Origin of the sequence: Microbacterium sp. 11MF (assembly GCF_000383475.1) — a bacterium.
GTDB lineage: Bacteria > Actinomycetota > Actinomycetes > Actinomycetales > Microbacteriaceae > Microbacterium > Microbacterium aquilitoris.
Window position 1 is genome coordinate 936956 of the sequence record NZ_KB911459.1, and the last position, 57430, is coordinate 994385.

Below are 57430 nucleotides of genomic sequence, written 5' to 3' on the forward strand. Positions count from 1 at the left end.
GTTCGAGGATGCCGCTCACACCGGCACGCTCCTCCGCTACGACGTCGCGCTGCCGGACGGATTCCCCGGCGGCGTCCTCGCGATCGGCGAGGTCCGCGACCAGGCGTGGGTCTCGGTCGACGGCATCCGGATCGGATCGCTCTCGCGGACGCGCCACGAACACGCCCTCGGGCTGCCACGGGGCTCGGCGCTCTCGATCCTGGTCGAGGAGCAGGGGCGTGTGAACTACGCCGAACGGCTGGGCGAGGTGAAGGGTCTCATCGGTCCGGTGACCGTCGACGGCCGGGATCTCGCAGGCTGGCGGACGACGCCGGTCCTCCTCGAGGACGCCTCGGCGGCGCCCGAGCTGTCGGTGGCGGAGGGCGCTTTCGACCTCGAGACAGCGACCGACCTCTACCTCGACACCACGGGGTGGGGGAAGGGGTACGTCTTCGTCGGCGACTTCCTGCTCGGTCGCTACTGGTCCAACGGACCGCAGCAGACGCTCTACGTGCCGGCGCCCGTCACCCGTGCCGGAAGGAACACCCTGACGGTCGTCGAGCTCGAACAGCCTCTGGCCGAGACGGCGCGGTTCGTTCCCCGTCCCCTTCTCGGCCCGCTGGAGGAGTGATCAGGCTCCGACGGTGACCCCGGGCGCGAAGGCGACGTAGCCCGAGAAGTCCGCATCCACACGGTCGAATGCGGACGGGTACGGGTTCGGGTACGACCAGGCGCCGTCGGACAGGCGTTCCGAACCGGCCTCGATGTGGAAGTACTGACATTCGCCCTTCCACGGGCACGTGTACGGCGTCGGGCTCTCGACCAGCACGCCCTCTTTGACGGATGCCGGCGGGAAATAGGCGTTCCCTTCGATCCGGATGATCTCGTCGTCATTCGCCTCTGCGATGACCGTCTCGCCGATGGTCGCCTTCATGCCGTTCTCCGCTCATCCGGTGGTGTGGCCTCAGCGTACGCCCGGCGGAGAGTAGCGTGGGCGGGTGGACGCAGTCGGACGAGCGAACGGTCCGGGTCTGCGAGCCTGGCTCATCTGGGGCACCGGTGTCGCCGCGTACATGTTGGCCGTCACCAACCGCACGTCCCTGGCTGCGGTGGGCGTCGACGCCGCCGACCGGTTCCAGGCGGATGCCGCGACCCTGTCGCTGTTCGCGGTGGTCCAGCTCGCCGTCTACGGCGGTATGCAGATCCCCGTGGGCGTCCTCCTCGACCGCTACGGCTCCCGACCCATCATCACGATCGGGATGCTGCTGATGGCGGCCGGCCAGCTGACGATGGCCCTGTCCCCCAGCGTCGGCGTGGCGATCGTCGCGCGCATGCTGCTCGGAGCGGGCGATGCCGCCGTCTTCCCCGCTGTCCTTCGCCTGGTGGCGACGTGGTTCCCGGCACAGCGCGGGCCGCTCATGGTGCAGTTGACCGGCATCCTCGGGCAAGCGGGTCAGCTCATCGCGGTCATCCCCATCGCCGCCGTCCTCCACGCGACGGACTGGAGCGTGACGTTCGGGGGGATCGCCGGGCTCTGCGTGCTCTTCGCGATCCTCGTCTTCGCGATCGTCCGCAACCGCCCGCCCGAACTCGCGCGCGACGTCAGCGTCGACACCGACACCGGCGCCATCCGCGTCGTGACGTCGACGATCGACACCGGGGTCGGCATCCGCGCAGCACTCGCCCACCCGGGGACGCGACTGGCTTTCTGGTCGCACTTCACGACGCCTTTCGCGGGCACCGCGTTCATCCTGCTGTGGGGTTTCCCGTACCTCACCGCGGGCGAAGGGCTCACCGTGGGCCAAGCCGGCGCGCTCACCTCGATCTACGTCTTCGCCGGGATGGCGCTCGGTCCCGTCCTCGGAGAGCTGTCGCGGAGAGCGCCCCACCGGAGATCGCGTGCCCTCGTGCTTCCCGCTGTCGGGTTCCAACTGCTGGCGTGGTCGGCCGTCATCCTTTGGCCGGGGCGTTCACCGATCTGGCTCCTCGTCATTCTGCTCATCGCTCTCGCCATGGGCGGGCCGGCGTCGATGATCGCCTTCGACCACGCTCGGACGCACAATCCGTCGCACCGGCTCAGCACGGCGACCGGGGTCACCAATGCGGGTGGCTTCCTCGCCGCCCTCCTCGCGATCTTCGCGATCGGCTTCGTGCTCGATCTGCAGGGAGCGGGCACCCCCGACACCTACCGACTCGATGCCTTCCGCATCGCGTTCCTCGTCCAGATTCCGCTGTGGGTCCTCGGTGCGGTGTTCATCAGCATCGAACGGCGGCGCACCCGCATCCATATCGGGATGGACGAGCCCCGCCGGCGCGTCTGACCGGAACGACGAACGACCCGCTCCGGGAGGAACGGGTCGTTCGATGTCTGTCGCGTGTCAGACGGTGCCGTCTCCCGACGTCCGCGTCTCGGAGCGGGTGACCCGCTCCCCCGCGACGGGGTCCACCGTTCGGACGGTGGACTCGCTGGAACGCCGACGCATCATCAGCACGAGGCCGAGGATGAAGACGACGACACCGGCGCCCATCAGGATGTAGCCGATCAGGTCGAGGTCGACGTACTGGACGTCGACGTCGATGGCGAACGTCAGGATGGCTCCGATGACGAACAGCACGATTCCGGTTCCGATGCTCATGCGCACACTCCCTCTCTTGGCGGTGTGCTCCGATCATCCCCGACCCTGACAGGAACCTGATAGCCCTTGACAGGGGGCGGAATCAGGCTGTGGCTCGCGGTTGCACGGTGAGCCAGTCACCGTATTTGGCCGGTCGGCCGTCGCCGGAGGATGTGCCCGTGAGACGTCGCCGAAGCCACGGGCCGAGGTGTTCGCGGAAGTAGCGGGCGCGACTCAGGGACACCGCCGAGTCCGCCTCGTCGAGCCGCCACCACTGCGCGGGCGGTCGTTCGCCGAGGGCCTCGAGGACGCGTGCCGCGACCCGATGGTGGCCTCGGGAGTTCATGTGGAGACGATCCGCCGACCAGAACGAGGGGTCCGAGAGCTCGGCGTCCGGCCAGTTGAGCGCGACGACGAGGTCATCACGACCGCGGATCCGTTCCGTCACCGCGCGCGACAGCTCATCGCCGCGGCGCTGGATAAGCCCCGACAGCGGCAGTTGCGCCGACGGGTTGGCCCCCGACAGGACGATCATCGTGACGCCCTCTTCATCGCAGCGCCGCAGCACCTGCGAGAAGACGTCGGCGACACGGGCGATGGGAGTGCGGGGGCGGAGCATGTCGTTGCCGCCGCCGTTGAACGAGAGGTGCGTCGGGTTCAGGGCGAGGGCGCGCTCCAACTGCTCGTCGACGATCGGTCCGATGAGCTTGCCGCGTACGGCGAGGTTCGCGTACGAGATCGCCTCGCCTCGCGAATCGGCCCATCCCTGCGCGACCAGGTCGGCCCAGCCTCGGACCGTCCCGTCGGGCAGCTCGTCACCCACGCCCTCCGTGAACGAATCCCCGATCGCGACGTAGCGGACTTCCTGTGACATCCCGCCAGCCTACGAGTCGCAGCCGTCGATCAGTCCGCGAGGCTGCGACCTCGCGACTCGGCGAGCCCCCACGCGGCGGCCGCCGCGACCGCGAAGAAGGCACTCAGCACGATGAAGACGAGCGGGATGCCGCCGAGCGCTTGGAGCGCGGGGACGACCGGAGGCGCGAGGATCGAGGCGATGCGGCCGATGCCCGCCGCCCAGCCGGCACCGGTCGCCCGAAGGGTCGTGGCGTAGGTCTCGGGCGTCACGGCGTAGAGGGCGCCCCAGGCGCCGAGGTTGAAGAACGACAGCGCCATCCCCGTGGCGAGGATCGTCGGCACCGTCGTCGCCTGTCCGAACAGGATCGCGGCGACCGCGGAACCGGCGAGGAACACCGAGAGCGTCGCGCGCCGCCCCCACTTCTCGATCAGCCACGCGGCGACGGCGTATCCGGGCAGCTGGGCCAGGGTGATGAGCAGCGTGAACTCGAAACTGCGCACCAGACCGAACCCCTGCGACACGAGGAGCGTCGGGATCCAGATGAAGGCGCCGTAGTACGAGAAGTTCACGCAGAACCAGACGACCCAGAGTGCGGCGGTGCGCACGCGCACGTCGGGGGCCCAGAGGCCGCGCAGCCGCATCCCCACCGTCGTCGCGGGTGCTGCCGGGGCGTCCGGGGCGAGCGCGGAGTCGGTCGACGTCCGTCCGAACAGTGGGCGCGATGCTTCGAGGTCGGAGACGATCCGCTCCGCGTCGGAGACCCGTCCGCGGGAGGCCAGCCAGCGTGGCGACTCGGGGAGACCCCAGCGCACCACGAGGGCGTAGACCGCGGGGACGGCGCCGATCGCGAGGGCCCAGCGCCACCCCTCGGCGACCGACGGGATGACGAGGTAGCCGATCAGGGCGGATGCCGTCCACCCGACGGCCCAGAACGCTTCGAGGACGACGATGATCCGCCCCCGCATCCGGGCCGGCGCGAACTCGCTCACGTAGGTGCTGGCGACGGGCAGCTCGGCGCCGAGCCCCAGTCCCACCAGGAACCGCAGCGCGATCAGAGCCACGAGACCACCGGCGAGGGCGCTCGCGCCGGTGGCGACGCCGTAGACGAGCAGGGTGAGGGCGAAGACCGATCGCCGGCCGATGCGGTCGGCGAGCAGACCGCCGACGGTCGCGCCGATCGCCATGCCCGCGAAGCCCGCGGAGGCGATCCACGATGTCGAGGCCGGCGTGAGGTCCCACTCGCTGACCAGCGCGGCGATGACGAACGAGATCAGCCCGACGTCCATCGCGTCCAAGGCCCAGCCGGCGCCCGAACCGGTCAGGACACGCAGGTGGGTCCGGGTGAACGGCAGACGGTCGAGCCGGCTGGCGACGGAGCCCGTCGTGGTCGTGGTCATCCCTGCATCGTACGAGGGGAGCGCCGATCCGGGCTCACTCGCCGAGCATCTCGCGGACCATCGGAATCACCTTGGTGCCGTAGAGCTCGATCGAACGCATCAGCTTCTCGTGCCCGAGAGTGCCGTTGGCGTACTTGAGATCGAATCGCGAGGCGCCGAGGGTCGTGATGGTGTCGGCGATCTTGCGCGCCACCGTCTCGGGTGATCCGGCGTAGATCGAACCCTCCGGGCCGACCTCGTGCTGGAACCGCATCCGGCTGTAGGGAGGCCAGCCGCGGTCGCGGCCGATCGAGTTGTTCTGCGCTTCGAAGCCCGGGTAGGCCTCTTCCCACGCCTGCTCGTCCGTGTCGGCGATGTATCCCGGAGAGTGGATGCCGATGGGCTGAGCCTCGGTGCCGAGCTCTCCGACGGCGCGGTGGTACAGGTCGACGTAGGGGCGGAAGCGGGCCGCCGGGCCGCCGATGATGGCCAGCATCAGCCCGTACCCGTAGCGGGCGGTGCGGATGACCGACTCGGGCGATCCGCCCACGCCCACCCAGGCGCGGAAGCCGTGCTCGGTCTTGGGGAAGACGTCCGCGTCGGTGAGAGGGGCCCGGGTCGATCCCTGCCACGTGACCGGCTTCTCCGTCCGGAGCAGCGAGAACAACTCGAGCCGCTCTTCGAAGAGGGCTTCGTAGTCGGAGAGGTCGAACCCGAAGAGCGGGAAGGACTCGATGAAGGATCCGCGTCCGAGGATGACCTCAGCGCGACCGTTCGAGATCGCCGACAGCGTCGCGAAGCGCTCGTATACGCGTACCGGATCGTCGCTGGAGAGGACGGTCACAGCGGTGCCGACGCGGATGCGTTCGGTCTGCGCGGCGATCGCCGCGAGGACGATCTCGGGGCTCGACACGGAGTAGTCCGCGCGGTGGTGCTCCCCCACGCCGATGAAGTCGACGCCCACCTGATCGGCGAGGGTCGCCTGCGCGACGAGATTCCGGATCGCCTGAGCGCCCGATACCTTGTCGCCGTTCTCATCGACGGTGATGTCGCCGAACGTGTCCAGGCCAAGTTCCACAGCGGTCATGTCCGCCCCTTTCATTCAGATGCATGAACGTCGGGGGATGCCGGATATTCCCGGCATCCCCCGACGGAGAGTTTCGACGTCTTGTCAGCTGTCGCGCAGGGCGGCACGGAGGGTGTCGAGCCCGACGCCGCCGAGGCGGAGTGCTCGCATGTGGAAGCTCTTGATGTCGAAGTCGGAACCCCCGCGCTGAGCGGCCTCGTCGCGGATCTGCTCCCAGATCCGCTGGCCGACCTTGTACGACGGTGCCTGACCCGGCCACCCGAGGTAGCGGTTCACCTCGAACTGGATGAACTCGTCGGACATGTTGACGTTCCGCCGCATGAACTCGAGAGCGTAGTCGGCGTCCCACGTACCGGTGCCGTCGAGCCGCGGCTTGCCGAGATGGACGCCGATGTCGAGGACCACGCGGGCCGCCCGCATCCGCTGTCCGTCGAGCATGCCCAGGCGGTCCGCGGGGTCGTCGAGGTAGCCGAGCTCCGCCATGAGTCGCTCGGCGTACAGGGCCCACCCCTCGGCGTGTCCGCTGGAACCGGCGAGCAGGCGCCGCCACGAGTTCAGCTCGGTCCGGTTGTAGACCGCCTGCGCGATCTGCAGGTGGTGCCCCGGAACACCCTCGTGGTAGACCGTCGTGAGCTCCCGCCAGGTGTCGAAGGTGTCGACGCCCTCGGGGACCGACCACCACATCCGGCCGGGCCGCGAGAAGTCGTCCGTCGGGCCGGTGTAGTAGATGCCGCCCTCGTTCGTCGGCGCGATCATGCATTCGAGGCGACGGATCGGGTCGGGGATGTCGAAGTGGGTGCGTCCGAGTTCCTCGACGGCGCGATCGCTGGTCTCCTGCATCCACTTCTGCAGCGCCTCGGTGCCGCGGAGCTTCCGCGCCTCGTCCTGCTCGAGGAAGGCGACGGCCTCCTCGACGCTGGCACCGGCCTGGATCTCGTTCGCGATCGACTCCTGCTCGGCGACCATCCGCGAAAGCTCCTCGACGCCCCATTCGTAGGTCTCGTCGAGGTCGATCGTCGCGCCGAGGAACCGACGCGAGTGGAGCGCGTAGAGCTCCCGGCCCACGGCATCCACCTCGGTGGCCGCCGGTGCCAGTTCGTCGCGGAGGAACGCCGCGAGCTGGTCGTATGCGACACGAGCGGCGCCCGAATTGTCGGCGAGCTCGCGCGCGAGCGAGGCGGGAAGGTGACCGTCGGCGGGGGCCGCATCGCCGACGAAGGTCGCGAAGAAGCCGGTGTCGCTCGTGTATCGCGCGATCTGCGTCACGACCTCGCGGACCTGGCGACGCGCGGGGACGACGCCCTCGGCGATCCCCTGCCGGAGCGTCTCGATGTATCCGCCGAGCGCCGTCGGGATGGCCGCGAGGCGCGTGGCGACGACGGACCAGTCCTCGACGGTGTCGGTCGGCATGAGGTCGAATGCCGCGCGGATGTCCTGAGACGGCGAGGCGATCACGTTGAGGTCGCGCAGGTGCGACTTCGCCGCGTGCAGGTCGAGCTGCAGCCCGAGCTCCGCCGAGAGGTCCATCTTCGTGACCTCGTCGACGTCATCGACCGCGTCCGCGGCCTGCAGGGCGCGAAGCGTCTCGCCCGCCGCAGCAGCGAGGCGGTCGTGTCCCTCCGGTGAGAAGTCATCGAGACGGCCGTTGTGCTCGGTGCGTCCGATGTAGGTCGCGAGACTCGGTGAGAGCTCTGCCAGCGTGTCCACCCAGCGGTCCGCGATCGTGTCGATCGGAGTGGGCGTGCGTTGTGCGTCGGTCATCCCTCGAGCGTAGAGCGTCGCACCGCCGGACGTCAGTGAGCCGCTTCGTCCCAGTCGGTGCCGCGGCCGATCTGCACGTCGAGCGGGACGGAGAGTTCCGCCGCGTCCCCCATCCGGGCGCGGACGATCTCCTCGACCGCGTCCCACTCCCCCGTCGCCACCTCGACGACGAGTTCGTCGTGGATCTGCAGAAGCACGCGCGACGCCAGACCCTTCTCACGGAGGTCGCTGTGGATCTCGACGAGCGCGATCTTCATGATGTCGGCCGCGCTGCCCTGGATGGGGGCGTTGAGCGCCGCGCGCTCGGCGTTCTCGCGGAGCACGCGGTTCGGGCTCGTCAGGTCGGGGAACGGTCGGCGGCGTCCGAAGATCGTCTCGGTGTAGCCGTCGATCCGCGCCTGCTCGACGGACGAGCGCAGATAGTCGCGCACGGAACCGAAGCGGGCGAAGTACTCGAGCATGAGCTGCTTCGCCTCGGACTGCTCGATGCGCAACTGCTTCGACAGACCGAAGGCACTCAGCCCGTAGACGAGGCCGTACGACATCGCCTTCACCTTCGTGCGCATCGGCGCGGTCACCTCGGCGGGCTCCACACCGAACACACGGGCGCCGACGAAGCGGTGCAGGTCCTCACCCGAGTTGAAGGCCTCGATGAGCCCCGGATCACCCGACAGGTGCGCCATGATGCGCATCTCGATCTGCGAGTAGTCCGCCGTCAGCAGGGTCTCGTAGCCCTCGCCGACTTCGAATGCTTCGCGGATGCGGCGCGACTCCTCGTTGCGGATGGGGATGTTCTGCAGGTTCGGGTCGGTGCTCGAGAGGCGACCCGTCTGACTGCCGGTCTGCACGTAGGTCGTGTGGATACGGCCGTCGTCGGCGATGCCGACCGTCAGCGACTCGATGATCTGGCGGAGCTTCGACGCCTCACGGTGCTGGAGGAGAAGCCCCAGGAACGGATGCGGGTGGGATTCCTGCAGGTCGGCGAGGACCGCGGCATCCGTCGAGTACCCCGTCTTCGTCTTGCGGGTCTTCGGCAGCTCCAGCTGGTCGAAGAGCACCTCCTGCAGCTGCTTGGGCGAGCCGAGGTTCACCTCGCGCCCGATGATGCCGTATGCCTCCTGCGCGATCGCGTCGGCACGTGCGGCCAGCTCGCCCGAGAAGCCCGAGAGCTTGTCGCGCGAGACCGAGACCCCCGCGAGCTCCATGTCGGCGAGGGCGTCGAGGGACGGGAGCTCGATGTCAGTCAGGACGGCGCCGACGGATGCCGGGAGCTCCGCCCGTTCAGCCTCGGCCACCCGCAGGGCGAACCAGGCGAGCTGACCCGGCGTCGCGCCCTCGGTCTCGGGGACCAGCTGGGACGGGTCGGCTTCGGGCAGCTTCTCGTCGAGGTAGCGGTCGACGAGGTCGGCGAGGGTCTTGTCGGGCAGGCTCGGACGCAGCAGCCATCCCGCGAGCAGGACGTCGAACGTCAGCCCGCTCAGCCGAACGCCGGCGCGGCGGAGGGCCTTCACCTGCGGCTTCGCGTCGGTCATGATCTTCGCGGCGTCGCTCCCGAGCCACGGGGCGAGCGCCTCGCGGGCGCTCTCGTCCCAGTCGACCTCGTGGACCGTGTCGGACGTCGCGACGCCGAGGCGCGTCGGAAGACCGCCGGCGACGGTGACCGTCAGGGCCAGTTCGCCCGTCTGCTGCGTCAGCCACACGGCCAGGGTCGCGGCATCCGTCTGCTGCGGTTCGGGCGCCGAGACCTCGGGCGCGGGCGGCTCGTCGGTCGCGTCGAATGCTTCGAACACCCGCGGCAGAAGGGTGCGGAACTCCAGACGAGCGAAGATGTCGCGGACCGCCTGGGTGTCGAGCGGGCGGATGACGAGGTCCTCGGGCGCGTACTCGAGTTCGACGTCGCGCAGAAGGCGGTTGAGCTGGCGGTTGCGACGGACGTCGTCGAGGTGCTCGCGGAGGTTCCCACCGACGACACCCTTGATCTCATCGGCGCGCTCGAGGAGCGCGTCGAGCGAACCGAACTGGGTGATCCACTTGACCGCGGTCTTCTCCCCCACCTTCGGGACGCCGGGCAGGTTGTCGCTCGTCTCGCCCACCAGCGCGGCGATGTCCGGGTAGTTCTCGGGCGGGAGGCCGTACTTCTCGACGACCGCGTCGGGGGTGTAGCGCTTCAGCTGCGAGACGCCCTGGACGCTCGGGTAGAGGAGCGTGACGTCCTCGGTCACCAGCTGGATCGTGTCACGGTCGCCGGAGCACACGAGCACCTGGTAGCCGCTCTCGACCCCCTGCGTCGCGAGGGTCGCCAGGATGTCGTCGGCCTCGAAGTCCTCCTTCGTCAGCACCGGCACGCCCATGGCGGCGAGGCAGTCCTGCAGCAGCGGGATCTGCCCCTTGAACTCGGCGGGCGACTCGGAGCGGTTGGCCTTGTACTCCTCGTAGACGCGCGTGCGGAACGACTGCCGCGACGTGTCGAAGGCGACGGCCAGGTGCGTCGGCTTCTCTGCCTTGACGAGGTTCACGAACATCGAGAGGAAGCCGTAGATCCCGTTGGTGTGCTGCCCGTCCTTCGTCGAGAAGTTGTCGACGGGAAGGGCGTAGAACGCCCGGTAGGCCAGCGAGTGGCCGTCGACGACGAGCAGAGTAGGCTTTCCGGAGTCGCTCACCCGACCAGCCTAGTTCGGGCCCGCGACATCGACTTCCCCCGCGTTGCCCCGTCGGCACCGCCCGATCCACGAGGTGAATCGCCATGCCCGAGTCCGCGTCCTTCCCCTCCGACGCGCTCGAATGGGTCACGAGCCGGGGCATGGGAGCCCTCGCCGAGAAGATGGGCATGGAGTTCACCGAGTTCTCGCCTGAGCGGGCAGTGGCGCGGATGCCGGTGGCCGGCAACACTCAGCCGGTCGGCCTCCTGCACGGCGGCGCCTACGTCGTGCTCGGCGAGTCGCTCGGGTCGATGCACGCCAATCTCCACGCAGGTCCCGGCCGTCTCGCGGTGGGCATCGACATCAATGCGACGCACACCCGTTCGGCGACCGAAGGATGGGTGACGGGGGTCTGCACACCCCTGCATCTCGGCCGGAGCCTCACGGTCCACGAGATCGTCGTCTCCGACGATCAGGGTCGCCGGTGCTCGACGGTCCGGATCACCAACATGGTGCGGGACCTGCCGGCATCCTGATCCGCTCAGCGCGGGACGGCGAGCTTGAAGCCGACGTGCGAGTCGACGAACCCGAGGCGCGTGTAGAACCGGTGGGCGTCGGTGCGCGCGGCATCCGACGTCAACTGCACGACGGATGCTCCGACGGCAGGAGCGGCGACGTCGGCGACCCACGTCATCATCGCGGCGCCGATCCCCGCTGAACGCTCGGCGCTCGCGACTCGGACAGCTTCGACGAGGAGCCTCGTGCTGCCGCGACGCGCCATCCCGGGGATGACGGTGAGCTGCATCGTCCCGACGACGCGGTCGTCGCTCTCGACGACCAGCACGTCGTTGCTCTCCGAGTCCAGGGTGCGCAGCAATCCACGGAGGTAGAGGCCCCGGTCCTCCGCGGCCGCCACATCTCCGCGACCGGCGCTGACCGGGTCGTCCGACAGCAGCGCGACGATCGCGTCGAGGTCGTCCTGCGACGCTCCCCGCAGTCGCACCGATCCGTTTCGCGATGCGAGGGTGACGGGGACGTCGAGTTCGTCGATCATGACGAAGGCGTCAGGCCTTCTTGGGAGCCAGCTGCTCGATGATCGCCTTGGCGACATCCTGCATCGTGAGGCGACGATCCATGGATGCCTTCTGGATCCAGCGGAACGCCTCGGGCTCGGACAGACCCATCTTCTCGTTGAGCAGGCCCTTGGCCCGGTCGACGAGCTTGCGGGTCTCGAAGCGCTCGACCATGTCGGCGACTTCGGCTTCGAGCGTGATGATCTGCTCGTAGCGCGCGAGGGCGATCTCGATCGCCGGCAGGAGGTCGTTCGGGGTGAAGGGCTTCACGACGTAGGCCAGCGCGCCGGCCTCGCTCGCCCGCTCGACGAGCTCCTTCTGGCTGAACGCGGTGAGGAGGACGACGGGGGCGACGTGGTTCTTGCTCAGCTTCTCGGCGGCGCTGATGCCGTCGAGGATGGGCATCTTCACATCCATGATGACGAGGTCGGGACGGAGCTCGGTGGCCAGCTGGACGGCGGTCTCGCCGTCGCCCGCCTCGCCGACCACATCGAAGCCGCTGTCGCGCAGGATCTCGACGATGTCGAGGCGGATCAGCGACTCATCCTCCGCGACGACGACGCGTCGCGGGGTGGGAGCTGCCTGGGGGGCGAGGGAGGGTTCCTGCTCAGTCACTCGTCCATCCTAGGCCAGGGCGCACCCGCATCCTGCGGTATCGTCGATCAGGCGCGCGCCGGTGTGGCGGAATGGCAGACGCGACCGACTCAAACTCGGTTGCCCGAAAGGGCGTGTGGGTTCGACTCCCACCACCGGCACCACAGCGAAACGGCGCCCCCGAGGGGGCGCCGTTTCGTGCATCACAGGCGAGGGATCAGCTCTCGGCCTTGTAGATCGGGGCCTTGCCGTGCACGGCGTCACCGATCTTGTGGATGCGGATGTCGTTGGTCGCACCGATGATTCCGGGAGGGGACCCGGAGATCACGACGACCTTGTCGCCCTCTTCCAGCAGGCCGCGCGACAGGAAGTAGTCGTCCACCTGCAGGAACATGAGGTCGGTGTGGGCGACGTGGTCGACGAGCGCCGACTGGATGCCCCACGTCATCGCCATCCGGCGACGGATCGCGGGCTCGATGGTGAAGGCGAGCATCGGGATGCCGGGGCGCAGGCGCGACATGCGACGCGCCGTGTCGCCCGACTCGGTGAAGAGGCAGATGTACTTGGCCTCGACGAACTCGGCGACCTCGTTCGCGGCGAGGGTGATGATGCCACCCTGCGTGCGGGGCTTGGCCGTGAGCGGGGGGATGCGCTCGAGACCGTGCGTCTCGGTCGCGTCGATGATGCGGGCCATCGTCTCGACGACGCCGACGGGGTGCTTGCCGACGCTCGTCTCGCCCGAGAGCATGACCGCGTCCGCACCGTCGAGGACGGCGTTGGCGACGTCGCTCGTCTCGGCGCGCGTGGGAACCGGGTTCTCGATCATCGTCTCGAGCATCTGAGTCGCGACGATGACGGGCTTGGCCATGCGACGGCAGAGCTCGACGGCGCGCTTCTGGACGATCGGCACGGCCTCGAGGGGCAGCTCGACGCCGAGGTCGCCGCGGGCGACCATGATGCCGTCGAAGGCGTCGATGATCTCCTCGAGGGCGTCGACGGCCTGCGGCTTCTCGATCTTGGCGATGACGGGGACCTTGCGGCCCTCCTCCGCCATGATCTCGTGCACGCGGGTGACATCGGCGGCGTTGCGCACGAAGGACAGCGCGATGATGTCGGCGCCGGCGCGCAGGCCCCAGCGGAGGTCGGCCTCGTCCTTGTCGGACAGCGCGGGGACGTTGACGGCGACGCCGGGCAGGTTGATGCCCTTGTTGTTCGACACGTAGCCCGCGACGATGACCTCGGTCGTGACGACCGGACCCTCGACACCGGTGACCTGGACGCGGACCTTGCCGTCGTCGATCAGGAGGAAGTCGCCCTTGTTGACGTCTTCGGGCAGGCCCTTGAACGTCGTGCCGACGATGTCCTTCGTGCCGGAGATGTCTTCGGTCGTGATCTTGAAGACGTCGCCGACGGCGAGGAAGTGCGGGCCTTCGGCGAACCGGCCGAGCCGGATCTTGGGGCCCTGCAGGTCGACGAGGACGGCGACGGCACGGCCGGCGTCATCCGCCGCCTTGCGCACGTTCGCCAGGCGGGCGTCGTGGTCGGCGTAGTCGCCGTGGCTGAGGTTGAAGCGGGTCACGTCCACACCGGCGTCGATGATGGCACGGACCATCTCGTAGCTTTCGGTGGCGGGACCCAGAGTGGCGACGATCTTCGCGCGTCTCACAGAAATTGCTCCGTCGGGTAGTGATTCGGGAGTTGGGAACGGTCTCAGCCTAGGCGTGCTGGAGGCCGATCGCGACGTCGGTCGGTCGGACCGGCGCCGGGAGGCTGGTCGACCCCATCAGGTACTCGTCGACGGCCGAGGCCGCCGCGCGCCCTTCTGCGATCGCCCAGACGATGAGGGACTGACCACGACCGGCATCCCCGGCCACGAAGACACCCGGTGCCGTCGCCTGCCAGTCGTCCGCACGCTCGACGTTGCCGTTCGAGGTGAACACGGCGCCGAGCTGCTGCTCGAGCGCCGTGCGCTCGGGGCCGGTGAATCCCATGGCGATGAGAACGAGATCGGCGGGGATCTCCCGCTCGGTCCCGCCCTTGGGGACGCGGCGGCCGTCGACGAACTCCGTCTCGGCCACCCGCAGGGCGCGCACCTCCCCCGCCTCGTTGCCGAGGAACTCGACGGTCGAGGCGAGGTACGAACGCTCGCCGCCCTCTTCGTGCGCCGAGGCGACCTCGAACAGGGTCGGCATCATGGGCCACGGCTGGTGATCGGGACGCGCCTCGGGCGGCTGCTTGCCGATCGCGAGGTTGGTGACGCTCAGGGCACCCTGGCGGTGCGCCGTGCCGATGCAGTCGGCGCCGGTGTCGCCGCCGCCGATCACGACGACGTGCTTGCCCTCGGCGTGGATCTGGTGAGGGACCTGATCGCCCGCGACAGCCTTGTTGGACTCGACGAGGTACTCCATGGCGAAGTGGACGCCGGCAAGGTCGCGCCCCGGGATCGCGAGGTCGCGCGGCACGGTCGAACCGGTGGCGATGACGACGGCGTCGTACCGCGCCCGCAGGTCGTCCCACGACAGGTCCTTGCCGATCTCGACGCCGGCGCGGAAGCGCGTGCCCTCGTCACGCATCTGCCGCAGTCGGGTCTCGAGGTGGCGCTTCTCCATCTTGAAGTCCGGGATGCCGTAGCGCAGCAGACCGCCGATGCGGTCGTCGCGCTCGTACACGGCGACCGTGTGCCCGGCGCGCGTGAGCTGCTGCGCCGCAGCGAGACCGGCGGGGCCCGAACCCACGACGGCGACCGTCTTGCCGGTCAGACGTCCCGGCGGCTCGGCCTCGACCCAGCCGTGCGCGAACGCCTCGTCGATCGTGGAGACCTCGATCTGCTTGATCGTGACGGCCGGCTGGTTGATCCCCAGGACGCACGAGCTCTCGCAGGGCGCGGGACACAGGCGACCGGTGAACTCCGGGAAGTTGTTCGTCGCGTGCAACCGCTCGATGGCAGCGCGACCCTCCCCGCGCCAGGTGAGGTCGTTCCACTCCGGGATGAGGTTGCCCAGGGGGCATCCCTGGTGGCAGAACGGGACGCCGCAGTCCATGCAGCGGCCGGCCTGGCGACGCAGCACGGCCTGGTCGCCCTGCTCGTACACCTCTTTCCAGTCCATGATGCGAACGGGGACGGGCCGGCGCGGCGGCAGCTCGCGCTCGGTGACTTTGAGGAAGCCCTTCGGGTCAGCCACGGGTCACCTCCAGGATGCGGTTCCAGACGACGTCGCTGTCGGGGTCGAGCCCCTCGGCGGCCGCCTCCTGGCGGGTTTTCAGGACGGCCGCGTAGTCACGCGGCAGGACGCGGGTGAAGTTCGCGACCTCGGTGTCGAGGTTCGCGAGCAGCCGCTCGGCGAGGTCCGATCCGGTCTCCTCGACGTGACGGACCAGCAGGTCGCGGAGGATCTCGACATCGCCGGCGCCGAGCTCGAGGAGCTCCAGCTCGCCGGTCGCGAGGGCCTCGCGGTTGATGAGGGCCTGGTCCAGGTGGTGGATGTAGGCCGATCCGCCGGACATGCCCGCTCCGAGGTTGCGGCCGGTGGGCCCCAGGATCACGGCGAGTCCCCCGGTCATGTACTCGAGCGCGTGGTCTCCGACGCCCTCGACGACAGCCGTGGCTCCGGAGTTACGGACGAGGAACCGTTCGCCGACGACGCCTCGGAGGAACATCGAGCCGCGGGTCGCGCCGTAGCCGATCACGTTGCCGGCGATGACGTTCTTCGAGGCGTCGAAGGCGGCATCGCGGGGAGGCCGGACGACGATCTCGCCGCCCGACAGGCCCTTGCCGACGTAGTCGTTCGAGTCGCCCTCGAGACGCAGCGTGATGCCCGAGGGCAGGAAAGCGCCGAAGGACTGCCCCGCCGATCCGGTCAGGTTGACCTCGATCGTGCCCGACGGCAGACCGTTCTCCCCGTGGGCCTTGGTGACGTGGTGTCCGAGCATGGTGCCGACGGCACGCTCGGTGTTGCGCACCGGGAGGTCGATCGTCACGTGACCCCCGTGGGCGACGACATCGCGCGCCCGGTCGAGCAGACCGACGTCGAAGTGCTCTTCGAGCTCATGGTCCTGCTCGCGCACGCGGTGACGGGGTGCATCCTCCTCGAACACGGGTCCGCGGAGGATGGGCGACAGGTCCAGCCCGTACGCCTTCCAGTGGTCGACCGCCGGCTGCACGTCGAGGACCTCGGTGTGACCGACGGCCTCTTCGATCGAGCGGAAGCCGAGCTCGGCCAGGTACTCCCGCACCTCCTGCGCGATGAACTCCATGAAGTTCACGACGTGATCGGCCTTACCGGAGAAGCGTTTGCGCAGTTCCGGGTTCTGCGTCGCGACGCCGACGGGGCAGGTGTCGAGGTGGCACACGCGCATCATGATGCAGCCCTCGACGACGAGCGCGCTCGTCGCGAAGCCGAACTCCTCGGCGCCGAGCAGCGCCGCGATGAGCACATCGCGTCCGGTCTTCAGCTGTCCGTCCGCCTGCACGACCACCCGGCCGCGCATGTCGTTGATCATGAGCGTCTGCTGGGTCTCGGCGAGACCGAGTTCCCAGGGCGTGCCCGCGTGCTTCAGGGAGTTCAGCGGGCTCGCCCCCGTGCCGCCGTCGTGCCCCGAGACGAGGATGACGTCGGCCAGGGCCTTCGCCGTTCCCGCCGCGACCGCGCCGATGCCGGACTGGCTGACGAGCTTCACGTGGACGCGCGCCGACGGGTTGGCTCGCTTGACATCGAAGATCAGCTGCTTCAGGTCCTCGATCGAGTAGATGTCGTGGTGGGGCGGCGGTGAGATGAGTCCCACACCGGGCGTGCCGCCCCGCGTCCGCGCGATCCAGGGGTAGACCTTGCCGGGAGGCAGCTGCCCGCCCTCGCCGGGCTTCGCGCCCTGGGCGAGCTTGATCTGGATGTCGTCGGCGTGCGTCAGGTACATGCTCGTGACGCCGAAACGTCCCGAGGCGACCTGCTTGATGGCGCTGCGCCGTTCGGGGTCGAGGAGCCGGTCGACGTCCTCTCCGCCCTCGCCCGTGTTCGACTTCGCACCGAGTCGGTTCATCGCGATCGCGAGGGTCTCGTGCGCCTCCTTGGAGATGGAGCCGTAGCTCATCGCTCCGGTCGAGAAGCGCTTCACGATCGACGAGATCGGCTCGACCTCGTCGATGGGAACCGCGGGGCGGACGCCGGACTTGAGCCGGAAGAGGCCGCGCAGCGTCTTCAGGTCGGACGCCTGCTCGTCGATCATCTGCGTGTACTCGCGGAAGATGTCGTAGCGGCGCGTCCGGGTCGCGTGCTGCAGACGGAACACGGTGTCGGGGTTGAAGAGGTGGGATGCCCCGTCCCGCCGCCACTGGTACTCGCCGCCCGTCCAGAGCCGCTCGTGTGCGCGCGCGGCCTGATCGGCGGGGTACGCGAACTCGTGACGGGCGAGGTTCTCGCGCGAGATCTCCTCGATCCCGATGCCCCCGAGCTTCGTCTCGGTGCCGGTGAAGTACGTGTCGATGAACTCCTGCGAGAGTCCGACGGCCTCGAAGACCTGGGCGCCCGCGTACGAGGACACCGTCGAGATGCCCATCTTGGACATGATCTTCAGCACGCCCTTGCCGAGCGCGTAGATCAGGTTGCGGACGGCCTTCTCGGGCTCGACGCCCGTGATGTACCCCGCGCGGACCAGGTACTCGACCGTCTCCATCGCGAGGTAGGGATTGACCGCCGACGCACCGTATCCGATCAGCGTCGCGACGTGGTGGACCTCGCGGACGTCGCCCGCCTCCACGACGAGACCGACCTTCATGCGGTTCTGGTTGCGGATGAGGTGGTGGTGGACGGCCGACAGGGTCAGCAGCGAGGGGATCGGCACGAGGTCCGACGTCGAGTCGCGGTCGCTGAGGATGATGAACTCGACACCGTCGGCGATGGCGGCATCCACCTCGGCGCAGATCTCGTCGAGCCGGGAGCGCAGCGAGTCCGCGTCGGCGTCTGCGCGGTACAGGCCCCGGATCGTGATGGAGCGGCGACCCGGCAGGGCGCGGTCGATGTTCTGCAGCTTCGCGAGCTCGTCGTTGTCGATGACCGGGAAGTCGAGGGTGATCACCCGGGTGTGGTCGGCGCCGGAGGCCAGGAGGTTGCGCTCGGGGCCGAGGCCGAGGCCGAGGGAGGTGACCACCTCTTCGCGGATCGAGTCGAGCGGCGGGTTCGTGACCTGCGCGAACTGCTGCACGAAGTAATCGAAGAGAAGGCGCGGCCGCTGGCTGAGGACGGCGATCGGCGTGTCCGAGCCCATCGCACCGAGGGGTTCGGCACCGGTCTGGCCCATGGGGGTCAGGAGGATGCGCACCTCCTCCTCGGTGTAGCCGAAGGTGCGCTGACGCCGGGTGATCGAGGCGATCGGGTGCACGATGTGCTCGCGCTCGGGAAGGTCCTTGAGGCGGACGCGCCCTGCGTCGAGCCACTCCTGCCACGGGTGGAGCGAGGCGAGGTCGCGCTTGATCTCGTCGTCCTCGACGATGCGGCCCTGCGCCGTGTCGACGACGAACATGCGTCCCGGCCGGAGCCGACCGCGCCGCTTGATGCGCTGGGGCTCGAAGTCGAGCACACCCGTCTCACTTCCGATGACGACGAGGCCGTCCGTCGTCTCGGTCCAGCGACCGGGGCGCAGGCCGTTGCGGTCGAGCGTCGCGCCGACGAGCGAGCCGTCGGTGAAGATGAGCGCTGCCGGGCCGTCCCACGGCTCCATCTGCATCGAGTGGTAGTCGTAGAAGGCGCGCAGGTCGTCGGGGATGTCGGCCTGCTTCTCGTACGCCTCGGGGACCATCATCATGATCGCGTGCGGCAGGCTGCGGCCGGTCAACGTCAGCAGTTCGAGCACCTCGTCGAACGACGCGGAGTCGCTCTGGCCGGGGCTGCAGATCGGCAGCAGCGGACTGATGTCGCCGAGGAGCTCCGACTCGAGCTGGGACTGCCGCGCCCGCATCCAGTTGCGGTTGCCGTTGACGGTGTTGATCTCGCCGTTGTGGGCCAGCATGCGCAGCGGCTGGGCCAGCGGCCACGACGGGAAGGTGTTGGTCGAGTAGCGGGAGTGCACGACCGCGAGCTCGGTCGCGAAACGATCGTCCTGAAGATCGGGGTAGAACGGCTCGAGCTGGAGCGTCGTCACCATGCCCTTGTAGCCGAGCGTGCGGCTCGACAGCGACACGAAGTACGCATCGAGCTCGTGCTGGGCGCGCTTGCGCAGGCGGTAGGTGCGGCGGTCCAGCGCGATGCCGGACAGCGCCGGCGCATCGCCGACGGCGGGCCGTGACACGAAGAGCTGCTCGAACGCCGGGCGTGCGTTGAACGCCAACTTGCCCAGGTTCTCGTCCGCCGTCGGGACCACGCGCCACCCGAGGACCGTCAGGCCCTCGCTTGCCGCGATGTCCTCGACAGCCGCCTTCTGCGCAGCACGCTCGTCGTGGTCGGTCGGCAGGAACGCGAGACCGACGGCGTACTCGCCGACCGCGGGCAGGTCGAAGTCGACGACCGCGCGCAGGAACGCGTCGGGCATCTGAGTCAGGATGCCGGCGCCGTCACCGGTACCGGCATCCGACCCGATGGCACCGCGGTGCTCGAGGTTTCGGAGCGCGGTGAGGGCGAGGTCCACGATGTCGTGGCCCGCCTCGCCGCGCAGAGTCGCGACCATCGCCAGACCGCAGGCGTCCTTCTCGAACGCCGGGTTGTACATCCCCTGCTTCGCAGGGAACGAACCACCGGTGATGGACCCGGCCGGCCGGGTCGTGGTGTCTTCGTGACGGGAGCTCGAGGGCATGCCTACCGTCCTCACATGGGTGCTCAACCTGGGACGACGTCGGCCCTGCGGTGCTATCGGGTGGTGAGGGAGCTTGTGGCCCCACCGGAGGATTCTTCGGACGCGGGGGGTGCGCTCACGTCCACGAAGTCATCGGTTCCCTGCGAGTGTACCCCGCCCGGCGGAGTCCATTCGCGACCCGGCTGGTACGGCGAGGGCTCGAGCCCCGGGTGCCGCCTCTTCTGCACGATCATGATGACCAGACCCACGATGACACCGAAGATCGCCGCCCACACGTTGGTGCGGAGACCGAGGTACACCTCGCTCGGATCGATGCGGATCGACTCCCACACGATGCGACCGGCCGAGTACCAGACCAGGTAGAGGCCGAACAGGCGTCCCCACTGCAGCCGGAACCGGCGTCCCGCCGCAGCGATGATGATGACGCCCATGACGTTCCAGATGACCTCGTAGAGGAACGTCGGGTGGAACAGGGTGCCCACGGGCAGCCCGGCGGGCCACGCCGAGTTCGGGTAGTCGATCTCCAGACCCCAGGGCAGGTCGGTGGGAAGACCGTAGAGCTCCTGGTTGAACCAGTTGCCGAAACGTCCGAACGCCTGCGCCAGCAGCAGTGCCGGCGCGAGGGCGTCGGCGAACGTCCAGAAGCGGATGCCGCTCCACTTGCAGCCGAGCCACGCGCCGATCGCACCGCCGATGAGGGCGCCGAAGATGGCGATGCCGCCCTCCCAGATCCGGAAGATCGCCCACAGGTCCTTGCCCTCCCCGAAGTAGAAGCCGGGGTGGGTCAGGACGTGGAAGATGCGCGCGCCGATGATGGCCAGCGGCACGGCCAGCAGAGCGATGTCGATCACGACCCAGGGCTCCGCGCCGCGCGCAGTGAGGCGACGGTTGGTCCACAGCGTCGCGACGATGATGCCCGCCAGGATGCACAGGGCGTAGAAGTGGATCGTCAGCGGGCCGAGCTGGAACGAACTGATCGACGGGCTGGGGATGCTCGCGACGACAGAGAGGGCAGCAGAAGTCACGACGGCGAGTCTACGCGGTGACGGCGTGCGGTCCTGCGCCCTGCGACAGCTCGCGCGCCGTCGCCGCGAGCCCGTCGACGCCGCCGTCCCGCAGTGCGCGGACGAGCGCCGTGCCGACGATCGCGCCGTCCGCGTACTCGAGGACACCGTCCACCTGGTCGGCGGTGGAGATCCCGATGCCGACGCAGGCGTTCTCGACCCCGTGGGCCCGCAGGCGGTCGACGAGGGCGCGGGCTGCGGCATCCAACTCGGCACGCTCCCCCGTAATGCCCATCGTCGAGACGGTGTAGACGAAGCCCGTGGAGTGCTCGGCGATCATCTTGATCCGCTCCTCAGTGGAAGAGGGCGCCGCGAGGAAGATGCGGTCGAGGCCGGTGCGCTCCGACGCGGCGATCCAGTCGGCGGCGGCGTCGGGGGTGATGTCGGGCGTGATGAGCCCCGCACCGCCCGCAGCGGCCAGGTCGTCGGCGAAGCGGTCGACGCCGTACTGGAACACCGGGTTCCAGTACGTCATGACGACGATCGGGACGTCGACGCGCTCGGCGATCGCACGGACGGCCGTGAACGTGTCGCGGAAGCGGAACCCGGCCGCCAGGGCGGCCTGGGTGGCCTCCTGGATGACGACGCCGTCCATGACGGGGTCGGAGTAGGGCGGGCCGAGCTCGAGGATGTCGGCGCCGTTCTCGGCGAGGGCGACCGCGGCGTCGATGCTCGTCTGCAGGTCGGGATATCCGATCGGGAGGTAGCCCACGAAGGCCCCGCGTCCCGCTTCTTTCGCGGCGGAGATCGCGGCCGCGACGCGAGAGGTCACAGTTCGACCCCTTCGCCGCTGCCGTGCGCAGGGTCGGTCGGTACCTCGACGGGCTCCTTGTCGGCGTCGTAGAGCTCGAACCACCGGGCGGCGGTGTCCATGTCCTTGTCACCGCGGCCCGAGAGGTTGATCGCGATCACGCCGTCGGGACCCAGCTCGCGTCCGATGCGCAGCGCCCCGGCGAGGGCGTGCGCGGACTCGATGGCGGGGATGATGCCCTCGGTCCGGCTCAGCAGACGCAGGGCCTCCATCGCCTCGGTGTCGGTGGCGGGGATGTACTGCGCACGGCCGATGCTCGCGAGCCACGCGTGCTCGGGACCGACGCCCGGGTAGTCGAGCCCGGCCGAGATCGAGTGCGATTCGGTCGTCTGCCCGTCCTCGTCCTGCAGGACGAACGTCTTCGCGCCGTGGAGGATGCCGGGGCGACCGCGTTCGATGGATGCCGCGTGCTTGGGCGTGTCGACGCCGTCGCCGGCCGCCTCGACGCCGTACAGCGCCACGCCCTCGTCGTCGAGGAAGGCGTCGAACATGCCGATCGCGTTCGACCCGCCGCCCACGCAGGCGACGACCGCGTCGGGGAGCCGGCCGATCTCGTCGAGGAGCTGCTGACGCGCCTCCTCGCTGATGATCTTCTGGAAGTCGCGCACCATCGCGGGGAACGGGTGGGGCCCGGCGGCGGTGCCGAAGATGTAGTTGGTCGTGTCGACCGACGCGACCCAGTCGCGGTACGCCTCGTTGATCGCGTCCTTCAGCGTCCGCGAGCCCGTCGTGACGGGGATGACCTCGGCCCCGAGCAGCCGCATGCGCGCGACGTTCAACGCCTGTCGCTCGGTGTCGACCTCGCCCATGTACACCGTGCACTCGAAGCCGAACAGGGCGGCGGCGGTCGCGGTCGCGACGCCGTGCTGGCCTGCCCCGGTCTCGGCGATCACGCGCTTCTTGCCGAGCCGCTTCGTGATGAGCGCCTGACCGATGACGTTGTTGATCTTGTGCGAGCCGGTGTGGTTGAGGTCTTCGCGCTTGAGGAAGACCCGCGCGCCGCCGGCGTGCTCGGCGAACCGGGGCACCTCGGTCAGGGCCGACGGTCGGCCGGCGTAGACGCTCAGGAGCCGGGAGAACTCGGCAGCGAAGGCGGGGTCCGCCTTCGCATCCTCGTAGACCGCGGTGAGCTCGTCGATCGCGGCGATCAGGGACTCGGGCATGTACCGCCCGCCGAACTCGCCGAAGAACGGACCGGTAGCTGCACGAAGACTCATGAACCTGCCTCCAGGAAGGCGGCGAGCGTCGACACGGGGTCACTCGTGACGAGCGCTTCGCCGATCAGGACGACGTCGGCACCCGCAGCACGGTAGTGCGCGACGTCGGCGGGTGAGAGGACCGCGGACTCGGCGATCTTGATCACACCCTCGGGGATGTCGGCCGCGAGCCGCCCGAAGAGGTCGCGGTCGAGCTCGAAGGTCGAGAGGTTGCGCGCGTTGACTCCGACCAGACGCGCACCGATGTCGTTCGCGCGCGCCAGTTCCTCCGCCGAGTGCGTCTCGACGAGGGGCGTCATCTCGAGCTCCTGCACGAGACCGTGGAGCTCGGTGAGCAGGTCCTGCTCGAGCCCGGCGACGATGAGCAGCACGAGGTCGGCGCCCGCGGCGCGTGCCTCGAACACCTGGTAGGCCGTCGAGATGAAGTCCTTGCGGAGCACGGGAAGCGTGACCGCGGCGCGGACGGCCTCGAGGTCGGCGAGCGAACCCTTGAACTTGCGCCCCTCGGTCAGGACCGAGATGGCGGACGCGCCGCCGAGTTCGTACCGGCGCGCCTGCAGCGCGGGATCGGGGATGTCGGCGAGGTCACCGCGCGACGGGCTCGCGCGCTTGACCTCGGCGATGATCTTGACGCGCTCTGCGGGTGCGAGGGCGGCGAGGGCATCGATCGCGGCAGGCTGCGCGAGGGCGAGCTTCTCCACGACAGCAAGGGGGCGGACGGTCTCCCGCTCCCGTGCATCCTCCACCGCGCCGCCCATGAGGTCGGCGAGCATGTCAGTGCTGCTTCGAGACGGTCTTCGACCCGCCGACGCCGTAGCCGGCCTTGGTCATGATGAAGCCGACGACGAGACCGAGGAGCAGCAGGACGACCGAGAGCCAGACGAGGAGCGGCATCTCGAGGAAGAAGAACACGGTGCCGATCGTCAGCGCGACGAGCATGATGATGACCGTCGTCCATGCCGCCGGGGAGTGTCCGTGGCCGGGGTCCTCGATGCCGCTCATTGTTCTCCTTCGATGGGACGCACGGGTTGTCTGGATCGGCTGACGCCGCGTGATCAGTCTAGCGGGGCGTGCAGACTCCCCCGCCCCGCGGAGCTCAGGTGGTCGGGTCCTCGCCGCGCGAGAGATCGTCCCAGGAGTCGATGCTGTCGCGGGGACCGGCCGCGCGATCCGTGCGGTACTTCCGGCCCGCCGAGCTCCATCGGTGCGCCGTCGCGAGGGCGAGCACGCCGCCGAGCAGGATCAGAGCGGATGCCGCGACGGTGACCGCCGGCCAGGGCGTCACCGTGACCTCGGTCACGATGGCGGCGATGCTCTTCTCCCCGCTGAGACCGGTGGCGTCGGTCACCGGTCCGGCGACGGCATCCACGGGTCGCTGGGAGGCGATGCGGAACGCACCCCATCCGAGGCCGGCGCCGAGGGCCACGGCGATGACGGCGAAGACGTGGCGGAGCACGCGGCCGACGATCGTCAGGGCGAGCCCGAGAGCGAGCGCCGCGAGGCTCAGGGGCGCGACGACGGCGAGGGCATCGGCTCCCGCGACGGCGATCGGCACCGGAGACCCGTCGTCGACGGTCGCCTCGAGCCAGGTCTGGGTCGACCCGATGATGCCGAGTGCGCCGCCGGCCAGGATCGCGAGGACGGCCGACAGGCGGGTGCGTCGCGACGTCGCCTCGGTCACGAGAACTCGCCGACGACGGGATCGAGGTCGTCGGCGTCGAAGCACGTGCGGTCGCCGGTGTGGCAGGCCGCACCGACCTGCTCGACGGACACCAGCAGCGTGTCGCCGTCGCAGTCCAGCCGCACGCCCTTCACGAACTGCGCGTGGCCGGACGTGTCGCCCTTGCGCCAGTACTCCTGACGCGACCGCGACCAGAACGTCACGCGACCCTCGGTGAGCGTCCGGCGGAGGGCCTCGGCATCCATCCACCCGAGCATGAGCACCTCGCGCGTGTCGTGCTGCTGCACGATCGCGGGGACGAGGCCGTCGGCGTTGTAGACCACTCGGGACATGCGCTCCTCGATCGACCGGGTCATCGGCGGACCTCCACCCCTTCGCGGACGAGCGCGTCCTTGACGTCCGCGACGGTCAGCTGGCCGGAGTGGAAGACGGATGCCGCGAGCACCGCGTCGGCACCGGCGGCGATCGCCGGGGCGAAGTGCGCGGCATCCCCCGCTCCTCCGGAGGCGATCACGGGCACCGTGGACACCTCGCGCATGAGCGAGACGAGCTCGAGGTCGAAGCCGTCCTTCGTGCCGTCGGCGTCGATCGAGTTGACGAGGAGCTCCCCCGCACCGCGCTCGATCGCCTCGCGCGCCCAGGCGAGCGCGTCGAGGTCGGTGAGGGTGCGTCCGCCGTGCGTCGTGACGGCGAAGCCGGACGGCTTGCCGGGAGCGCGCTTGACGTCGAGGGAGAGGACGAGGACCTGCGCCCCGAAGCGGTCGGCGATCTCGCCGAGGAGCTCGGGCCGGGCGATCGCGGCCGAGTTGACGCCCACCTTGTCGGCGCCGACCCCGAGGAGCCGTGCGACGTCCTCGGCCGAGCGCACTCCCCCGCCCACGGTGAGCGGGATGAAGACCTGCTCGGCGGTGCGCTGCACGACGTCGTACGTCGTGTCGCGTGCGTCGACGGTGGCCGTCACGTCGAGGAAGGTGATCTCATCGGCGCCCTGCTCGTAGTACCGGCGCGCCAGTTCGACGGGATCGCCCATTTCGCGGAGGTTCTCGAAGTTGACGCCCTTGACGACCTTGCCCGCGGCCACGTCGAGACACGGGATCACGCGGCTGACGAGCGACACGTCAGAGCCTCGCGTTGTGGATGGCGGTCACGAGGATCGCCCGCGCGCCGATCTCGTAGAGGGCGTCCATGACCTGGTTCACGGTCTTCCGCGGACTCATGACGCGGACGGCAACCCACGCGGGGTCGCGCAGCGGCGAGATCGTGGGCGACTCGATGCCGGGAGCGAGGGCGACCGCCTGGTCGACCAGGTGCGCGGGCAGGTCGTAGTCGATGAGGACGTAGCGCCGGGCGACCATGACGCCGCGCAGGCGGCGCAGGAGCGTCTCGGTGCCGTCGGCCTCGGTCGGCGCGCCGATGAGGACGGCCTCGGACTCCAGCAGCACCGGTCCGAAGATCTCGAGCCCCGCCTGGCGGAGGGTCGTGCCGGTCGAGACGACGTCGGCGACGGCATCCGCGACACCCAGCTGAACGGCGGATTCGACCGCACCGTCGAGCGGCACGAGGTCGACGGCGACGCCGAGGTCGTCGAGGTACGCGTCCACGAGACCCGGGTAGGCGGTCGCGACGCGCAGTCCGTCGAGGTCGGCGAGCTCCGTGAAGCGTCCGGGAGGGCCGGCGAACCGGAACGTCGAGCCGCCGAAGCCGAGCTTCTCGATCTCGCGGGCACCCGGCATCCGGGCGTCCAGCAGCAGATCGCGACCGGTGATGCCGACGTCCAGCGCACCGGAGCCGACGTAGGTGGCGATGTCCTTGGGACGGAGGTAGAAGAACTCGACGTCGTTGACGGGGTCGATGGCGTGCAGGTCCTTGGGGTCGCGTCGACCGGTGTACCCGGCTTCGGCGAGCATCCCCGCGGTGGTTTCGGCGAGCATGCCCTTGTTGGGGACGGCGATGCGCAGCATGGAGCGTCTTTCGGTGTGGAGGTGGGCGGACGAGTCGAGGGACCGATCAGAGATGTCGGTACACGTCCTCGAGCGTCAGCCCCTTCGCGAGCATCATCACCTGCAGGTGGTAGAGCAGCTGCGAGATCTCCTCGGCCGTCTCGGTGTCGGACTGGTACTCGGCGGCCATCCAGACCTCGGCGGCCTCTTCGACGATCTTCTTGCCGATGGCGTGGACGCCGCGATCCAGCTGCGCGACCGTGCCCGATCCCTCGGGACGGCTCGCCGCGGTCTCGCTCAGCTCGGAGAACAGTGCGTCGAAGGTCTTCACACCCTCCAGGGTACCGGCCCGCCGATCACGGCCGGTCCGCGTGACGGCCGTGCTCGTCAGTGACGGTGGGCGGATGCCGCGGCTGAGCGGAGCGCGCTGATCGCTGCGCCGGGATCCTCGGCCCCGAAGACGGCCGAGCCCGCCACGAATGTGTCGGCACCGGCATCCGCTGCCTGCGCGATGGTCGATTCGCCGATGCCGCCGTCGACCTGGAGCCACACTCGCGACCCGCGGCGGCGGGCCTCGTCGCTGAGCCGGCGGAGCTTGGGCATCTGGTCGGCCATGAAGCTCTGCCCGCCGAAGCCGGGCTCGACCGTCATGACGAGGATCTGGTCGAACTCGTCGAGGACGTCGAACAGCTGCTCCACGGGGGTCGCAGGCTTGACCGCGACGCCGGCGCGTGCGCCGATCTGCCGCAGCCGACGAGCGAGAGCGACGGGGTCGGCGGCCGCCTCGAGGTGGAACGTGACGGATGCCGCCCCGATCTCGGCGTACTCGGGAGCGCAGCGATCGGCGTCGCTGATCATGAGGTGCACGTCGAGCGGGACGGGGCTCGTCGCCTGGATGCGCTCGACCATCTGCGGACCGAACGTCAGGTTCGGGACGAAGTGATTGTCCATGACGTCGACGTGGACGAAGTCGGCCGACGCGATGCGGGCGAGTTCCGCCTGCATGTTCACGAAGTCGGCGGCGAGGATGCTGGGGTTGATGCGTACGTCGGAATCGGCCACGTCAGCCATTATCCCGGTGCCCGGTCAGTTCTTGCGGAGCAACCAGATCGACATCGCGTCGGTGCCGTGACGGTGTGGCCACAGCTGGGCGCGGCCCGATCCATCCGACGGCTCCGCGAGATCGATATCCCCGCCGGCGACCTGCCGGAGCACCTCGCGCGCGTCAAGCTGGGTGAGAGCGTCACCGAACCGACGTTCGACCTCTGCCACGACACCCGCGGTCTCGGCGAGGTGGGGTGAGCACGTCACGTAGGCGACGACGCCGCCGGGAGCAAGCGCGTCGACCGCCGCGATGAGGAGTTCGGTCTGCAGCTGAGTGAGTTCGGGGACGTCCGCCGGGGCCTTCCGCCACCGCGCCTCGGGCCGGCGTCGGAGGGCGCCGAGGCCGGTGCAGGGGGCGTCGACGAGGATCCGGTCGTAGACCCCGCGGCCCGCGCGGGTGCGACCGTCCTCCTCCGACACGGGCACGTCGAGGGGGACGGCGGCGACCGACTGCCGGACGAGGCGGGCCCGCGCAGGTGACACTTCGTTCGCCTCGACGATCGCGCCGCCGGTGGCGCCCTCGGCAGCCAGCACGGCGGTCTTGCCGCCGGGCGCGGCGCAGAGGTCCAGCCACCGCTCCCCCGCGCGGATCGGGACCGCACGCGACAGGGCGAGGGCCGCAAGCTGCGACCCTTCGTCCTGCACGCGGACAGCACCCCCCGACCCGCGGACGATCCGGTCCGGGTCGCCACCGGCGAGGCGGAAGCCGATCGGGGAGAACGGGGTGCGCTCCGCGTCGTCCGGGATCGACCCGACGCCCGGCAGAGCGGTGAGGGTCACCGTGGGCGCGGCGTTGTCGGCGGCGAGGAGGTCGAGGAGCTCATCCCCGCGTCCCTCGACGGACAGCGCGCGCCGGAAGGCCCGGATGATCCAGACCGGGTGTGCGAACCGGACAGCCAGGCGCTCGTCGTCGGAGCGGGCGGCATCCTCGATGCGGGTCAGCCACTCCTCCTCGTCCCGTTCCGACACGCGGCGGAGGACGGCGTTGGCGAACCCCGTCGCGCGGCGGCCCGCCACACGACCGACGAGGTCGACCGTCTCGTGGACGGCGGCGTGCGCGGGGACGCGGGTCGCGAGGAGCTGGTGCGTGCCGAGTCGAAGCGCGTCGAGGACGGGCGCGTCGATCCCCGAGACGGGTCGCGACGCCGCCATCTCGATGATGGCGTCGTACGTCCCGACACGGCGGAGGGTGCCGTAGGTCAGCTCGGTGGCGAGGGCGGCATCCGCGGTCGACAGTCGGGCGCGCTCGAGTTCGCGCGGCAAGAGGAGGTTCGCGTAGGCGTCGTCCTCTCCAACGGCGCGGATGACCGCGTACGCGACGTCGCGGGCGGCGCTCACGAGACCGCTCCAGGGAGATCGACCCGAGGATCATCGACGCGGAGCCCGCGCCACCAGTCGGCCGCGTTCATCGCACCCTTTCCGGCGGGTTGGACCGTCCGGAGAAGGACGGTTCCCTCCCCCGTGCCCGCGACGACGTCACGGCCGACGAGCGCGACCTGACCGGCCTCGAGATCGGCGTCGGGACCGCGGAGGGCGGCGAGCACCTTCACCCGCTGACCGTCGAGCGACACGTGGGCACCGGGCTCGGGCGTCGTCCCGCGGAAGCGGTCGATCACCCGGTCAGCGGGTTCGGCCAGATCGAGGGCGCCGTCGGCCTGTGTGAGCTTCGGCGCGAGGGTGGGTTCGCCGTGCTGGGGCGTCGTGACCGCCGAGCCGTCGGCGATCGCATCCACGACTCCCGAGACGAGTTCCGCGCCGGACGCGGCCAGGTCCGTGAGCACGTCGCCCGCCGTGGCACCGCGCGGGACGTCGTAGCGGAGCTCGGCGAAGACGTCCCCGGCGTCGAGGGCGGGGACGAGCTGGAACACGGCGGCGCCCGTCACACGGTCGCCGGCGATGAGCGCGTGCTGCACGGGCGCCGCGCCGCGCCAGCGCGGGAGGAGGGAGAAATGCAGGTTGATCCAGCCGTGCGGCGGCATCGACAGGAGCGGTTCGCGCACCAGTCCGCCGTAGGCGACGATGACACCCAGGTCCGCGCCGAGCGCGGCGATCTCGGCCGTCGCGGCGTCGTCGAGGCGGTCCGCCTTGACGATCGGGAGCCCGAGCTGCTCCGCCGCCACCGCGACCGGCGAGGGCGTCAGGACGCGCTTGCGTCCGATCGGAGCATCGCGTCGCGTGACGACGCCGACGACCTCATGGGACGAGGCCGCGAGGGCGCGGAGGGACGGGACGGCCGGTTCGGGGGTTCCGGCGAAAACGACGCGCATGCAGGGGTCCTCACAGATCGAGCTCGGGCACATCGAGCCGAACCCTGAGTGTAGTCCGGGGTCCAGGACCCCGCCGGCGACCCCGGACCGCATCGGCGACGACGGATGCCCGCAGCTGCTCGGCGACGGCGCGGCCGTGCGCGTAGTCCACCCGGACGAGAGCGCGCGCGCCGTCGTCGGTGGGCACGGGGCCGAGCACCGACAGCGGGACGAGGTCGGGAACCGTCTCGCGCAGCTCGGCGAGGGCACGGTCGACGGATGCCGCGGCTCCCTCGACGGCGGCGACCCGGATGGTCGGGGGCATCAGCAGTGGAGCCCGGTCCGCGAGCTCGGCACGTGCGTATGCGGCGTGGGTCCACGTCGCGAGGGCACGGGCGACGGGACCGGTGACGCCGACGAGATGGACCGGCGAGCCGGGAGCCGCCAGCGCGGCGGCGTTCGACCACCACCGCAGGCACGATTCGCCGATCCGCAACTGCTCGGCCATGAGCATCTTGTCGCCGTCGAGGAGGATGACCGCACGGTAGCCGCCCTCCGCCGCGGGCTCCGCTCCGCGCGTAGCGATCACGAGGGCCGGTCGGCCGTCGACCGATGCAACGGGGTGATCGCCGTCGGCGACGATGACACGGATGCCGGGGAACGCCCGACCGAGTTCGTCCGCCGTACGTTCACTCCCCGATGACGCCATCCGGAAGCGCGTCCCGGCGCAGTTGGCGCACGTCCAGTTCGGCGCCGACCGGCCGCACCATCCGCAGTCGGGAGTCGCACCGGGGCGGCGCGCACGGAGCGGGCCGGAGCAGTGCCGGCACCGGGCGGGAGTTCGGCACTCCGCGCAGACGAGGACGGGTGAGTAGCCCGGCCGGGCGACCTGGACCAGCACCGGGCCGTGCTGCAAGGCCTCTCGCGCCGCACCGAAGGCGGCCGAGGGGACGCGGGCACCGCGGTACTCGGCCTCGTGCGTCGCGGACAGGACGACCCTCGGACTGACCCGTCGCGACGCGGGGATCTCACGCACCCACCCGAGCTGGACGAGACGCTCGACATCGGTGGTGCGGGTGTGGCCGGCGAAAACGAGCGCGGAGTGCTCCTCCTCCTGACGGACGAGCGCGGCATCCCGTGCGTGGACTCCCGGACTGAGCGGCTCGGCGAGAAGCGTGTCGCCGTCGTCCCAGACGAAGACGGCGCCGACATCGTGAGCGGGTGCGTACACGGTGGACCTGTTCCCGACGACGATGCAGGGCGTGGGACTCAGCATCCGCAGGTACGTCGCGTACCGCTCCGGGCCCGGGCGTCGGGCGTCGTCGCGGACGACCGCCTCGCCCGGGACGAGGGTCGTGAGGGCGTCGAGGAGCTGCGTCTGGTCACGGTGATCGGGGACGACGAGCAGCGCGCTCCGACCGCTGTCCAGGACGAGCGCGGCGAGGCTCGCCAGCAGGTCCGCCCACGCACCGCGGAGAGCTCCGGGAGTCGGATGCGGCGGGGCGTCGATCGCGACCCGCTCCCCGTTCAGGACGGCGTCGGCGAGCCCCGGATAGGGTGATGCGAGCTCGTGCGCGCGGGTCGCGGCATCCGGATCCACCTGCGGAGCTTCGGGCGGATCGGCGCCGAGCCAGGCCTTCTCGGCACGCACCATCCGCTTCGGCACCGCAAGGCGCAGGATGTCGCTCGCCGAGCCCGCGGCACGGTCGGCGACGCGCCGTGCCAGCGCGTAGAGGGATGCCGGAAGCACCGGTACCGGAGAGACGACGGATGCCACCTCGGACAGCGGCCGCCCGCCGGGCTCGACCTCGGCCCGCTCGATGACCCAGCCCTCGATCATCCGGCCGGCGCTCCGCAACGGCACCTTCACCCGCACACCCGGTTGCGCGTCGGCGTCCAGGGCGCCCGGCACGGCGTAGTCGAAGAGCCGGTCGAGTTGAGGGAGCGGCGAATCGAGGAGGATCCGTGCGACGGCGATCACGGGCGTCAGAGCCCGGCGGCGGCCCGCAACGCGTCGACGCGGTCGGTGCGTTCCCACGTGAACTCGGGCAGTTCCCGCCCGAAGTGTCCGTAGGCGGCGGTCTGCGCGTAGATCGGGCGCAGGAGGTCGAGGTCGTCGATGATCGCCTGCGGCCGGAGATCGAACGATTCGCGAATCGCGGCGGTGATCTTCTCGTCCGAGACGTGGCCCGTTCCGAACGTCTCGACGTACAGCCCCACGGGGGCGGCACGGCCGATCGCGTAGGCGACCTGCACCTCGAGCCGGTCGGCCAGGCCCGCCGCGACGGCGTTCTTCGCGACCCAGCGCATCGCATACGCCGCCGAGCGATCGACCTTGGAGGGGTCCTTGCCGCTGAAGGCCCCACCGCCGTGACGCGCGGCCCCACCGTAGGTGTCGATGATGATCTTGCGACCCGTCAGGCCCGCGTCACCCTTGGGACCGCCCACGACGAAGGGGCCCGCCGGGTTGATGACGTAGCGCACGCCCGAGACGTCGAGCCCCGTCTGGGCGAGGACGGGGTCGATGACCTCGGCCTGCACCGCGGCGCGGAGGGCCGGGAGCGAGATGTCGGGGTGGTGCTGGGTGGAGAGGACCACCGTGTCGACGGTCCGCGGCGTCGTGCCGTCGTAACCGAGGGTCACCTGCGTCTTGCCGTCGGGGCGGAGGAACGGCAGTGCGCCGCTGCGACGCGCATCGGTGAGCCGCTCGGCCAGCCGGTGGGCGGTCCAGATCGCGGTCGGCATGTACGAGGGCGTCTCGTTGGTCGCGTAGCCGAACATGATGCCCTGGTCCCCCGCGCCGAGCGCGTCGACGGGGTCGACCGAACCGCCCTCGCGGTGCTCCAGGGCGTTGTCGACGCCCGCGGCGATGTCGCCCGACTGCTCGCCGATCGACACCGTCACACCGCACGAGTCGCCGTCGAAGCCGGTCTCGGAGGAGGTGTATCCGATGCGGTTCACGACGCGACGGACGATCCCCGGGATGTCGACGTAGCCGTCGGTGCGGACTTCACCTGCGACGTGGACGAGGCCCGTCGTGACCAGTGTCTCGACGGCGACGCGGCTACCGCGGTCGACCGCGAGGAGGGCATCGAGGATGCTGTCGGAGATCTGGTCGCAGATCTTGTCGGGGTGACCTTCGGTCACGGACTCCGACGTGAACAGGCGCAGCGCGCTCATCGGTCCTCCAGAGGGCGGATCGGGGGTGTGTAAACCATCATGCCCGCGGCCCCCGACACGGGGGGCTCGCGGGCATGAGGATGACGCCGTGTGGCGCCGGGGTCATGAGGTCGAGATCACTCGGCCGCGCGGAGGCGCAGCTTGTCCTCGTGGATCTCGTGGAGGGCGATCGTCAGCGGCTTGTCCTCGACGTTGGAGTCGACGAGCGGGCCCACGTTGTCGAAGAGGTTGCCCTCGTGGAGGTCCGAGTAGTAGTCGTTGATCTGACGCGCGCGCTTAGATGCGTAGATCACGAGCTGGTACTTCGAGTCGACCTTGTTGAGGAGTGCGTCGATGGGCGGGTCGATGATGCCCTGGTCACGGTTGGCCATGGTGGTCCTCCAGGATCGGTGAGGAGAGATGTCTGCCGGAACGCGCGCGGACGCGGCGCGGCATCCTCTCAGTCTACAGGTCGCCGCGCGCCTGTGACGCCTGCGCCCGGCTCACCGGCTGAGAAGCTGCCGCTTCGAGCTGAGGACCCCGGTGTCGAAGCCCGCCAGGTGCAGACCGCCGTGGAAGCGGGCGTGCTCGATCTTGACGCACCGGTCCATGACGACCGACAGACCCGCGTCGGCGGCGATCTTCGCGGCGCCCTCGTGCCACGAGCCGAGTTGCAGCCAGAGCGTCGAGGCACCGGCATCCACCGCCTCCTGCGCGACGCCGGGCAGGTCGTCGTGCTTCCGGAAGACGTCGACGATGTCGGGGACGACCGGCAGGTCGGCGAGCGACGCGTAGGCGGGCTTCCCGAGGATCTCGCTCGCCCGCGGGTTGACGTAATAGACGTCGTACGGCGAGCTTCCGCTCAGGTAGGTGGCGACGAAGTAGCTCGCGCGCGCCGGGTTGTCGGAGGCGCCCACGATCGCGATCGTCTTCGCCCGGCGGAGGATCTCGAACCTCTCCTGGGGACCGGCGGCGGGCCACGTCCGCACATCGTTCGCCGCAGCCGGAGCGCCGGGCAGCGCGCAGGCGACGCCGTCGGCCGGTGCCGGCGGGGTCGGAAGGGCGCAGGCGTTCGGATCGGTCATCGGGGGACTCCTGTCGCGGCGGTGAGGGCCTGATCGAGGTCCCACACGATGTCCTCGGGGTCTTCGAGACCGACCGAGATGCGGATGAGGTCGGCCGGCACCCCGGCGGCGACGAGCTGATCCGCGCTGAGCTGCTGGTGCGTCGTCGAGGCGGGGTGGATGACGAGCGTCCGGGCGTCGCCGATGTTGGCGAGGTGCGAGGCGAGCTGGAGCGCGTCGATGACCGCCTCCCCCGCCCGGCGACCCGCGGCGACGCGGTCGTCCTCGTTCGCGGCATCGTCGCCGGCCTTCACGCCGAACGCGAAGACCGATCCCGGCCCGAGCGGGAGGTACTTCTCGGCCCGTTCGCGGTGGGGGTGATCCGGCAGCCCCGCCCACGTGACGAACGAGACCCGGGGGTCTGAGGCGAGCCACTCGGCGACGATCCGCGCGTTCGCGCCGTGCGCGTCGATCCGCTGCGGCAAGGTCTCGATGCCCTGCAGCAGCAGGAAGGCGGAGTGCGGGCTGAGAGCCGCACCGATGTCGCGGAGCTGCTCGCTCCGGAGCTTGGTCAGGAAGCCGTACTCGCCGAAGTTGTCCCACCACTTGATGCCGCCGTACGAGGCGACCGGCTCGGTCATCTGCGGGAACTTGCCGTTCCCCCAGTCGAACGTCCCCTTCTCGATCACGACGCCGCCGAGGGTCGTGCCGTGTCCGCCGAGGAACTTGGTCACGGAGTGGATGACGATGTCCGCGCCGTGCTCGAGCGGGCGCGCGAGGTAGGGGGTCGCGAGGGTCGAATCGACGACGAGCGGGATGCCGGCCGCGTGTGCGACCTCGGCGAGGCCCTCGATGTCGGCGATCTCCCCCGACGGGTTGCCGATCGTCTCGACGTAGAGCACCTTCGTCTCGGGGCGGATCGCCGCCGCGTAGTCCGCCGGGTCGCTCGAGGCGACGAACGTCGTGTCGACCCCGAAACGGCGGAGCGTCACGTCGAGCTGGGTGACGGTGCCGCCATAGAGCTGCGCCGAGGCGACGACGTGGTCGCCGACACCGACGAGCGCGGCGAAGGTGATGAACTCGGCGCTCATCCCGGAGGCGGTCGCCACTGCGCCGATGCCGCCCTCGAGGGACGCGAGGCGCTCCTCGAGTGCAGCGACCGTCGGGTTGCCGATGCGCGAGTAGATGTTGCCGTACTTCTGCAGCGCGAACAGGTTCGCGGCATCCGTCGCGTCGTCGAAGACGAAGGAGGAGGTCTGGTAGATCGGCACGGCGCGGGCGCCGGTCGCGGCATCCGGGGTGCCGCCGGCATGGAGTGCGCGCGTGCGGAAGCCGAAGCGGTGTTCGTCAGTCATGTTCTCTCTCTGGCGGGTGGATGCCGCAGGTCACGCCGCCGCCAGCGCGGCGGCGATGCGGTCGACGGCGTCGGGGTTCTGCAGCGACGTGGTGTCGCCGAGCGGTGCGGGTTCACGTCCGGCGCGGCGGTCCTGCTCGGCCTCCCACAGCTGGGCGAGGAGGCGGCGGAGGATCTTGCCGGAGCGGGTCTTGGGGAGGTCGGGGACGACGACCACATGACGGGGCTTGGCGACCGGGCCGATCTCGCGGGCGACGTGCGCGCGGAGGGCGGCCGCATCCGGCTGCCCCGCCCCGGACGGGACGACGAACGCGGCGACGGCGTGACCGGTGATCGGGTCGACGACGCCGGTGGTTCCGGCCTCTCCGACGGAGGCGTGCGCGACGAGCGCTGATTCGATCTCGATCGTCGACAGCCGGTGGCCCGAGACGTTCACGACGTCGTCGAGGCGGCCGAGGATCCAGATGTGGCCGTCGGCGTCGCGGGTCGCGCCGTCGCCGGCGACGTAGTACCCGCCGTGCTCGCCGTGGCCGGCATAGGTCGACCAGTAGGAGTCGCGATAGCGTTCGGGGTTCCCCCAGACGGTCCGCGCCATCCCGGGCCAGGGACGACGGACGACGAGGGTGCCCGATCGGCCCGGCTCGACCTCGCGACCGTCCGGGTCGACCACCGCGGCGTCGATCCCCGGGAGCGGCACGCTCGCCGAGCCCGGCTTCAGCGTCGTGACTCCCGGGAGCGGGGCGATCATGGCGGCGCCGGTCTCGGACTGCCACCACGTGTCGACCACGGGGACCCCGTCGCGTCCGAAGGCGCGGCGAAACCACGCCCACGCGGCGGGGTTGATTGCCTCGCCGACGGTGCCGAGGAGGCGGATGCTCGACAGGTCGTGGCCCTCGGGGAGGTCGTCGCCGAACCAGGTCATGAAGGTGCGGATGAGGGTGGGCGCCGTGTAGTACACCGTCACGCCGTACCGCTCGATGATCTCGAGGTGGCGCTCCCGGTGGGGCGCATCGGGGGTGCCCTCGTAGATGACCTGCGTGAGCCCGTTCGACAGCGGCCCATAGATCTCGTAGGTGTGGGCCGTCACCCAGGCGAGGTCGGCGGTGCACCAGTGGACGTCGTCGGGCTTCGCGTCGAAGTGCGCCCAGTGGGCCCAGCTCGCGTGCGCGAGGTACCCGCCCGAGGTGTGGACGAGGCCCTTCGGCTTTCCGGTCGTGCCCGACGTGTAGATGATGAAGAGCGGATGCTCCGCATCGAACGGCGTCGCCTCGTGGACGGGCGATGCCGTGTCGACGACGTCGTGCCACCAGACGTCGCGGCCGGGCGTCCAGGGCACGTCGCTGCCGGTGCGTCGGACGACAAGCACGTGCTCGAGCGCGGGCAGGCCTGCGGCGGCGATGTCAGCGGCGGACTTGACCTCGACCGCTCCCCCGCGTCGGAACTGACCGTCGCTCGTCACGAGCAGCTTCGCGCCGGTGTCCTCGAGGCGGAACCGGACGGCCTCGGCCGAGAACCCGCCGAACACGAGCGAGTGCACCGCGCCGATGCGGGCGCAGGCGAGCGCGATGACGACGGTCTCGACGAGGACCGGCAGGTAGACGACGACGCGGTCGCCGGGCTGGACGCCGAGGGCGATGAGCGCGTTCGCGGCCTGCGACACCCGACGCCGGAGGTCGGCGTAGGTGACGGCGGTGCGGTCGCCCGGCTCGCCTTCGAAGTACAGGGCCACCTTCTCGCCGCGCCCGGCCTCGACGTGACGGTCGACGCAGTTCGCCGCGACGTTCAGGGTGCCGCCGTCGAACCATCGGGCGGTCGGGATCGACAGGACGCCTTCCGCGGAACGGACGGGAGGGCGCCAATCGAGGGCGGTGTGCCACGGCGTCTGCCAGTCGAGCCGCCGGGCGGCGTCCTCCCAGAACGCGATCGGGTCGGCCGCGGCATCCGCGTACGCACCCTGTGACACGTTCGCCTGCGCGGCGAAGGCCGACGGGGCAGGGTACGCGCGCGTCTCGACGAGGCGGAGCTCTTCGCCGGAGTGACCCGTCATGCCCATCTCCTCAGCAGACGGCGCTGCAGCAGGGTCACGAGCGCGTTCGACAGGGTCCCCAGTGCCGCCAGGATGACGATCGCGAGGAAGATGCGATCCACGCGGCCGGTGCTCTGCGCGTCGGTGAGGAGGAACCCGAGTCCCATCGACGCCGCGAGGAGTTCGGCGGCGACCAGGAAGAGCCAGGCCTGTGCGAGCGCGAGGCGCAGCCCCGAGATCAGGGCAGGAACGGTCGCGGGGAGCTGGACCGACCGGAACAGATCCCAGCCGCGGAGGCCGAAGGAGCGTCCCATCTCGACGAGGTGCGGATCGACGTGCCGCAGAGCGCCCGCAACCGTCGTGAACATCGGGAAGAACGCGCCGATGGCGACGAGAGTGACCTTCGAGTCCTCGCCGATCCCCATCCAAAGCAGGAGGAGCGGAACGAGCGCAAGGGAGGGGATCGCGCGGAAAGCGGCAAGGATCGGGCTCAGCAGCACGTCGCCGGAGCGCGTCAGCCCAACGATGGCCGCAACCGCCAGTCCGACGAGCGATCCGAACACGAACCCGAGAACGACGCGCTGCACCGAGATCGCGACGTGGGTCCACAGCGCGCCGCCCTCGGCGAGCTGGATCGCCGCGACCACGACGTCGACCGGAGCCGGGAGCCGGTAGGTCGGGATGAGACCCAAGCCCGTCACCGCCTGCCAGAGCGCGAGGACGGCGAGGGGGACGACGAGACCTCCGATGATGCGGACACTCGTCCGGGACCAGAACGGCCGCACCGCCGCGACGCCCGAAGGCGCTGCGGCGGTGGCGGTCGTGTCGACGGATGCCGTCATCGTCAGCCCGCCGCCTTCTCGGCGAAGGACGGCTCGATGATCGTGTCGAGTGCCTTGTCGACGGCATCCTGCCCGCCGGTCACGGCGTCGGAGTCGACGAGGACGGGCGCGATCTTCTTCAGGACGGCCAGCTGAGCCTCACCGGGGACGCCGCTGACGTCGAGGTTCGAGCGCTCGCCGATGACGGTCGTCGCGACCTTCGGGTCGATCCCGGCCACCTTCGCGAGCAGCGACGCGGTCTCGTCGGGGTGCGCCAGCGCCCAGGTGCGCGCCTCTTCGTAGGCGTCCACGACGACCTGCGCGACGTCCTTGTGGTCGGTGAGGAAATCCTCGGTCGCGTTGAGGAAGCCGTAGGAGTTGAAGTCGACGTTCCGATAGATGAGCTTGTCGCCGGACTCGACCTCTGCGGCCGCCATGATCGGGTCGAGGCCCGCCCACGCGTCGACGGAGCCGCCGTCGAGGGCGGCGCGCCCGTCCGCGTGCTGCAGGTTCTGCACGTCGACGTCCTTGACGCTCAGTCCCTCGGTCTCGAGCGCCTGCAGGAGGAAGAAGTACGGGTCGGTTCCGCTCGTCGCGGCGACCTTCTTGCCCTTGAGATCGGCGACCGACGTGATGTCGCTGTCGGGGCCGACGACGATGGCCGACCACTCAGGCTGCGAGTACACATCGATGACCTTGATCGGCGAACCGTTCGCCCGAGCGAGGAGCGCGGCCGAACCGGCCGTCGAACCGACGTCGAGGGCGCCGGCGCGGAGGAGTTCGTTCGCCTTGTTCGACCCGGCGGACTGGGTCCACTCGACGTCGACGTCGTCGCCGAGAGCCTTCTCGATGAGCCCCTGGTCCTTCACGACGAGGCTGAGCGGGTTGTAAGTCGCGAAGTCGATCGAGAGGGTGTCGGTCGACCACGATCCGGCGCTCGCGCCATCGGAGGACGAGCTCGCGTTCTCGCCCGCGAGGCAGCCCGTGGCCATGAGCATCACCACAGCACCCACGGCGAGGGCGGGAACGGTGCGGCGGATGACGGTGCTCATCGGGTCTCCTGAGGGGTTGAGCGGTGGGTGTCGACGCCGAGTCCGTCGAGGAGCTCGGCGCGGAGGTCCGTGAAGCCGCGATCTGCGCGGTCACGGGGACGGATGCCGGGGACCTCGATCACACGGGCGATCGAGGAATCCTCGGAATCGGCATCGATCGCGCGCAGCTGGAGCACGCGATCTGCCAGATACAGGGCCTCCTCCACGTCGTGCGTCACGAGGACGACAGTCGTGGGTTCGGCGGAATGGATGTCGAGGAGCAGGTCCTGCATGCGGAGCCGCGTGAGCGCGTCGAGTGCTCCGAACGGCTCGTCGAGCAACAGCACCTCGGGACCGCGGGCGAGGGCGCGCGCGAGCGACGCCCGCTGCGCCATGCCGCCCGACACCTCACGCGGCCTGAGTGACGCGGCACCGGTGAGCCCGACGAGCTCGAGCAGCTCCGCGACGCGCGCCGACACGTCGGGGCGCGCGGTGCCGCGCGGCATCCCGATCTCGACGTTCTGCGTGAGGGTGCGCCACGGCAGCAGGCGCGGCTCCTGGAAGGCGACGGCAGTGCGCGCGTCGGTGTCGCGGAGCGGCGTGCCGTCGACGGTCACCGACCCGGCGGACGGGGCGTCGAGCCCCGCGAGGAGCCGGAGCAGCGTCGACTTCCCGCATCCCGAGGGCCCCACGACCGCGATGATCTCACCGGGCTCGATGTCGAGATCGACGCCACGGAGGACGGGCACCGGTCCCGCCGCGCCCGCGAACGTCCGGCGGACACCCGACAGCGACACGGCGCCGCGCGGGGCGGCAGCGCGTCGGACGGCGTCGGAGGCGGTGAGGACGGCGGACATGCCCCCCAGCCTTCCGGAAGGTGTCGGATCGACCGCATCGCGTCGTAACGGTGTGAAACGAAGCAGTGGCGGGAGCCGTCCCCCGGGGTCAGCGTGCGAGTCGGGCGATCTCCGCCGCGGCACGCGCGACGTCGTCGTTCACGACGCGGTAGTCGAACTCGCCCTGCGAGGCGAGCTCGACCCGCGCGGTCTTCAGACGGCGCGCACGCTCCTCCTCGCCCTCGGTCCCCCGCCCGACGAGCCGGTTCACCAGCTCGTCCCAGCTGGGCGGGAGAAGGAAGACCAGCGTCGCGTCAGGAGCGGCGGCGCGCACCTGGCGGGCGCCCTGGAGATCGATCTCGAGGAGGACCGTCCGTCCCTCGGCGAGGGCGGCGTCGATCGGGCGACGCGGCGTGCCGTAGCGGTAGGCGTTGTGCACCGTCGCGTACTCGAGGAGGTCGCCCGCCTCGACCATCCGGTCGAACTCGGCGTCGTCGACGAAGAAGTAGTGCTCGCCTTCGACCTCGCCCGGTCGCGGCGGTCGCGTGGTCGCCGAGACCGACAGCAGGATCTCGGGGTGGTGCTCCTTGATGTGGGCGGCGACCGTCCCCTTCCCCACTGCGGTGGGGCCGGCGAGGACGATCAGACGGCTGCGTGCGTCACGGGCGCGCGGCTCGGGGAGGCGACGGTCGAGGTAGTCCTGCAGCACCTGGCGCTGACGGATGCCGAGGCCCCCGATCTTCTTGACCGGAGCGATCTGCAGATCGGCCAGGATGCGGTCGCGCTTGCCCTCGCCGATCGCGGGGATCGCGGTGAGGAACTCGGTCACGCGCATCGCCGCGGCGGCCGACTGCGGCTCCGCCCACGCGTGGCGCAGCAGGTCCTGCGGGCTGATGACGCGCGTCGACACGTCGCGCTTGAGCGCGGCACGTTCACGGCGCGCGGCGACGGCGCGACGGGACGCGGCGGCGCGGTCGACCTCGGGGGGTGTGCGGGAGTCAGGCATGTCGGGCGTCCTGGAGTTCGGAGTTGTGGGTGTCGATGGCGGCGGCGATCCCGTCGGGACCGGCGCCGAGGATGCTGCGGCTGGCGCTGGCGAGGACCTGGGGGGCCAGGGACCCGAAGCGCTCGGAGATGTCGCGAAGGCGGGCACCCTGCGCTCCGAAACCGGGGGCGAGGAGGGACGCGCGGTGCAACGAGGCATCCGTCAGTCCCAGATCGGCGCGCTCCACTGTAGCCCCGACGACGAAGCCGACCGGGCCGAAACGGTCGCCTGCGACCACAGCGGACGAATTCGCCGAACCGGCGCGTTGCGCGACCCAGTCCGCGACCGTCTGACCGCGCTCGGCGTCGACGGTCGTGAGCTCGGCGGACTGCAGGCCGGCGGCCTCGGGGTTGCTCGTCGCGGCGAGGACGTAGACGCCCTTGCCCTCGCGGACGGCGGTCGCGATGGTGCCGCGGAGCGAGTCCGGTCCGAGGTAGGGGCTCACGGTCACGGCATCGGACTCCAGGGGCGATCCCGCTGAGAGCCACGCCTCGGCGTAGCCGTCCATGGTCGTCCCGATGTCGCCGCGCTTGGCGTCGGCGATCACGACGAGGCCCGCCGCGCGGGCCGTCCCGATGACCTCTTCGAGCGCGGCGTACCCGGCGGCCCCGTAGCGCTCGAAGAACGCCACCTGCGGCTTGACCACGCCGACGCGGGTGCGCGCGGCATCCACCACGCGCAGGCCGAAGTCGCGGACACCCGCAGCGGATGCCGGGAGCCCCCACGCGTCGAGGAGCGACGCGTGGGGGTCGATGCCGACGCACAGCGGACCGCGGGCGTCGACCGCCGCGGCCAGCCGCGAACCGAATGAGGTCACACCGACGCCTTCCGGTCGGCGGCGTACTCCTGCAGGCTCCGGACGGCGAAGCCCTCGCGGAGGACCGGCATCGCCGAGACGGCGGCGCCGAGGACGGCCATCGTGGTGAACAGCGCCTTGTCCGCGGCCACCGCGGCGGCGCGGATCTCGTACCCGTCCGCACGGGCGATGCCGCCCGACGGGGTGTTCACGACGATGTCGATCTCACCCGCGTTGATCAGATCGACGACGTTCTGCTCGCCCGAGGCCTGCGTCTCGGAGTACTTGGAGACCACCTTCACCGTGATGCCGTTGCGAGCCAGGATCTCCGCCGTGCCCTCCGTCGCGATGAGGGTGTAGCCGAGCTCCTGCAGCCGGTGCGCCGGCAGGATGACGGCGCGCTTGTCGTCGTCGGCGACCGAGAGGAAGACGGTTCCCGAGGTCGGCATCCCGCCGTAGGCTGCGGCCTGGCTCTTCGCGAACGCCGTCGGGAAGTCGCGGTCGATGCCCATGACCTCACCGGTGGAGCGCATCTCGGGTCCGAGGACCGAGTCGACGGTGCGACCGTCCGCGGTCCGGAACCGCTTGAACGGGAGGACGGCCTCCTTGACGGCGACGGGGGCGTCGAGCGGCACCCGCGAGCCGTCCTGTTCGGGGAGGAGACCCTCCGCGATCAACTCTGCGATCGACGATCCGGCCATGATGCGGCTCGCCGCCTTGGCCATCGGGATACCGAGAGCCTTCGACACGAACGGGACCGTGCGCGAGGCGCGCGGGTTGGCCTCGATGACGTAGAGCACGCCCGCCGACACGGCGAACTGGACGTTCAGGAGCCCGCGGACGCCGACGCCCTCGGCGATGGAGTGCGTCGCGATGCGTACGCGATCGATCTCACCGCGCCCGAGCGACATGGGCGGCAGGGTGCACGACGAGTCACCGGAGTGGATGCCGGCCTCTTCGAGGTGCTCCATGACGCCGCCGATGTAGAGCTGCTCGCCGTCGAAGAGCGCGTCGACATCGATCTCCACCGCGTCGTCCAAGAAGCGGTCCACGAGAAGCGGGGCGTCGTCGCGGATGATCGCCTGGTCGGCGATGCGTACGAAGTAGTCGCGCAGGCTCTCGGTGTCGTAGACGATCTCCATGCCGCGGCCGCCGAGCACGAAGCTCGGACGCACGAGCACGGGGTAGCCGATCTCCTCCGCGATCGCGATGGCACCCGCCTCGTCGGTCGCGGTGCCGTGGCGCGGGGCGGTGAGGCCCGCGCGGTCGAGCAGCTGCGAGAAAAGCTCGCGCTCCTCGGCGATGTCGATCGCGGCGGGCTTCGTGCCGAGGATCGTGTAGCCGGCGGCCTCGATCCCCTTCGCGAGCCCGAGCGGCGTCTGACCGCCGAGCTGGCAGACGACGCCGACGATCTCGCCGGACTGCGCCTCCGCGTGGAGCACCTCGAGGACGTCCTCGAGCGTCAGCGGCTCGAAGTACAGCCGGTCGCTGGTGTCGTAGTCGGTCGAGACCGTCTCGGGATTGCAGTTGACCATGATGGTCTCGAAACCGGCATCCGACAGCGCGAACGACGCGTGGACGCACGAGTAGTCGAACTCGACGCCCTGACCGATGCGGTTGGGACCCGACCCGATGATGACGACCTTGCGTCCTTCACTGGGGGTGACCTCGGTCTCGCGGTCGTACGAGGAGTAGTGGTACGGCGTCAGCGCGGGGAACTCCCCCGCGCACGTGTCCACCGTCTTGTAGACGGGGCGGAGGCCGAAGCCGTGACGGATGCCGCGCACGTCCGCCTCTCCGAGGCCGCGGAGCTCCGCGATCTGGGCGTCGCTGAAGCCGTGGTCCTTCGCGAGGCGCAGGACGTCCTCGGTCAGATCGTCCGCCTCGCGGATGTACTCGGCGACCTCGTTGATGAGGATCATCTGGTCGAGGAACCAGGGGTCGATCGCGGTGGCGTCGAACGCCTGCTCGAGCGTGGCGCCCTTGCGGAGCGCCTGCTGCAGCACGACGATGCGGCCGTCGGTGGGCGTCTTCGAGATCTCGAGGAGCTCCTCCATCGAGCGCTCCTCGGGCCCCCAATGGAAGCTGGAGCCGCGCTTCTCGAGCGAGCGGAGCGCCTTCTGGAGGGCGGTCGTGTAATTGCGGCCGATCGCCATGGCCTCACCGACCGACTTCATGGTGGTCGTGAGCGTCGTGTCGGCGGCGGGGAACTTCTCGAAGTTGAAGCGGGGCACCTTCACCACGACGTAGTCGAGTGTCGGCTCGAAGCTCGCCGGCGTCGCCTTCGTGATGTCGTTGGGCACCTCGTCGAGCCGGTACCCGATGGCGAGCTTCGCGGCGAGCTTCGCGATCGGGAAACCGGTCGCCTTCGAGGCGAGGGCCGACGAGCGCGAGACGCGCGGGTTCATCTCGATGACGATGATGCGGCCGGTCGCCGGGTCGACGGCGAACTGGATGTTGCAGCCACCGGTGTCGACGCCGACGGCGCGGATGATGTCGATGCCGATGTCACGGAGCTTCTGGTACTCGCGGTCCGTCAGGGTCAGCGCCGGCGCGACCGTGATCGAATCGCCCGTGTGCACGCCGACGGGGTCGACGTTCTCGATGGAGCAGACGACGACCGTGTTGTCGGCCGTGTCGCGCATGAGCTCGAGCTCGTACTCCTTCCATCCGAGGATCGACTCCTCGAGGAGCACCTCGGTCGTGGGCGAGTCGCGCAGGCCCGCGCCGCCGATGCGGCGGAGGTCCTCCTCGTTGTACGCGAAGCCGGATCCGAGGCCGCCCATCGTGAACGAGGGGCGGACCACGAGCGGGTAGCCGAGCTCCTCGGCACCGGCCAGGAGGTCGTCCATCGTGTGCGCGATGACGCTGCGGGCGACATCCGCCCCCGACTCGAGGACGAGCTCCTTGAAGACCTGCCGGTCCTCGCCCTTGCGGATGGCGTCGACCTTCGCGCCGATGAGCTCGACACCGTACTTCTCGAGGATGCCGCGGTCGTGCAGGGCCATGGCGGCGTTCAGCGCGGTCTGGCCGCCGAGGGTCGGCAGGATCGCGTCGGGCTTCTCCTTGGCGATGATCGTCTCGATCACCTCGGGGGTGATCGGCTCGACGTAGGTCGCGTCGGCGAAGTCCGGGTCGGTCATGATCGTCGCGGGGTTCGAGTTGACGAGGATGACGCGCACGCCCTCCTCGCGGAGGACCCGGCACGCCTGGGTGCCGGAGTAGTCGAACTCGCAGGCCTGACCGATGACGATCGGGCCCGATCCGATGACGAGGACGCTGTTGATGTCGTCGCGCTTAGGCATTCTGGGTCGTCTCCAAAGTGGCGATCACGAGGTCGCGGAAGCGGTCGAAGAGGTAGTTGGCGTCGTGGGGGCCGGCGGCGGCCTCCGGGTGGTACTGCACGCTGAACGCCGGGAGGTCGAGGGCGCGGAGTCCTTCGACCACGTTGTCGTTGAGGCCGACGTGGCTGACCTCGACGCGGCCGTAGCCGTTCGGGCTGTCGATGACGCCCTCGAGGGGCGCGTCGACGGCGAAGCCGTGGTTGTGGGCGGTGATCTCGACCCGACCCGTCGTCTTGTCGAGGACCGGCTGGTTGATGCCGCGGTGCCCGAATGGCAGCTTGTAGGTGCCGAATCCGAGGGCTCGCCCGAACAGCTGGTTGCCGAAGCAGATGCCGAAGAAGGGCAGGCGGGCGTCGAGGACCTCGCGCAGCAGCGCGACGTGACGATCGGATGCCGCGGGGTCCCCCGGTCCGTTCGAGTAGAAGACCGCGACGGGGTCGACCGCCTGGATGTCGGCGAACGAGATCGTCTGCGGCAGGACGTGGACCTCGAACCCGCGGGCGGCGAGGTTGTTCACGGTGGCCTGCTTGACGCCGAGGTCGAGGATCGCGAGGTTGCCGATCTTCTCGCCCACCGCGGGAGTCACCTCGGCGGCGGGCACCGAGACGTCGGCGGACAGGTTCTGCCCGCTCATCTCGGGAGCCTCGCGCACGATGCGCAGTTGCTCGTCATCGGTCAGGGATGCGGCATCCCCCGAGAAGACGCCGCCGCGCATGGACCCGGCCGAGCGGAGCACGCGGGTCACGGCACGCGTGTCGACGCCGCCGATGCCGACGATGCCGTCGCGGACCAGGGCGTCCTCGAGCGAGTGGTCGGCGCGCCAGTTCGACACGATGCGCGAGGGGTCGCGGACGATGTAGCCGGCGACCCAGATGCGGCGGGACTCGTGGTCCTCGCCGTTCATGCCGGTGTTGCCGATGTGGGGTGCAGTCTGCAGGACGATCTGACCCGCGTACGACGGGTCGGTGATCGTCTCCTGGTACCCGGTCATCGCCGTCGCGAAGACGACTTCGCCGAGGGTGGTGCCGCGGGCACCGTAGGCGTGTCCGGGGTGTCGGGAACCGTCCTCGAGGACGAGGACGGCGGGTTCGGGAGCTTGGAATCTCTGAATGCTCATGCGTCGCTTCCGGGAATCTGCTGGGGAGAGGTGGGAGAAGAGGTGGCGGGGAGGACCCGGCTGATCGCGTCGCTGAGCGATCGTGCCGAGAGGTCCTGCGGGCGGAGGTAGCTGTCGACGACCGTGCCTTCGGGCGTGGTCCACGCGAGACGGACGAGGCCGTCGCGCTCGACCACGCGATCGATGGCGACCGTCGCCTGGTCGACCGCGACGAGGGCGTCCGCGGCGAGGAAGATCCGCGGCTGGCCGGTCAGATCGAGCGCCACGCCGGTGTCGGTGACGGTGACGTCGACGCGGGATCGGAAGGCGAGCCCGCGGATCGCGAGCCGCTCCAGCGGATCGCCGTGACGGGTCGTGGCGACGTACAGGCCCTCCGAGCGGAGGCTCGTGACGGCGCCGTCGGGGGCGTCACCGACCGGGGCGGACAGGCCCGCGTCCCGCCTCGATCGTCGTCGCCAGGCGATCAGTCCGACCACGATCAGCAGGACGGCGACCGCCGCCATGACGAGGACGGCAGCCTCGCGGGTCACGAGACGACCTCGGCGACGACCGCGCCATCGGCGACGGTCTGCCGGCCGCGGAAGAACGTCGCCCGGACCTCGCCCGGCAGTTCCCGCCCGAGGTAGGGCGAGTTCACGCTGCCTCCCCGCAGGTCGTCCGTGCTGAACGCGCGGACCGGCGCCGGGTCGTAGAGGGCGAGGGATGCCGGGGATCCGACCGCGATCGGGGTCCCGGCATCCGCGAGCCGGCCGATGCGGGCGGGGGCTGCGGACATGACGCGGACGACGTCGGACCACTCGAGCAGGCCGGTGTCGACCATCGCGGCGTGCACGACGCGGAGGGCGGACTCGAGTCCGACCATCCCGTTGGCAGCCGCCTGCCATTCGCAGGTCTTCGCCTCGGCGGGGTGCGGGGCGTGGTCGGTCGCGACGATGTCGATCGTGCCGTCGGCGAGTCCCTCGCGGACCGCGCGCACGTCCTCGTCCCGCCGCAGCGGCGGGTTCACCTTGAACCGCGGATCGTAGCCGCGCACGAGGTCTTCGGTCAGCAGCAGGTGGTGGGGCGTGACCTCGGCTGTGACGTTGATGCCGCGCTTCTTCGCCCACCGAATGAGGTCGACGGAGCCGGCGGTTGAGAGGTGGCAGACGTGCAGGCGCGATCCGACGTGTTCGGCCAGGAGGACATCGCGCGCGATGATCGACTCCTCGGCGACGGCCGGCCATCCCGTGAGGCCGAGCTCGGCCGACACGGTGCCCTCGTTCATCTGGGCACCCTCGGTCAGGCGGGGATCCTGCGCGTGCTGCGCGACGACGCCGTCGAAGGACTTCACGTACTCCAGCGCCCGGCGCATGATGAGCGGGTCGAAGACGCAGAAGCCGTCGTCGCTGAAGACGCGGACCCGGGCTCGCGACGAGGCCATCGCACCGAGCTCGGCGAGTCGCTCGCCCTTCTGCCCGACGGTCACGGCGCCGATCGGCTGGACGTGGGCGTAGCCGGCGGCCTCGCCCAGGGCGAGCTCCTGCTCGACGACGCCGGCGGTGTCGGCGACCGGTGAGGTGTTCGGCATGGCGAACACCGTCGTGTAGCCGCCGGCGGCGGCCGCTCGCGACCCCGACAGGATCGTCTCGGATGCCTCGTAGCCGGGCTCGCGCAGGTGGGTGTGCAGGTCGACCAGGCCGGGCAGCGCGATCAGGCCGTCCGCGTCCACCGTCCGTGCGCCGTTCGCGCTGACACCCGTGCCGAGCTCGGCGATGACGCCGTCCGTGATCAGGATGTCCGCGGCGACGCCGCCATCGATCCGCGCCCCGCGGATGAGGATGCTCTCGCTCATCGGGCCTCCTCCTGTGGATGGGTGGTGGGTCGCTCCCCCGCCAGGAGCAGGTAGAGCGCCGCCATGCGGACCGAGACACCGTTCGCGACCTGCTCGAGCACAGTCGATCGTGGCGAATCGGCGGCGTCGGCGGAGATCTCCAGACCCCGGTTCATGGGCCCGGGGTGCATCACAATGCTAGCGGTCGGAAGAGATCCCATCCGCGCGGCATCCAATCCCCAACGGCGTGAATACTCCCGTTCAGTGGGGAAATAGGCGGCGTTCATCCGCTCCAGCTGGATGCGGAGCATCATGACGGCGTCCGGCGCCGAGGCGATCGCCTGGTCGAGGTCGTAGGAGATCGTCACAGGCCAAGCCGAGACGTCCTGCGGGACCAGCGTCGGAGGTGCGACGAGGGTGACCCGCGCGCCGAGCGTCGTGAGCAACCAGACATTCGACCGTGCGACGCGCGAGTGCAGGATGTCGCCGACGATCGCGACGTGGAACCCCGCGAGGTCGCGGCCCCTGCTGTCGTCGCCGAAGAAACGCTTGCGGATGGTGAAGGCGTCGAGCAGCGCTTGCGTGGGGTGCTCGTGCGTGCCGTCTCCGGCGTTCAGGACCCCGGCGGAGATCCAGCCGCTCGTCGCGAGCGTGTGCGGAGCGCCCGACGCGCCGTGACGGATCACGACGGCGTCGGCGCCCATCGCCTGCAGGGTCTGCGCCGTGTCCTGAAGGGACTCGCCCTTGGAGACCGAGGACCCCTTGGCCGAGAAGTTGATGACGTCGGCCGAGAGGCGCTTGGCGGCCGCTTCGAACGAGATGCGCGTGCGCGTCGAGTCCTCGAAGAAGAGGTTGACGACGGTCTTACCGCGCAGCGTCGGCAACTTCTTCACTTCGCGGGACTGCGTGTCGCGCATGTCCTCGGCGACGTCGAGGATGCGGAGCGCGTCGTCCCGGCTGAGGGTGCGGGTGTCGAGGAGGTGTCTCATGAGGCGATCGTCACCTCCTCGGCACCGTCGACGTCGGTCAGCCGCACGTTGACGCGCTCCTCCCGCGAGCTCGGCAGGTTCTTGCCGACGAAGTCCGGGCGGATGGGCAGTTCGCGGTGACCCCGGTCGACGAGGATCGCGAGACGCACCACGGCGGGCCGTCCGATGTCCTGCAGCGCGTCCAGGGCGGCGCGGATGGAGCGGCCCGAGAACAGGACGTCGTCGACGAGGACCACGGTCTTCGCGTCGATGCCGCCGGGCGGGATCTCGGTCGGGCGCGGCGTCCGCGTGGGATTGCGGTGCAGGTCGTCGCGGTACATCGTGACGTCGAGCGAGCCGACCGGGACGGTCACGCCCGTGAACGAGGCGATGAGCCCCGCGATGCGTTCGGCGAGGGTGACGCCGCGGGTGGGGATCCCGAGGAGCACGAGCCCGTCGGGGCCCTTGTTCGACTCGAGGATCTCGTGAGAGATGCGCGTGAGTGCGCGGGCGATGTCAGCGTCGTGCAAGACGATGCGCGAAGTCATCCGCCGCTCCCTTCTCCGCCTCACAGGACGGTGTTAAAGGTTGCTTGTTCGAGACCACTCTAGCGGGGCCGGGCGGTGAGCCGCGGCATCCGCTCGCCCTGTCCGGCCGTCCTTCCCGCGGACATCCGCCTTCCCGGGGACGGATCGCGGGCCGACCGTCCGCGGGAAACGGTATCTCCGCTCGAGCGCCGGCGCGAGACGTCTCCACAGCCCGAGCGGATGGCCACCCGCCCACAGGGTCGCCCGCGGTCGTGGTGCCGGCCTGGGGGCAAGCCACGCTGAACGCATGGACGTGCGGGAGTGGGTGCGGCGTCACGGCGGAGTGGTGCGGACTGCAGATCTGAGGGATGCCGGCTACTCGCGCCATCGCATCGGTGCCGCAGGACTCGAACGGCCGCGTCGCGGATGGGTCGCCGTGCCCGAGGCGGATCCGCTCCTGCGGAGCGCGGCGCGCGCGGGCGTCGTCCTCACGTGCGTAACGCAGGCGCGACGCCTCGGTCTCTGGAGCGTGAACGACGACGGCAGCCGGGCGCACGTGGGTGCGCCGGCGGCATCCGGTTCGGTCTCAGCCCCTCACGCGCGGGTGCACTGGAGCACCCCCCTGATCGCACGCATCCCGGGGCCCCTCGAGGACCCCGTCGAGAACGTCCTGGCGATCGTGGCCGAGTGCCGCCCGTTCGAGCAGGCGCTCGCCGTCTGGGACTCCGCGTTCCGGCAGGGCCTGGCATCCGGCGAGGTCATGCGGAGGTTCGACCTCCGCCCGGCGGCGCGGCGCGTGCTCGCAGACGCGTGTGCACATCTCGACTCCGGACTCGAGACGTTCGTCTTCGTGCGACTCCGATGGATTCCTGCCGCCGTCCACCCGCAGGTCCACCTGCTCGGCCACCGTGTCGACTTCCTCATCGGCGAGAGGCTCGTGTTGCAGATCGATGGGGGTCATCATGTCGGCGCCCAGCGCGACGCCGACAACACCCATGACGCGTTGCTGACCCTGCACGGCTACACGGTCATCCGGGTCGGCTACGCCGACGTGATGCATCGGTGGCCGGAGGTCCAAGACCGCATCCTGCGCGCCCTGGCGCAGGGGCTGCACCTCTCATGAGGATCAGCGGTTCACCGGAGATCTGCGTTCCAGCGGACGGCATCGCACGCGATCGTCCTCGGGAACGCAGATCTCCGCGTGAGCGCAGCCCACGCCCCGGCTCAGGAGCGCGCGATGCGCGCGAGGACGCCGTGGACGAACGAGCCGGAGTCGTCGGTGGAGAATTCCTTGGCGAGTTCCACCGCCTCATCGATCGCGACGGCGGTCGGGACCTGGTCGTTGTGCAGGATCTCCCAGACGCCCATTCGCAGGATCGCGCGGTCGACCGCCGGCATCCGCTCGAGCTTCCAGTCACGCGCGTGCGTGATGATCTGCTCGTCGATCTCGCTCTGAGCATCGATGACGCCGTCGACGATCTCGCGGGCGTAGAGCCAGGAGGCTTCGCGGGCGGGTTCGTTCGCCGCGCGCTTCGCCTCTGCGGCGAGCGTGACACCGAGGTCGTCACCGCGGATGTCGGCCTGGTACAGGATGTCGAGGGCGCGCTTTCGCGCCTTGCTCCGTGCGCTCATCGCGCGGTCAGCTCACGCGGCCGAGGTAGTCCCCGGTGCGCGTGTCGACCTTGACCTTGGTGCCCTGCTCGACGAACAGCGGGACCTGGATCTCGTAGCCGGTCTCGAGCGTGGCGGGCTTCGTGCCGGCCGACGAGCGGTCGCCCTGCAGGCCCGGCTCGGTGTAGGTGATCTCGAGGACGACGGAGGCCGGCATCTCGACGTAGAGCGGGTTGCCGTTGTTGAGCGCGATCTGGACCTGCTGGTTCTCGAGCAGGTAGTTGGCGGCGTCGCCGACGACGGTGGCCGTCACGCTCAGCTGGTCGTAGTCGGCGACGTCCATGAAGACGTAGCTGTCGCCGTCGTTGTACAGGTAGGTGAAATCGCGGCGGTCGACGTTCTCGATCTCGATCTTCGCGCCCGCGTTGTACGTGCGGTCGACGGTCTTGCCGGAGACGACGTTCTTGAGCTTCGTGCGGACGAAGGCGCCACCCTTGCCGGGCTTCACGTGCTGGAACTCGACGACGTTCCAGAGCTGTCCGTCGATGGACAGGACGACGCCGTTCTTGATGTCTGCAGTGGATGCCATGAGAGTGCGATTTTCCGTTCGGTGAGTTCGGGGCCGATGCGGCCGACGATCGATTCTACGGGATGCCGCGGCATCCGCCCCGGAAAGCGGTCAGCTCGCGAGGGTCGAAAGCAGTTCGCGGGTCGCGTCGGCGTACCCCGCGACCCCTCGGCCGACCACGTGGACGACGGCGACGTCGGCGACGTAGGAGTGGTGCCGGAAGGGCTCGCGCGCCGAGACGTCGGAGATGTGGACCTCGGCGACGGGCAGCGCGACCCCCGAGAGGGCGTCGCGCAGCACGACGGAGGTGTGCGTCAGCCCGCCCGGGTTGATGACGATCCCCGCGCAGTCCGTGCGGGCCGCGTGGATCGCGTCGATGAGGACGCCCTCGTGGTTGCTCTGCACCGCCCGCACCTCGTAGCCGGACTCCGCGGCCGTCCGCTCGACGAGGGCGACGACGTCGTCGAGGGTCGCATGCCCGTAGACGTCGGGTTCCCGGATGCCGAGCAGGTTCAGGTTCGGTCCGTTGACGAGGAGCAGGCGGCGGGAGGTCGACACGTGACGACCCTAGTGGGAGGGGCGGTGCATCTGGATCTCGCGCCCAACCTCTGTGTCGAGGGCGAGCCCGGTCGCCGTGAAACCGAGCCGGCGGTAGGCCGCCTGCGCGCGGGCGTTGTCGATGTGGACGTCGAGGGTGAGCCCGTCAGCGCCGACGGCCCGAGCCCACCCGGATGCCGCGGCTACGAGTTGGTCGAGGACGCCCCGCCCGCGGTGGTCGGCGTCGACGAAGACACCCACGAGCTCGGCCCGCGGGGCGGCGACGCGGCGTCCGAGCGCGTCGGTCGCACCGGCATCCCGGACGAGGACGGTCGCAGAGCCGATCCACCGCTCCCCCGAGATCGCGACGAACTGAGCCGCGTTCTCGCCCATCGCCGCATCCGCGGTCCGCGACTGCCAATGCGCGTCGTCCCGGGCCTGCTCCTGCTCGCGGTCGGTCAGGAAGGCGATGGATGCCGCCGGGTCGCTCACCGCGCGGATGCGGAGGTCGCGGACCTCGCGCCACTCCTGCAGACGGATGCGGCGGACCGCGGCATCCGTCACCCGGTGATCTCCTGGTACGCGGCGAACAGCAGCGACTCGTCGGGGGCCTGCATGACGGTCGGCTTGCCGATCGCGTCGAGGACGATGAAGCGGAGCATGCCGGCACGAGACTTCTTGTCGCGCTGCATGACGCCCAGAAGGTGCTGCCAGCCGTCCATGCGGTAGGTCGTCGGGAGGCCGAGCATGTCGAAGATGCGACGGTGCCGGGCGACGTCCTCGTCGGAGAGACGCCCCGCCAGTCGCGACAGTTCGGCGACGTACATCATGCCGATCGAGATGGCGGCGCCGTGACGCCAGCGGTACCGCTCGGCGTGTTCGATGGCGTGCCCCAGGGTGTGCCCGTAGTTCAGGACCTCACGGAGCCCCGCCTCGCGGAAGTCCTCGCTCACGACACGCGCCTTCATCTCGATCGCGAGCTCGATGCAGCGGCGGAACTCGTCGGTCGAGGGGTCGACGGCGGCCTCGGGGTCGCGCTCGACGATGTCGAGGATCTCGGGGAACCAGATGAAGCCGGCCTTCACGACCTCGGCGAATCCGGCGACGATCTCGTTGCGCGGCAACGTGTCCAGCACGTCGAGGTCGCAGATCACCGACCGCGGCGCCCAGAACGCGCCGACGAGGTTCTTCCCCTCGGCCGTGTTGACGCCGGTCTTGCCGCCGACGGCGGCATCCACCATCCCGAGGACCGTCGTCGGGATCTGCACGATCTGCACGCCGCGCAGCCAGGATGCCGCGACGAACCCGGCGAGGTCCGTCACCGCGCCGCCGCCGAAGCCGATGACCGCGTCGGTGCGAGTGAAGTCGGCCTGGCCCATGACCTGCCAGCAGAAGGCCGCGACCTCGATGCGCTTGCCGTCCTCGGCGTCGGGGATCTCTGCGATCAGCACCTCGAGCGCGTCGTCGGCGACGAGGAGGTCTCGGAGCTCCGAGGCCTTCGCCCCCAGGCGCGGGGTGTGGACGATCAGCACCTTCTTCACCGTCGGGGCGAGGTGATCGCGGACTCCGGCGAGGAGTCCCCGCCCGACGTGGATGTCGTAGGGAGTCGCGCCGGTGACGCTGATGGTCGTGTGGGTCATGGGGTGACTCCCGGAATGTCGGCGGCGGGCTCGGCCCAGTCCGCGATGGCGGTCACGATGTTCTCGAGTGGCCCGGATGAGGTGTCGAACGTCGCGTCGGCGACGGATTCGTACAGTGGTCGGCGCTCGGCGTAGATGCGCTCCCAGCGCTGGATCGGCGTCTCGTCGCCCGCCGAGAGCAGGGGGCGGGATGCCGCTTCGCCCAATCGACGCGCGACGACGCGAGGAGCGACGGTGAGGAGCGCGACGCGATGGGCGCGAAGCCGCTCGCGTGTTGTCTCGTCGAGGACCGCTCCGCCACCGAGCGACACGACGCCGCCGCGCGACAGCGCCTCCTCGACCGCATCGCGCTCGAGTTCGCGGAAGCGGGGCTCGCCCTGCGTCGCGAAGAGCTCCGCGATCGCTCCATGCGCTCTCACGACCATCGCATCGGTGTCGTGGAAGGTCCGGCCGAGCCGCTTGGCGACCCGCTTGCCGACACTCGTCTTACCGGCCCCCATCGGACCGATCAGGACGATCGACGACGGCTCAGGCGAGGTCATGCGCGAGGAGTGCCGCCTCGGACGCAGGGGTCGTCTTGAGCGTCTCGGGGATCGCCGCGAGGTAGGTCTCGAGGTTGCGACGCGTCTCACGGATGCTGTCACCGCCGAACTTTTCGAGCACGGCATCGGCGAGCACGATCGCGACCATCGCCTCGGCGACGACGCCCGACGCCGGTACCGCGCAGACGTCCGAACGCTGGTGGTGGGCCGCGGCGGTCTCGCCGGTGGCCACGTCGACCGTGCGCAGCGCGTGCGGGATCGTCGCGATCGGCTTCATGCCGGCCCGGACGCGGAGCACCGTGCCGGTCGACATGCCTCCCTCGGTCCCGCCGGCGCGGTCGGAGGCGCGCGTGATGCCGCCTTCCGTCGCGAAGAGTTCATCGTGCGCGGCGGACCCGCGGCGACGCGTCGTCTCGAACCCGTCGCCGACCTCGACGCCCTTGATCGCCTGGACGCTCATGAGGGCCTGGGCGAGCTTGCCGTCGAGACGGCGGTCCCAGTGCACGTGCGATCCGAGCCCCGGGGGAAGACCGTAGGCGAGCACCTCGACGATGCCGCCGAGGGTGTCGCCGTCCTTCTTCGCGGCATCCACTTCGGCGACCATGCGCTCGGAGGTCGCCGGGTCGAAGCAGCGGAGCGGATCGGCGTCGAGCGCGTCGACGTCGTCGGGACCGGGGAGCTCCGCCCCCTCGGGCACCTGCACGGGACCGATCGACAGGGTGTGGCTCACGAGGCGGATGCCGAGCTCGGACAGAAAGCTGCGGGCGATCGCGCCGAGCGCGACACGAGCGGCCGTCTCGCGGGCGCTGGCGCGCTCGAGGATCGGACGGGCCTCATCGAAGTCGTACTTCTGCATGCCAACGAGGTCGGCGTGACCGGGGCGGGGGCGCGTGAGCGCGGCACCGCGGCCGCGGGAGCGCTCGCTCAACTCGGTGGGCTCGGGGTTCATGACCTCGACCCACTTGGGCCACTCGGTGTTGCCGATGCGAAGGGCGATCGGACTGCCGAGCGAGAGACCGTGTCGGACACCGCCCGAGAGGTTCAGCTCGTCCTCCTCGAACTTCATCCGCGAGCCGCGGCCGTAGCCGAGCTTGCGTCGAGCGAGGTCGGCGCGGATCGCGTCGAGCGAGACGGGGACGCCGGAGGGCAGGCCCTCCATGATGGCGACGAGTTCGGGGCCGTGGGATTCGCCGGCGGTGAGCACGCGGAGCATTGGTCTAGTCTCCCACGAGCGCACGGCGCATGACCGCCACCACATCGGGCTCGCGCGGGAGCGGTTCGTCGACGCCCCCCGTGGCGAACGCCCGGATCTGCAGGACCGCCTGGTGCAGCAGCATCCCCTCTCCCCCCGAGGCGGGCCGCCCGGCGCGGTCCCACGCCCGGGACAAGTCGGTGGGCCAGTGACCGTAGACGACGTCCATGAGCATGCCGCCCGCCGCCGCCAGGGCGTCCGCGGCCCCGGCATCCACCGATACCCCGCCCGGCAGCGTCGCGATCGTCGCATCGACGGCGTCGGTCCGTTCGCCCGCGAGCGGTGCGGCGACGACGCGGACACCGAGCCGCTCCCCCAGGTCGACGAGTCCCTGGACCGCCTCGGGGCGACGTGCGGCGACCTCGACGTCGCGGACGCCGAGCTCGGACAGCGCCACGAGCGCAGCGGATGCCGTCGCCCCCGCGCCGACGATGCGTGCGCGGTCGACGGCGTCGACACCCTGTTCACGGAGCGCGGCGACGATGCCCCCGGCATCCGTGTTGAACGCCCGCCACCCCGTGGGCGTCCGCACCAGCGTGTTCGCCGCACCGACGAGGGTGGCGCGCACGTCGCGCTCGGACGCGACGTCGAACGCCGCGCGCTTCAGCGGCATCGTCAGCGAGAGTCCGCGGTGGTCGGCGCCGAGGGCGGCGAGCTCGCCCGCGAACGACGCCTCGTCGACGCGTCGTCGGCCGTAGGTCCACTCCCAGCCGAGCAACGCGTACGCGGCGGTGTGCATGGCCGGCGACAGGCTGTGCCCGATCGGATCGCCCCAGACTTCCAGAGCGGTGGCCTCCGGGGCGGTGGCCGTCATCAGGAGCAGCCTCCGTCGGGGTTGTCGCGGCACCACTTCTGGTACTGGGCGACGGCTTTCTCATGCTCAGCGAAGGTCGCCGAGAAGACGGTCTCCCCCGTGTCGAGGTTGACCGTGACGAAGTACTGCCACGGTCCCTCGGCCGGGTTCAGAGCCGCCTTCATGGCGAGCTCTCCCGGGTTCGCGATGGGGGTGACCGGCAGACCCTTTTTCTTGTACGTGTTCCACCCGTTGTCGTCCGCGAGCTCCTCGGCGCGCGAACTCGTCCCGCCCTCGCGGTCGGCGAACGGGTACTGGGCGGTCGAGTCCATCTGCAGGAGACCGTTGGTGTCGCTGATCGCAGGATCCAACCGGTTCTGGATCACGCGGGAGACCTTATAGAAGTCGTCCTCGTAGCGGCCTTCCTTTTCGATGATCGACGCGATCGTGAGGATCTTCTCCCGTTGATCGGCGGGCACGCCGGCGTCGTCGAGGGCTGCGATGGTCCGGTCGACCATCGTCTGAACGACCTCTTTCGCGGTCACGCCGGGGTTGAAGGTGTACGTCGCCGGGAACAGCCATCCTTCGAGACTCGGCGCCTTCACCCCGTAAGCAGCGGGGTCCTTGACGGCCGCCTCGACGTCGGCGACAGGCAGCCCGACGCCTTCGGCGATGCGCGGGACCGACTGCGCGACCGTCAGGCCCTCGCGCAGCTGGGCGGTGTACTCCTGCTTGTTCGCGGGATCGAGCAGAGCCTCGAACGCCGC

At 70.2% G+C, this 57430-nt stretch carries 55 protein-coding genes and 1 tRNA gene (2 of these 56 cut by a window edge); 5 read left to right on the forward strand and 51 right to left on the reverse strand.

Going from position 1 to position 57430, the window contains the following annotated elements; genetic code table 11:
• Window positions 1-610: the 3' portion of a glycoside hydrolase family 35 protein gene (locus tag H286_RS0104590; protein WP_020097272.1), read on the forward strand. The gene continues 1094 nt to the left of window position 1, outside the view; 610 of the gene's 1704 nt are visible here — the last part of the coding sequence; the start codon falls outside the window, past its left edge; the stop codon is at window positions 608-610.
• Here the strand turns inward: H286_RS0104590 and H286_RS0104595 are convergent, their stop codons facing one another.
• Window positions 611-913 (reverse strand): DUF427 domain-containing protein, encoded by a 303-nt coding sequence (locus tag H286_RS0104595; protein ID WP_020097273.1) that lies wholly within the window; start codon window positions 911-913, stop codon window positions 611-613.
• Between the two features lie 64 nt (window positions 914-977).
• On the opposite strand from H286_RS0104595, the gene H286_RS0104600 reads away from it, so the two are divergent.
• Window positions 978-2300 carry an MFS transporter gene (locus H286_RS0104600; protein WP_020097274.1) on the forward strand — a complete coding sequence of 441 codons (1323 nt, stop codon included), beginning with the start codon at window positions 978-980 and terminating at the stop codon, window positions 2298-2300.
• Window positions 2301-2357: 57 nt separating this feature from the next.
• Here the strand turns inward: H286_RS0104600 and H286_RS0104605 are convergent, their stop codons facing one another.
• The 6 genes from H286_RS0104605 to polA form a co-directional block, all read right to left on the reverse strand.
• Window positions 2358-2615, reverse strand: a complete 258-nt coding sequence (locus H286_RS0104605; RefSeq protein ID WP_018186785.1) for a DUF6458 family protein — start codon at window positions 2613-2615, stop codon at window positions 2358-2360.
• Between the two features lie 82 nt (window positions 2616-2697).
• Entirely contained in the window at window positions 2698-3468 is a 771-nt protein-coding gene (locus tag H286_RS0104610; protein ID WP_020097275.1) for an SGNH/GDSL hydrolase family protein, read from the reverse strand.
• Between the two features lie 29 nt (window positions 3469-3497).
• A complete protein-coding gene (locus H286_RS0104615; RefSeq protein ID WP_020097276.1) occupies window positions 3498-4847 on the reverse strand; it encodes an MFS transporter in 1350 nt (449 codons plus the stop codon).
• A 34-nt stretch (window positions 4848-4881) separates the two neighbouring features.
• Window positions 4882-5913, reverse strand: coding sequence for an LLM class flavin-dependent oxidoreductase (locus H286_RS0104620; protein WP_020097277.1), 1032 nt, complete (start codon window positions 5911-5913; stop codon window positions 4882-4884).
• Window positions 5914-5997: 84 nt separating this feature from the next.
• Complete coding sequence (locus H286_RS0104625) at window positions 5998-7674, reverse strand: DUF885 domain-containing protein (protein ID WP_020097278.1); 1677 nt, start codon at window positions 7672-7674, stop codon at window positions 5998-6000.
• Between the two features lie 32 nt (window positions 7675-7706).
• A complete protein-coding gene (gene polA, locus H286_RS0104630; RefSeq protein WP_020097279.1) occupies window positions 7707-10334 on the reverse strand; it encodes a DNA polymerase I in 2628 nt (875 codons plus the stop codon).
• A gap of 83 nt (window positions 10335-10417) precedes the next feature.
• Between polA and H286_RS0104635 the strand changes: the two genes are divergently transcribed.
• Complete coding sequence (locus H286_RS0104635; protein ID WP_020097280.1) at window positions 10418-10849, forward strand: hotdog fold thioesterase; 432 nt, start codon at window positions 10418-10420, stop codon at window positions 10847-10849.
• Between the two features lie 5 nt (window positions 10850-10854).
• Here H286_RS0104635 and H286_RS0104640 read toward each other — a convergent pair whose 3' ends face one another.
• Together H286_RS0104640 and H286_RS0104645 are read right to left on the reverse strand one after the other, a co-directional pair.
• The gene (locus H286_RS0104640; protein WP_018186778.1) at window positions 10855-11367 is read right to left on the reverse strand and encodes a GNAT family N-acetyltransferase; all 513 of its coding nucleotides are present in this window, start codon (window positions 11365-11367) and stop codon (window positions 10855-10857) included.
• A gap of 10 nt (window positions 11368-11377) precedes the next feature.
• Window positions 11378-12001, reverse strand: a complete 624-nt coding sequence (locus H286_RS0104645) for an ANTAR domain-containing response regulator (protein WP_018186777.1) — start codon at window positions 11999-12001, stop codon at window positions 11378-11380.
• A 57-nt stretch (window positions 12002-12058) separates the two neighbouring features.
• On the opposite strand from H286_RS0104645, the gene H286_RS0104650 reads away from it, so the two are divergent.
• Window positions 12059-12144 (forward strand) — tRNA-Leu (locus H286_RS0104650).
• A 53-nt stretch (window positions 12145-12197) separates the two neighbouring features.
• Here H286_RS0104650 and pyk read toward each other — a convergent pair.
• The 33 genes from pyk to pyrR form a co-directional block, all read right to left on the reverse strand.
• Complete coding sequence (gene pyk / locus H286_RS0104655) at window positions 12198-13646, reverse strand: pyruvate kinase (protein WP_020097281.1); 1449 nt, start codon at window positions 13644-13646, stop codon at window positions 12198-12200.
• Between the two features lie 49 nt (window positions 13647-13695).
• Window positions 13696-15162, reverse strand: a complete 1467-nt coding sequence (locus tag H286_RS0104660; RefSeq protein ID WP_018186775.1) for a glutamate synthase subunit beta — start codon at window positions 15160-15162, stop codon at window positions 13696-13698.
• Entirely contained in the window at window positions 15155-19759 is a 4605-nt protein-coding gene (gltB, locus tag H286_RS0104665; protein ID WP_020097282.1) for a glutamate synthase large subunit, read from the reverse strand. Before gltB ends, H286_RS0104660 begins: the two co-directional genes overlap by 8 nt.
• 53 nt (window positions 19760-19812) lie before the next feature.
• Entirely contained in the window at window positions 19813-20784 is a 972-nt protein-coding gene (gene lgt / locus H286_RS0104670; protein ID WP_020097283.1) for a prolipoprotein diacylglyceryl transferase, read from the reverse strand.
• A gap of 10 nt (window positions 20785-20794) precedes the next feature.
• Complete coding sequence (gene trpA / locus H286_RS0104675; protein ID WP_018186772.1) at window positions 20795-21595, reverse strand: tryptophan synthase subunit alpha; 801 nt, start codon at window positions 21593-21595, stop codon at window positions 20795-20797.
• On the reverse strand, window positions 21592-22851 hold the full coding sequence (gene trpB, locus H286_RS0104680; protein WP_018186771.1) for a tryptophan synthase subunit beta: 1260 nt from the start codon (window positions 22849-22851) through the stop codon (window positions 21592-21594). Before trpB ends, trpA begins: the two co-directional genes overlap by 4 nt.
• The gene (trpC, locus tag H286_RS0104685; protein ID WP_020097284.1) at window positions 22848-23624 is read right to left on the reverse strand and encodes an indole-3-glycerol phosphate synthase TrpC; all 777 of its coding nucleotides are present in this window, start codon (window positions 23622-23624) and stop codon (window positions 22848-22850) included. The genes trpB and trpC overlap by 4 nt, the downstream gene beginning before the upstream one ends.
• Before the next feature lies 1 nt (window position 23625).
• Window positions 23626-23853 (reverse strand): DUF6704 family protein, encoded by a 228-nt coding sequence (locus H286_RS0104690; RefSeq protein WP_018186769.1) that lies wholly within the window; start codon window positions 23851-23853, stop codon window positions 23626-23628.
• 94 nt (window positions 23854-23947) lie between these two features.
• Window positions 23948-24532, reverse strand: coding sequence for a Trp biosynthesis-associated membrane protein (locus H286_RS0104695; RefSeq protein WP_020097285.1), 585 nt, complete (start codon window positions 24530-24532; stop codon window positions 23948-23950).
• Window positions 24529-24888 (reverse strand): phosphoribosyl-AMP cyclohydrolase, encoded by a 360-nt coding sequence (gene hisI / locus H286_RS0104700; RefSeq protein WP_020097286.1) that lies wholly within the window; start codon window positions 24886-24888, stop codon window positions 24529-24531. The genes H286_RS0104695 and hisI overlap by 4 nt, the downstream gene beginning before the upstream one ends.
• Window positions 24885-25649 carry an imidazole glycerol phosphate synthase subunit HisF gene (gene hisF / locus H286_RS0104705; protein WP_020097287.1) on the reverse strand — a complete coding sequence of 255 codons (765 nt, stop codon included), beginning with the start codon at window positions 25647-25649 and terminating at the stop codon, window positions 24885-24887. The genes hisI and hisF overlap by 4 nt, the downstream gene beginning before the upstream one ends.
• A gap of 1 nt (window position 25650) precedes the next feature.
• Entirely contained in the window at window positions 25651-26493 is an 843-nt protein-coding gene (gene hisG / locus H286_RS0104710) for an ATP phosphoribosyltransferase (RefSeq protein ID WP_020097288.1), read from the reverse strand.
• Window positions 26494-26539: 46 nt separating this feature from the next.
• A complete protein-coding gene (locus H286_RS0104715) occupies window positions 26540-26803 on the reverse strand; it encodes a phosphoribosyl-ATP diphosphatase (RefSeq protein ID WP_018186764.1) in 264 nt (87 codons plus the stop codon).
• Between the two features lie 56 nt (window positions 26804-26859).
• Entirely contained in the window at window positions 26860-27543 is a 684-nt protein-coding gene (gene rpe / locus H286_RS0104720; RefSeq protein WP_020097289.1) for a ribulose-phosphate 3-epimerase, read from the reverse strand.
• 15 nt (window positions 27544-27558) lie between these two features.
• The gene (locus tag H286_RS0104725) at window positions 27559-28914 is read right to left on the reverse strand and encodes an RsmB/NOP family class I SAM-dependent RNA methyltransferase (protein WP_020097290.1); all 1356 of its coding nucleotides are present in this window, start codon (window positions 28912-28914) and stop codon (window positions 27559-27561) included.
• Entirely contained in the window at window positions 28911-29843 is a 933-nt protein-coding gene (gene fmt / locus H286_RS0104730) for a methionyl-tRNA formyltransferase (protein ID WP_020097291.1), read from the reverse strand. The genes H286_RS0104725 and fmt overlap by 4 nt, the downstream gene beginning before the upstream one ends.
• Window positions 29844-29853: 10 nt before the next feature.
• The gene (locus H286_RS0104735) at window positions 29854-31803 is read right to left on the reverse strand and encodes a hypothetical protein (protein WP_020097292.1); all 1950 of its coding nucleotides are present in this window, start codon (window positions 31801-31803) and stop codon (window positions 29854-29856) included.
• A 5-nt stretch (window positions 31804-31808) separates the two neighbouring features.
• Window positions 31809-33002 carry a methionine adenosyltransferase gene (metK, locus tag H286_RS0104740; RefSeq protein ID WP_018186759.1) on the reverse strand — a complete coding sequence of 398 codons (1194 nt, stop codon included), beginning with the start codon at window positions 33000-33002 and terminating at the stop codon, window positions 31809-31811.
• A 116-nt stretch (window positions 33003-33118) separates the two neighbouring features.
• Window positions 33119-33373 (reverse strand): DNA-directed RNA polymerase subunit omega, encoded by a 255-nt coding sequence (gene rpoZ / locus H286_RS0104745; RefSeq protein WP_018186758.1) that lies wholly within the window; start codon window positions 33371-33373, stop codon window positions 33119-33121.
• A 111-nt stretch (window positions 33374-33484) separates the two neighbouring features.
• Window positions 33485-34066, reverse strand: a complete 582-nt coding sequence (locus tag H286_RS0104750; protein ID WP_020097293.1) for a CoA-binding protein — start codon at window positions 34064-34066, stop codon at window positions 33485-33487.
• A complete protein-coding gene (locus tag H286_RS0104755) occupies window positions 34063-35400 on the reverse strand; it encodes an O-acetylhomoserine aminocarboxypropyltransferase/cysteine synthase family protein (protein ID WP_020097294.1) in 1338 nt (445 codons plus the stop codon). The genes H286_RS0104750 and H286_RS0104755 overlap by 4 nt, the downstream gene beginning before the upstream one ends.
• 30 nt (window positions 35401-35430) lie before the next feature.
• Window positions 35431-37446, reverse strand: a complete 2016-nt coding sequence (gene acs, locus H286_RS0104760; protein ID WP_020097295.1) for an acetate--CoA ligase — start codon at window positions 37444-37446, stop codon at window positions 35431-35433.
• Window positions 37443-38267, reverse strand: a complete 825-nt coding sequence (locus H286_RS0104765; protein ID WP_018186754.1) for an ABC transporter permease — start codon at window positions 38265-38267, stop codon at window positions 37443-37445. Before H286_RS0104765 ends, acs begins: the two co-directional genes overlap by 4 nt.
• A 2-nt stretch (window positions 38268-38269) precedes the next feature.
• On the reverse strand, window positions 38270-39298 hold the full coding sequence (locus H286_RS0104770; protein WP_020097296.1) for an aliphatic sulfonate ABC transporter substrate-binding protein: 1029 nt from the start codon (window positions 39296-39298) through the stop codon (window positions 38270-38272).
• Window positions 39295-40134 carry an ABC transporter ATP-binding protein gene (locus H286_RS0104775; protein WP_018186752.1) on the reverse strand — a complete coding sequence of 280 codons (840 nt, stop codon included), beginning with the start codon at window positions 40132-40134 and terminating at the stop codon, window positions 39295-39297. Before H286_RS0104775 ends, H286_RS0104770 begins: the two co-directional genes overlap by 4 nt.
• A gap of 88 nt (window positions 40135-40222) precedes the next feature.
• Window positions 40223-41119: a guanylate kinase gene (gene gmk / locus H286_RS0104780; RefSeq protein ID WP_018186751.1), complete on the reverse strand. Its 897-nt coding sequence runs from the start codon at window positions 41117-41119 to the stop codon at window positions 40223-40225.
• A complete protein-coding gene (gene pyrF, locus H286_RS0104785; protein WP_018186750.1) occupies window positions 41112-41975 on the reverse strand; it encodes an orotidine-5'-phosphate decarboxylase in 864 nt (287 codons plus the stop codon). The genes gmk and pyrF overlap by 8 nt, the downstream gene beginning before the upstream one ends.
• Window positions 41972-45259, reverse strand: coding sequence for a carbamoyl-phosphate synthase large subunit (gene carB, locus H286_RS0104790; RefSeq protein WP_020097297.1), 3288 nt, complete (start codon window positions 45257-45259; stop codon window positions 41972-41974). The genes pyrF and carB overlap by 4 nt, the downstream gene beginning before the upstream one ends.
• Entirely contained in the window at window positions 45252-46415 is a 1164-nt protein-coding gene (gene carA / locus H286_RS0104795) for a glutamine-hydrolyzing carbamoyl-phosphate synthase small subunit (protein WP_020097298.1), read from the reverse strand. Before carA ends, carB begins: the two co-directional genes overlap by 8 nt.
• Window positions 46412-46945 carry a PH-like domain-containing protein gene (locus H286_RS0104800; RefSeq protein ID WP_018186747.1) on the reverse strand — a complete coding sequence of 178 codons (534 nt, stop codon included), beginning with the start codon at window positions 46943-46945 and terminating at the stop codon, window positions 46412-46414. The genes carA and H286_RS0104800 overlap by 4 nt, the downstream gene beginning before the upstream one ends.
• A complete protein-coding gene (locus tag H286_RS0104805; RefSeq protein ID WP_018186746.1) occupies window positions 46942-48246 on the reverse strand; it encodes a dihydroorotase in 1305 nt (434 codons plus the stop codon). The genes H286_RS0104800 and H286_RS0104805 overlap by 4 nt, the downstream gene beginning before the upstream one ends.
• On the reverse strand, window positions 48243-49214 hold the full coding sequence (locus tag H286_RS0104810) for an aspartate carbamoyltransferase catalytic subunit (protein ID WP_020097299.1): 972 nt from the start codon (window positions 49212-49214) through the stop codon (window positions 48243-48245). Before H286_RS0104810 ends, H286_RS0104805 begins: the two co-directional genes overlap by 4 nt.
• Window positions 49211-49741 (reverse strand): bifunctional pyr operon transcriptional regulator/uracil phosphoribosyltransferase PyrR, encoded by a 531-nt coding sequence (gene pyrR / locus H286_RS0104815; protein ID WP_020097300.1) that lies wholly within the window; start codon window positions 49739-49741, stop codon window positions 49211-49213. The genes H286_RS0104810 and pyrR overlap by 4 nt, the downstream gene beginning before the upstream one ends.
• A 286-nt stretch (window positions 49742-50027) precedes the next feature.
• Here pyrR and H286_RS0104820 point away from each other — a divergent pair, with 286 nt between their 5' ends.
• The gene (locus tag H286_RS0104820; protein WP_020097301.1) at window positions 50028-50843 is read left to right on the forward strand and encodes a type IV toxin-antitoxin system AbiEi family antitoxin domain-containing protein; all 816 of its coding nucleotides are present in this window, start codon (window positions 50028-50030) and stop codon (window positions 50841-50843) included.
• A 101-nt stretch (window positions 50844-50944) separates the two neighbouring features.
• On the opposite strand, the gene nusB is transcribed toward H286_RS0104820, so the two are convergent.
• From nusB to mltG, 9 genes are all read right to left on the reverse strand, one after another.
• Complete coding sequence (gene nusB, locus H286_RS0104825) at window positions 50945-51352, reverse strand: transcription antitermination factor NusB (protein ID WP_018186743.1); 408 nt, start codon at window positions 51350-51352, stop codon at window positions 50945-50947.
• Window positions 51353-51359: 7 nt separating this feature from the next.
• The gene (gene efp / locus H286_RS0104830) at window positions 51360-51920 is read right to left on the reverse strand and encodes an elongation factor P (RefSeq protein WP_018186742.1); all 561 of its coding nucleotides are present in this window, start codon (window positions 51918-51920) and stop codon (window positions 51360-51362) included.
• Window positions 51921-52010: 90 nt separating this feature from the next.
• Window positions 52011-52457, reverse strand: coding sequence for a type II 3-dehydroquinate dehydratase (gene aroQ, locus H286_RS0104835; RefSeq protein WP_020097302.1), 447 nt, complete (start codon window positions 52455-52457; stop codon window positions 52011-52013).
• A gap of 9 nt (window positions 52458-52466) precedes the next feature.
• Entirely contained in the window at window positions 52467-53000 is a 534-nt protein-coding gene (locus tag H286_RS0104840) for a GNAT family N-acetyltransferase (protein ID WP_020097303.1), read from the reverse strand.
• Window positions 52997-54076, reverse strand: coding sequence for a 3-dehydroquinate synthase (aroB, locus tag H286_RS0104845; protein WP_020097304.1), 1080 nt, complete (start codon window positions 54074-54076; stop codon window positions 52997-52999). Before aroB ends, H286_RS0104840 begins: the two co-directional genes overlap by 4 nt.
• Window positions 54073-54618, reverse strand: coding sequence for a shikimate kinase (locus tag H286_RS0104850; protein WP_020097305.1), 546 nt, complete (start codon window positions 54616-54618; stop codon window positions 54073-54075). The genes aroB and H286_RS0104850 overlap by 4 nt, the downstream gene beginning before the upstream one ends.
• A complete protein-coding gene (gene aroC / locus H286_RS0104855) occupies window positions 54605-55831 on the reverse strand; it encodes a chorismate synthase (protein ID WP_020097306.1) in 1227 nt (408 codons plus the stop codon). The genes H286_RS0104850 and aroC overlap by 14 nt, the downstream gene beginning before the upstream one ends.
• Before the next feature lie 4 nt (window positions 55832-55835).
• A complete protein-coding gene (locus H286_RS0104860) occupies window positions 55836-56684 on the reverse strand; it encodes a shikimate dehydrogenase (RefSeq protein ID WP_020097307.1) in 849 nt (282 codons plus the stop codon).
• On the reverse strand, window positions 56684-57430 hold the 3' portion of the coding sequence (mltG, locus tag H286_RS0104865; RefSeq protein ID WP_020097308.1) for an endolytic transglycosylase MltG. Its footprint extends 654 nt past the window's final position; 747 of the gene's 1401 nt are visible here — the last part of the coding sequence; its start codon lies off the right edge, out of view — the gene reads right to left on this strand; it ends in the stop codon at window positions 56684-56686. The genes H286_RS0104860 and mltG overlap by 1 nt, the downstream gene beginning before the upstream one ends.

Bases quoted from the DNA above. Each gene is read 5' to 3' on its own strand.
- H286_RS0104595 (WP_020097273.1), bottom strand. From the start codon at position 913: ATGAAGGCGACCATCGGCGAGACGGTCATCGCAGAGGCGAATGACGAC.
- H286_RS0104605 (WP_018186785.1), bottom strand. From the start codon at position 2,615: ATGAGCATCGGAACCGGAATCGTGCTGTTCGTCATCGGAGCCATCCTG.
- H286_RS0104610 (WP_020097275.1), bottom strand. From the start codon at position 3,468: ATGTCACAGGAAGTCCGCTACGTCGCGATCGGGGATTCGTTCACGGAG.
- H286_RS0104615 (WP_020097276.1), bottom strand. From the start codon at position 4,847: ATGACCACGACCACGACGGGCTCCGTCGCCAGCCGGCTCGACCGTCTG.
- H286_RS0104620 (WP_020097277.1), bottom strand. From the start codon at position 5,913: ATGACCGCTGTGGAACTTGGCCTGGACACGTTCGGCGACATCACCGTC.
- H286_RS0104625 (WP_020097278.1), bottom strand. From the start codon at position 7,674: ATGACCGACGCACAACGCACGCCCACTCCGATCGACACGATCGCGGAC.
- H286_RS0104635 (WP_020097280.1), top strand. From the start codon at position 10,418: ATGCCCGAGTCCGCGTCCTTCCCCTCCGACGCGCTCGAATGGGTCACG.
- H286_RS0104640 (WP_018186778.1), bottom strand. From the start codon at position 11,367: ATGATCGACGAACTCGACGTCCCCGTCACCCTCGCATCGCGAAACGGA.
- gltB (WP_020097282.1), bottom strand. From the start codon at position 19,759: ATGCCCTCGAGCTCCCGTCACGAAGACACCACGACCCGGCCGGCCGGG.
- trpB (WP_018186771.1), bottom strand. From the start codon at position 22,851: ATGAGTCTTCGTGCAGCTACCGGTCCGTTCTTCGGCGAGTTCGGCGGG.
- trpC (WP_020097284.1), bottom strand. From the start codon at position 23,624: ATGCTCGCCGACCTCATGGGCGGCGCGGTGGAGGATGCACGGGAGCGG.
- H286_RS0104690 (WP_018186769.1), bottom strand. From the start codon at position 23,853: ATGAGCGGCATCGAGGACCCCGGCCACGGACACTCCCCGGCGGCATGG.
- hisI (WP_020097286.1), bottom strand. From the start codon at position 24,888: ATGACCCGGTCGATCGAGGAGCGCATGTCCCGAGTGGTCTACAACGCC.
- hisG (WP_020097288.1), bottom strand. From the start codon at position 26,493: ATGCTGCGCATCGCCGTCCCCAACAAGGGCATGCTCGCCGAAACCACC.
- rpe (WP_020097289.1), bottom strand. From the start codon at position 27,543: ATGGCTGACGTGGCCGATTCCGACGTACGCATCAACCCCAGCATCCTC.
- fmt (WP_020097291.1), bottom strand. From the start codon at position 29,843: ATGCGCGTCGTTTTCGCCGGAACCCCCGAACCGGCCGTCCCGTCCCTC.
- metK (WP_018186759.1), bottom strand. From the start codon at position 33,002: ATGAGCGCGCTGCGCCTGTTCACGTCGGAGTCCGTGACCGAAGGTCAC.
- rpoZ (WP_018186758.1), bottom strand. From the start codon at position 33,373: ATGGCCAACCGTGACCAGGGCATCATCGACCCGCCCATCGACGCACTC.
- H286_RS0104750 (WP_020097293.1), bottom strand. From the start codon at position 34,066: ATGACCGATCCGAACGCCTGCGCCCTTCCGACCCCGCCGGCACCGGCC.
- H286_RS0104755 (WP_020097294.1), bottom strand. From the start codon at position 35,400: ATGACTGACGAACACCGCTTCGGCTTCCGCACGCGCGCACTCCATGCC.
- acs (WP_020097295.1), bottom strand. From the start codon at position 37,446: ATGACGGGTCACTCCGGCGAAGAGCTCCGCCTCGTCGAGACGCGCGCG.
- H286_RS0104765 (WP_018186754.1), bottom strand. From the start codon at position 38,267: ATGACGGCATCCGTCGACACGACCGCCACCGCCGCAGCGCCTTCGGGC.
- H286_RS0104770 (WP_020097296.1), bottom strand. From the start codon at position 39,298: ATGAGCACCGTCATCCGCCGCACCGTTCCCGCCCTCGCCGTGGGTGCT.
- H286_RS0104775 (WP_018186752.1), bottom strand. From the start codon at position 40,134: ATGTCCGCCGTCCTCACCGCCTCCGACGCCGTCCGACGCGCTGCCGCC.
- gmk (WP_018186751.1), bottom strand. From the start codon at position 41,119: ATGCCTGACTCCCGCACACCCCCCGAGGTCGACCGCGCCGCCGCGTCC.
- carB (WP_020097297.1), bottom strand. From the start codon at position 45,259: ATGCCTAAGCGCGACGACATCAACAGCGTCCTCGTCATCGGATCGGGC.
- carA (WP_020097298.1), bottom strand. From the start codon at position 46,415: ATGAGCATTCAGAGATTCCAAGCTCCCGAACCCGCCGTCCTCGTCCTC.
- H286_RS0104805 (WP_018186746.1), bottom strand. From the start codon at position 48,246: ATGAGCGAGAGCATCCTCATCCGCGGGGCGCGGATCGATGGCGGCGTC.
- H286_RS0104810 (WP_020097299.1), bottom strand. From the start codon at position 49,214: ATGAGACACCTCCTCGACACCCGCACCCTCAGCCGGGACGACGCGCTC.
- pyrR (WP_020097300.1), bottom strand. From the start codon at position 49,741: ATGACTTCGCGCATCGTCTTGCACGACGCTGACATCGCCCGCGCACTC.
- H286_RS0104820 (WP_020097301.1), top strand. From the start codon at position 50,028: ATGGACGTGCGGGAGTGGGTGCGGCGTCACGGCGGAGTGGTGCGGACT.
- nusB (WP_018186743.1), bottom strand. From the start codon at position 51,352: ATGAGCGCACGGAGCAAGGCGCGAAAGCGCGCCCTCGACATCCTGTAC.
- efp (WP_018186742.1), bottom strand. From the start codon at position 51,920: ATGGCATCCACTGCAGACATCAAGAACGGCGTCGTCCTGTCCATCGAC.
- aroB (WP_020097304.1), bottom strand. From the start codon at position 54,076: ATGACCCACACGACCATCAGCGTCACCGGCGCGACTCCCTACGACATC.
- H286_RS0104850 (WP_020097305.1), bottom strand. From the start codon at position 54,618: ATGACCTCGCCTGAGCCGTCGTCGATCGTCCTGATCGGTCCGATGGGG.
- aroC (WP_020097306.1), bottom strand. From the start codon at position 55,831: ATGCTCCGCGTGCTCACCGCCGGCGAATCCCACGGCCCCGAACTCGTC.
- H286_RS0104860 (WP_020097307.1), bottom strand. From the start codon at position 56,684: ATGACGGCCACCGCCCCGGAGGCCACCGCTCTGGAAGTCTGGGGCGAT.